Genomic DNA, 55,137 nt, shown 5'->3' with positions numbered 1-55,137 from the left:
AGGGACTCGGCGAGCGCCTCCGCCTTGCCGGTGAGGGTGCGGCGGCCGGTGTCCCAGCCGGGCTCGCCGACGTACAGCGCCTCGGTGATCGCGCCGAACTCGAAGGGGTCCGCGACCCCGGCCGCCGCGCGGAGCTCCCTGATCCGGGCGATCTGCGCCGGGAGCCGGTCCCGCGGGTCGCCCTGCGGGAGCCAGCCGTCGCCGCGCACGGCGGCCCTGCGGACGGCGGCGGGCGAGGAGCCGCCGACCCAGACGGGGATGCGGGCCTGGGCGGGGCGGGGCAGCTGCCCGAGGTCCTTGAAGGAGAACAGCTCGCCCTCGAACTCCGGGTACTCCTCGGGGCCGAGGGCGGCGCGCAGCGCGTCCAGGGTCTCGTCGAGCACGGCCCCGCGCCCGGCGAAGTCGACGCCGAGGACCTCGAACTCCTCCTGCACGTGGCCGGCGCCGACGCCGAGGACCAGCCGGCCGCCCGAGAGGTGGTCGACGGTGGCGTACTGCTTGGCGCTGAGCAGCGGGTGGCGCAGACCCAGGATCGCGACGTGGCTGAGCAGCCGTACGCGCTCGGTGATCCCGGCGAGGAAGGCGAGGGTGGCCACGGGGTCGTACCAGACGGTGCTCATGGGGCCGGAAAGGCGGCGCGGGATGGCCACGTGGTCGCAGGTGGCCAGGTACCCGAACCCGGCCCGGTCGGCGGCCCGCGCCACCTCGGCGAGGTCGGCGGCGGTCGCCGAGACCTCCCAGGGCTCGGCGTAGATGGTGCTCTGCGACTGGATCGGGAGCTGCATCCCGTAGACCAGCCGGCCCTCCGCAAACACGCGCGCCATGGCGCCTCCGCTCCGTCTTCCGCCTTCGCCTGCGGCTGCCGGTTCGCGTCCTGCCGGCGCCGGGGGCCATCGTCGTAGCTGACGGACCGTCAGGCAAGGGGTTCGACCCGTCCACGCGCCGGGCGGGCCGTACGCGGGGGATGTGCCGGCCGGGGCGCGTTGGCTAGGGTGCCGCGCGTGGATCTGTTTCTGACGCTGGTCAGCGGAGTGGCGTGGACCGTCGTGTACGTCGAGGCGATCCGGGTCGGGCTGCGGGACCGGACGTATGCGATGCCGGTGGCCGCGCTAGCGCTGAACTTCGCGTGGGAGTCGACCTACGCCGCGGGCGAGTTCGTGAGCGGGGTTTCCGCGCAGGGGATCGTCAACGTCGTGTGGGCGGTCGCCGACATCGCGATCATCTGGACGTACCTGCGGTTCGGACGGGCCGAGCTGCCCGGGTTCGTGACGCGGCCGCTCTTCGCGGCGTGGAGCGTCCTCGTGTTCGGCACCGGCTTCGCCGTGCAGTGGCTCTTCCTCGCGCACTTCGGTACGCACGACGCGAGCCGGTACTCGGCGTTCCTGCAGAACCTGCTGATGTCCGGGCTGTTCATCGCCCTCTACGCCGACCGGCGCGGGCCGCGCGGGCAGTCCCTCGTCATCGCCATCGCCAAATGGCTGGGGACGCTCGCCCCGACCGTGCTCTTCGGGGTCGTCGAGGACTCACCGTTCATCCTCGGGCTGGGCATCATGTGCAGCGTCTTCGACCTGGCGTACATCGGGCTGCTCCTGCGCGGGCGGGCCGCGCAGGCCGGAACCCGGCCGGTGGAGAGCCCGCCGGTCAGAAGCCGGCCGGCCCCATCACGATGACCGGCTTCGCCGCCGGGTCAAGGGTGGTCAGGAGCTTCCTCATGCCCTCTTTCGGGATGCCGATGCAGCCCTGCGAGGGGCCGTCGTGGTCGACGTGGAGCCAGATGCCACCGCCCTTGTCCTCGCCCTCCGGCATGACCGGGTCCAGCGGGGAGACCCCTGTCCGGCGGTTGTAGTCGATCGCGACGACGTACTCGAAGACGCCCGCGAGGGACTCTCCGTTCACGCCCCGGCCGGTGGGGACGAAGAGGCGGTCGCGGTCGTACGGGAACTTCGTGCCCGGCGGCTTCGGCAGCAGACCGCCGGCGTCGGTCAGGGTGAACACGCCCATGGGGGTGGTGAGGTCCCCGTATTCGCGTTCGACGGACGACCAGCCCTTGGCGCCGTTGTGCGCGGGCCAGCTGCCGGTCCGGTGCCAGTCGGCGCCGTACGCCGGCCGGGTGTAGAGGGCGGCCGTGGACTGCGAGGAGTACCTCCCCTTGCCGGTGACGAGGACGAGCTGGCGGGCGGTGGCCGGGATCCGGCCCCGGGTCGCCTCGCTGAGGCCGGGCAGGCCTTGGGCGGGGTGGGGGGTTCCGTGGGCGGCCGGGGCTCCGGGGGCGCCGCGGGTCCCGCGGCCGGCGCGTGCGGCATCGGCGGGGACGCCGTCCGAGGTGGCGGTCGCCGCGGTGACGGCTCCGCCCGAGCGGTCGCCGGTCCGGGCCTGGGCCGGGGCGCCGGAGTTGTCCTCCTGGGCCGTGTACGCCCAGCCGGCCCCGAAGGCCAGCAGGCCCACGGCGGCGACGGCGGCGACCCGCCGGGGCGAACGGAGGCCGCGGAACGTGCGGGGACTGCAGGAGCCGGCGCGGGGGTGCTCGCTCATGTCTGCGACGGTACACAGCCGATCACCAGGGATTCCTGAGGCGAGGCCGTCCGGTGCGGCACGGGTGTCGCCGGAAAGCGGACCCGGACCGTCAGCCCGCCGCCCGGTCCCGGGCCTGCCCGCACCCCCACCGGCTTCGCGCCGTGGGCCCGCGCGATCGAGGCGACCTGCAGGCCAAGGCGGCCACGCACCGCGAACACCGTGATCGTCTCGCTCCCGGAGCACCCGGCACACGTGACGGTGCTCTTCCCGTTCCTCGACGAGCACCTGGTCGACGCCGCCGTCCATGCGGCCCTCGCCGAGATCGTGGGCGGCCGCCGGGCCTTCGACGTACGGTTCGCCGAGAGCCGCCGCTTCCCGGAGGTGCTGTACCTGGCCCCCGAGCCGGACACGGAGCTGCGCAGGCTCACCCGCGCGATCACCCACCGCTGGCCGCAGGCCCAGCCGTACGGGGGCCGGTTCGCCGATGTCATCCCGCATCTGACGGTCGCACAGCGCCAGGACGCGGCGGTACTGGACGAGATCGAAGCCGACCTCGCCCACCGCCTGCCCCTCACGGCCCGCATCGCATCGGTGGACCTCATGGCCCACGACGGAGTGGCATGGCGGGAGCGGGCGTCGTTCGCTTTGTGGGGGTGACGAGGCCGGTGGCGGGGGCGGGGGCGGGAGGGTGGAGCAGCCAGGCCTGCGGACCCGTCACCGAACGGCCGGCCCTCCCGACTCCGAGCCCACAACCCCCTCACCGCGCCGCCCTCTCCGTCGTACGCTGATCTGATGAGAACTCCCAGGCAGGCAGCCCGCATTGTCATCCTCTCCCCCAGCGGCTCGGTGTTCCTCTTCCGTGAGAACAACGTCGAGGTCGGCATTCACTGGCTGCCGCCCGGCGGGGGGATCGATCCCGGTGAAACCCCCGAGGAGTGCGTGCGGCGGGAGTTGCGGGAGGAGACCGGGTGGACCGACCTCGAACCGCAGCGGCTGCTGTGCACCTGGGAGCACGATTTCACCCACGAGGGGATTCCCGTCCGCCAGCACGAGCACATCTACGTCACCACCGGTCCCCGCCGCGATCCCGTCCCGGAGTCCCCCGACGCGCACTGGCGCTGGCTGTCGCAGGAGGCGCTGGCTTCGCTCGGCGAACCCCTGTGGCCCCCGCGGCTCGCGGACCTGCTGGCCGGCGCCCCGGCCGGGCCGGTCCACCTCGGGCTGGTCGGCTGAGTACGGGGCGGCCGAAAAGGCGGTGCGGCGCGACACCGTGACAACGAGGACAGGAACCGGCCTAGTTGGTGTCTAGAGTCCTGGCATCGGCCGGGATCCGGTGTCCTCGCCGGCGAACGAGGGAGCGTCCGTGTTGCGAGGTCTGACCACCGTCAGTTTCTGGGCCGCCGATCTGGCGGCGGCCAAGGCCTGGTACACCGAGCTCCTCGGCTTCGGTCCGTACTTCGAGCGTCCGGGGTACGCCGAGTTCCGGCTCGGCGACTACCAGCACGAGCTCGGGCTGATCGACCGCCGCCACGCACCCGCCGGCGCGCCGGCCGGGCCGGGCGGGGCCGTCGTGTACTGGCACGTGGACGACGTCGACGCGACGATGGAGCGGCTGCTGTCCATGGGGGCGAAGCAGTACCAGCCGCCCACGGAGCGCGGTACGGGTTTCGTCACCGCCTCCGTGGTCGACCCGTTCGGCAACGTCCTCGGCTTCATGTACAACGCGCACTACCTGGACGTGCTGGGCGAGCGCCCCTGAGATCAGCGGGTCAGCGGGTCAGCGGGGCGCGGACGTCGCCTTCGCGTAGAGCGTCGCCGCGTACTCGCCCAGGATCGTGCTCGTCGAGACGTCGTCCGTGTCGCCGCCCGTCAGGACGCCGATGATCTTGCCGTCGCGGGCGAGCCAGGCACTGCCGCTCGTGCCGCCGGGGAAGTCCGAACAGTCGAAGCGCTGTTCCGTCGGGGTCTCGCGGATCGCCGGCGCCGTGCACGTGCGCGGGACCTTGCGGTCGGCCGGGTAGCCGGTGACGGTGATCTCCTCGCCGGAGCGGCCCGTGGTGTCCAGGGTGGCGGCGCCCGTGACGTCCTCGATGTTGCGGCCGGCGGCGTCCGGGGCGAGGCGGGCGAAGGCGAGGTCGTAGTCGTCGTCCGTGCCCTCGGCCCAGCGGGGGTCCTCGAAGACCTCCTCGATGGTCCAGGCGCCGTACGGGGCACCGCCGTTGGCGTACGCGGGTGCGAATACGGCGCCTCCGCCGCCGGTCTTCCCGGCGAGCAGGCAGTGCCCGGCGGTGACGATCAGGTTCTTCCCCGGGCTGTGCACCACGGTGGCCGTGCAGAAGTGGTCGCCCTGCACACCGCCTTCGAACAGGGCTCCGGTGAAGGCTGCGGGGCTGCCCGGCCGGGGCGTTCCCGAGGTGTTCAGCTGCGGCTGCTTCGCTGCTTGCGATCGCGAAGATTGGCTCGGTGAGGGTTTCGCCGGAGCCGCCGCCTTGACGTGCGTCTCCGACCGGCCCTCCGCGGCCGGCACCACCTTCGTCATGGCAGCGGACGCGCCCAGCGCCGCCACCGCGCACAACACCCCGGTCACCACGGTCCGCTTGTCCACCGTCACCGCCCCTCCGACTTTGCTCCGGCGAAGCATGCCCTGATGTTCACGTTCACCGCAAGGGGACCGCTACGCGCCCGGCCACAGACCCTCGGGGGTCAGGCCGAGGAGGTCGATCGCGTTGCCGCGCACGATGCGGTCCACCACGTCCGGCGCAAGGTGGCCCATCTGTGCCTCGCCGACCTCGCGGGACTTGGGCCAGGTGGAGTCGGAGTGCGGGTAGTCCGTCTCGTAGAGGACGTTGGCCACGCCGATCGAGTCGAGGTTCTTCAGCCCGAAGGGGTCGTCGAAGAAGCACCCGAAGACGTGCTCCGCGAAGAGCTCGGACGGCGGGCGGTGGACCTTGTCCGCAACACCGCCCCAGGCTCGGTTCTCCTCCCAGACCACGTCCGCGCGTTCCAGGATGTACGGGATCCAGCCGATCTGGCCCTCCGCGTACATGATCCTCAGGTTGGGGAAGCGTTCGAACTTGCCGCTCATCAGCCAGTCGACCATTGAGAAGCAGCAGTTGGCGAAGGTGATGGTGGAGCCGACCGCGGGCGGTGCGTCCGCCGAGGTGGACGGCATCCTCGACGAGGAGCCGATGTGCATGGCGATGACCGTGCCGGTCTCGTCGCAGGCTTCGAGGAAGGGGTCCCACTCGCCGGTGTGGACGGAGGGCAGCCCGAGGTGCGGCGGTATCTCGGAGAAGGCGACCGCGCGCACCCCGCGCGCCGCGTTGCGGCGGACCTCGGCGGCGGCGAGCCGGGCGTCCCACAGCGGGATGAGGGTGAGCGGGATGAGCCGGCCGCGCGCCTCGGGGCCGCACCACTCCTCCACCATCCAGTCGTTGTAGGCCCGTACGCCGAGCAGTGCGAGCTCACGGTCCTTGGCCTCGGTGAAGGTCTGGCCGCAGAAGCGGGGGAAGGTCGGGAAGCAGAGCGCCGACTGGACGTGGTTGACGTCCATGTCCGCGAGGCGTTCGGGAACCGAGAAGGACCCCGGGCGCATCTGCTCGTACGTGATCACCTCAAGCCTGATCTCGTCGCGGTCGTAGCCGACGGCGGTGTCGAGCCGGGTGAGGGGGCGGTGCAGGTCTTCGTACACCCACCAGTCGCCGATCGGTCCGTCGTCGCCCTTGGCGCCCATGACCGGGGCGAACTTGCCGCCGAGGAAGGTCATTTCCTTCAGGGGTGCGCGGACGATCCGGGGGCCGGTGTCCTGGTATCTGGACGGGAGCCGGTCCCGCCAGACGTGGGGAGGTTCAACCGTGTGGTCGTCCACCGAGATGATCTTCGGGAAGGTCTCCATGCTCTCCACGGTAGCGTCAATCTGACGAACCGTCAGCTAGTTCGGAAGTGATCGGTCCGACACGGGCTGACGGGTAAGCGCAAGACAGGGCAGACTGGCCCTTACACCGACGGAAGGCAGGGGGGACGACAGATGGACGGCATACCGGCCATCCCGCACCAGCGGAACCACCCCGAGGCAGCCCGGCGCCGATCCGCTGCCGCGCCGGACGCCCGGACGGCGGCCGAGGCCGGCGCCCCGGAGGTTCCCGCCCCGAACACCCCTGCCGCGGAGGAGGCCTTGAACAGCACCACCGCCACCGGACCGGACGCCGTAGCCCCCGAACCGGACACCGCCGCCTGCGGGCCGGAAGCCGCCGTCTGCGAACCGGACACCGCCGTCTTTCCCGCCGGGGCGCACCCCGGTCCGGCCGCCCCGGGCACCCGCTTCGCCGTCCTCGGGCCGATCCGCGCCTGGCGCGGCGGCGAGGTGCTCCCCTCCGGCACCCCCCAGCAGCGCGCCCTGCTCGCCGCTCTCCTGCTGCGCGGCGGCCGCACCGCCACCGCGCCGGAGCTGATCGACGCGATCTGGGGCGAGGACCCGCCGCAGCAGGCCCTCGCCACGATCCGTACGTACGCCTCCCGCCTGCGCAAGGTCCTCGCGCCCGGCATGCTCGTCACCGAGTCCGGCGGCTACGCCATCCACACCCCCGCGGGCGCCCTCGACCTCGGCGTCGCCCGCAGCCTCGCCGCCGACGCCGACGAGGCCCGCACCGCCGGCGACCGCACCCTCGCCCGTACGCTGCTCGCCCGCGCCCTCGACGTGTGGGACGGCGAGCCGCTCGCCGGGGTCCCCGGCCCGCACGCCGAGACCGAGCGGACCCGGCTCGCCGAATGGCGCCTCCAGCTTCTGGAGACCCGCCTCGACCTCGACCTGGAGGTCGGCCACCACGCCGAGGCCGTCTCCGAGCTCACCGCCCTCACCGCCGCCCACCCGCTGCGCGAGCGACTGCGCGAGCTCCTCATGCTCGCCCTGTACCGCAGCGGCCGGCAGGCCGAGGCGCTCGCCGTGTACGCCGACACCCGCAGGCTCCTCGCCGACGAACTCGGCGTCGACCCCCGCCCCGAACTCTCCGCGCTCCAGCAACGCATCCTGCGCGCGGACGCCGAACTCGCCCGCGCCGAAGACCCGGCTCCGGCCGCCGCGCCCGCACTCGTGAGGCCTGCCCAATTGCCCGCCACCGTCGCCGACTTCACCGGCCGCACCACCTTCGTCAACGAGCTCGGCGAGATCCTGTCCGGTGTCGGGGGCCAGGTCATGGCGGTCTCCGCGCTCGCCGGCATCGGCGGCGTCGGCAAGACGACGCTCGCCGTGCACGTCGCGCACGCCGCCCGCCCGCACTTCCCGGACGGCCAGCTCTACGTCGACCTCCAGGGCACCGAGCCGCGGCCCGCCGAGCCCGTCGCCGTCCTCGGCTCGTTCCTGCGCGCGCTCGGCACCCCCGACACGGCCATCCCGGACACCGCCGCGGAGCGCGCCGCGCTGTACCGCTCCACACTCGACGGCCGCCGCGTCCTGGTGCTGCTCGACAACGCCCGTGACGCCGCCCAGGTACGGCCGCTGCTACCGGGCACCGCGGGCTGCGCCGCCCTCGTCACCAGCCGGGTCCGCATGGCGGGCCTCGCCGGGGCCCATCTCGTCGACCTCGACGTGATGAGCCCCGAGGAGGCCCTTCAGCTGTTCACCCGGATCGTGGGCGCGGAGCGGGTCGGCGCCGAACGCCAGGCCGCCCTGGACGTGGTCGGCGCCTGCGGCTTCCTGCCGCTCGCCATCCGCATCGCCGCCTCCCGGCTCGCCGCCCGGCGCACCTGGACGGTGTCCGTCCTCGCCGCGAAGCTCGCCGACGAGCGCCGCCGCCTCGACGAGCTCCAGGCCGGCGACCTCGCCGTCAAAGCCACCTTCGAGCTGGGGTACGGGCAGCTGGAGCCCGCCCAGCAGCGCGCGTTCCGCCTCCTCGGCCTCGCCGACGGGCCCGACATCTCGCTGGCCGCGGCAGCCGCCGTACTCGACCGGCCCGAGCACGACACCGAGGACCTCCTGGAGGCTTTAGTGGACTGCTCCCTCCTCGAATCGGCCGCGCCCGGCCGCTACCGCTTCCACGACCTCGTACGGCTCTACGCCCGTGCCTGCGCCGAGCGCGACGAGCAGCCTCCGAGCGGCCGGGACGCCGCCCTGGACCGGCTGCTGGACTTCTACCTGGCCACCGCCTCCGCGGTGTACGCCGTGGAGCGCCCCGGCGACCGGCTCCCAGCGCACCTGTCGGCCACCCACTACCCGGGGCTGCGGTTCACCGAGCCGCGCGCCGCCCTGGACTGGCTGTACGCCGAGGCGGACCCGCTGCTGGCCTGCGTCCGGCAGTCCTCCGTGCGCACGACCGGGCAGGGCAGCGTGGTCGACGTGCTGCGCCGTTCCGTGGACCTGCTGTGGGCGGCCAAGGACCTCGCCGAGTCGGGGGCGAACTCCAAGCAGTACGAGTCCGCCGCCGTGGCCCTGCGCGACGCCGCGCACGCCGCGAAGGACCCGCACGCGGAGGGTCGGGCCCGTACCACCCTCACCAACGTCCACCTGGTCGCCGGCCGCTTCGACGAGGCCGACGACGAGGCCCGGCAGGCGATGGTCCTCGCCCGCGAGGCCGGCGACCCGCTGCCCAGCTGCTGGGCGCCCAACGACCGCGGGATCATCGCCCTCTACCAGGGCCGGCACGCGGACGGCGAGCGGTACCTGCTGGAGGCCATCGAGAACTTCCGCGCCGACGGAAACCACATCGGCGAGGCCAGCGCGCTGTGCAACCTCTCCCGGATCCACGTCGAACTGGGCCGGCTGACCAGCGCCATCGACCTCGCCGAGCAGGGCATCGCCATATACGACCGGATGGGCCTGACCCTGCGCCTGGCGAACGGCCGCTACGCCCTGGGCATCGCCCTCACCCAGGCAGGCCGGCTGGGCGAGGCGCAGACGCAGCTCACCGAGGCGCTCTCGCTGTTCCACGACAACCGGCAGCCGCTGTGGGAGGGCGTGACGCACTTCCGGCTCGCCGTGGCCCATCTGGCGGCGCACCGTCCCACCCTGGCCGCCGCGCACGCCGAGCAGGCCATCGCGCTGCGCGGGATCGGCGGGGAGTGGCGCCGGGCGACCGTGCTGACGGTGCTGGGCAAGGCGCTGCGGAGGCTGGGGCAGCGGGACCGGGCGCGGGTGTGCTGGCGGGATGCGGAGGTCGTCTTCAAGCAGCTGAAGTCGGCGGAACTGGCCGAGGTGCAAGCCCTGCTGGCTTCGGAGATTGCGGCCTGAGCTGCACCGATCGGCGGATGAACGAGGCATTCATCGTTCGTTTATCGCCGTCGGCCACGATGGGTACATCGACTCACCGCGTCGGGGGGCGCGGGAGCCGGCTGGAGGACCACCCGTTCGGCGGTCCGCGGGGGAATCGCCGAACGGGCCCGACCCATCCATCAGGAGAACCGATGACGACGAACGAGAACATCCTGCCGAACGACAGCGACATCAGGCCGCTCGACAACCACGCGTCGGGTATCGAGATCAAGCCTCTCGACAGCCACGCGACGGGTACGGGCGTCGACATCACGCCGATGGACAACCACGCCTCCGGCACGGAAATCAAGCCGCTCGACGACAAGGCTGCGGACGAGGAGATCGTGACGCTGGACAACCACGCGTCCGGCCCGCGTCCGTAAGACGTCCCACGGGGGATACGGGGGACGGTCCCACGGGGGATACGGGGGACCGACGGGGGGACCACGGGGGATACGGGGGAGCACGGCCAACGGGGGTCACGGGGGAGGCCCACGGGGGAGCACGAACCACGGGGGAGCACAACAAGGACGGCGGTCGCGGTGGCCCGGAGGGGGAGCCACCACGGCCGCCGTCGCACGTCCGCATGTCCTGTCCTTGTGTCCGCGCGGCCGTCCGCTCATTAGGCTGGGGCGGTGTTCACCTCCCAGGGGCCGACGCTCCGCGAGCTCGCCGTACAGGCCCTCTCCTCGGTGGAGCGCGGCTACGACCTGCTCGCGCCGACGTTCGACCACACCCCGTTCCGCACACCGGACCGCATGCTCGACGCCGTGGAGGAGACTCTCGCCCAGCGGGAGGGATCCTTCGGGGACGGGCTGGACGTGTGCTGCGGCACCGGCGCGGGGCTGGGGATGCTGCGGCGGCTGTGCCGGGACCGGGTGACCGGGGTGGATCTGAGCGCGGGCATGCTGGCCGAGGCCGCGCACGCCCACCCCGACGAGCGCGTCAAGCTCGTGCGGGCCGACGCGCGGGCGCTGCCGCCCGAGCTGGCCGGCTCGTACGACCTGGCCGTCAGCTTCGGGGCCTTCGGGCACTTCCTCCCGGCCGAGCGGCCCGCCCTCTTCTCCGGTGTCCACGCCGCCCTGCGACCGGGCGGCCTCTTCGCCTTCCCGATCGGGGCGCCGATACCGCCGACCTCCCCCGTGTGGTGGGCGGTGGCCGGTTTCGACGCCGCGATGCGGGTGCGCAACGCCGTGTGGCGGCCGCCGTTCGTCATGTACTACCGGACGTTCCCGCTGGGCGGGGTCCGCGCCGACCTGCGGGCGGCCGGGTTCACGGTGGAAACGGTCCCGCTGGAGCACTTCGGCCGCCGCGACGACGGAACCCCGCGCTGGCGGCTGCTCCTGGCCCGGAAGCCCGGCTAGAGCGCCGGTGCAGAAGCGCGCGGCCGAGTAGGCTGGCCCGGCACCCTCTGGAGGACACCATGGCAGCCGAGCTCCCCGAATGGATGCTCCCGCCCCGCCCGAGCGGCTGGGAAGCGGACGACCTCGACCACTGGCCCCAGGCCCCCCGGCACACCGAGCTCATCGACGGAGCGCTGATCTTCATGATGTCCCCGCAGCGGTCCTGGCACTCGCGGCTCGTGGGAAGGCTGACCGCCAGGCTGGAGCAAGCAGCGCCCGACGGCATGGTCATCGAGCGGGAGATGACCGTCCGCCTCGACAAGAGGAGCCGCCCCGAGCCGGACATCCTGGCCGTCACGGTCGCCTACGACCCCGACCGCACCCGCTTCCTCCCCGAAGAGGTCGCCCTGGTGGTCGAGGTGGTGTCCGAGGAGTCGGCCGACCGCGACCGCTCCATCAAGCCCTTCAAGTACGCCCAGGCCGGGATCCCCCACTTCTGGCGGGTCGAGGACGAGGAGGGCGAGCCCGTCGTTCACGTCTACGAGCTGGACACGGTCACCCGGTCGTACGTTCCGACCGGGATCCATCGCGAGTGGCTCAAGGTGGCGGTCCCGTTCCCCGCGGTCATCGACCTGGGCACGCTCACCCCCTGAGCGGGCGGGCGCGGAGTTCGCGTTTGAGGACCTTTCCGCTCGCGTTGCGCGGGAGTTCGGTGACGAACTCGACGGTGCGCGGGACCTTGTAGTTGGCCATCTCCCGGCGGGACCAGGCGATCAGGTCGTCGGCGGTGAGGGTGGAGCCGGGGCGGCGCACCGCGTACGCCTTGCCGACCTCGCCGAGGCGCGGGTCGGGGATGCCGACGACGGCCACGTCGGCGATGTCCGGGTGCAGTCCCAGGAGTTGTTCTATTTCGGCGGGGTAGGCGTTGAATCCGCCGACGATGAACATGTCCTTGATCCGGTCGGTGATGCGCAGGTTGCCGTCGGCATCGAGGACGCCGACGTCGCCGGTGCGCAGCCAGCCGTCGGGCGTGATGGCGGCGGCGGTCTCGGCCAGGTCCTCGAAGTAGCCCTGCATGACGTGGTGGCCGCGGACCCACACCTCGCCCGCCGTGCCGGCGGGTGCGGCGCACCCGTGCCGGTCGGCGACGATCACCTCCGTGTCCGGGATGGCCCGTCCCGAGGTCGACGCGATGACCTCGGCCGGGTCGCCGCGGCGGCACATGGTGACGATGCCGCTGGCCTCGGAGAGCCCGTACGCGGTGAGGACGGTGGAGATGTGCAGTTCGCCGCGGAGCCGCTCGACGAGCCGGAGCGGGACGACGGCGGCGCCGGTGACGACGAGGCGGAGGGCGGAGAGGTCGTGGTGGTCGCGCTGGGGGTGGTCGAGGAGGGACTGGTGGAGGGTGGGCGGGCCGGGGAGTACGGAGATCCGCTCGGCGGCGATGTTGGCGAGGACGGTGTCCACGTTGAAGACGGGCTGCGGGACCATGGTGGCCCCGCGCATCAGGCAGGCGATGATGCCGGCCTTGTAGCCGAAGGTGTGGAAGAAGGGGTTCACGATCAGGTAGCGGTCGCCCTCGCGGAGGCCGGCGAGCTCGCTCCAGACGTCGTAGCAGCGCAGGGTCTGGGCGTGGGTGATGACGGCGCCCTTGGGGCTGCCGGTGGTGCCGGAGGTGAAGATGATGTCGGAGGGGGCCTGGGGGCGGATCGATTCGGCGCGTTCGCGCACGGTCTCGGCGCCGACCGCGTCCCCGTCGGCCAGGAAGTCCTTCCAGGTGCGGAAGGACTGCGGGGCGTCCTCGGCGAGGACGACGACCTGTTCGAGGTGCGGGAGTCCCGGGAGCGGGCCGGCGCCCTCCCCTTCGCCTGCCGCGCGGCGCAGGGAGGCGACGTAGGAGGTGCCGAGGAAGGTGCCGGTGACGAAGAGGAGCCTGGCCCGGCTGCGCCGCAGGACGTACGCCGCCTCGGAGCCTTTGAAACGGGTGTTGAGGGGGACGAGGACAGCGCCGGCCGAGACGGCGCCGAGCGCGGAGACGATCCATTCCAGGGTGTTGGGGGCCCAGACGGCGACGCGGTCCCCGGGCTCGATCCCGGCGGCGACGGCGGCGGCCGCGGCCCGTTCGACGCGCTCGCCGAGCTGCGCGTACGTGATGCGGGCGCGCCCGTCGACGACGGCCTCGCGGTCGGCGTACCGCCCGGCTGCCGCGCGCACCAGTCCCGCGATGCTGCCCCAGCGCAGATCCCCCCGCGCGTCCTCGCTCATCGCACACCCCTCCCGGTAGCTGACTATCCGTCAGATTAGCTGTAGCCTTCGCGGCTGTCAGTACTGGCGCGGCCCCGGAGGTGGCGATGGCGGCAACACTCAAGGACGCTACGGCGATAGTCGGGATCGGCCAGACCGCCTTTGCCAAACGGCTCCACGAGTCCGAGAAGGAACTGGCCTGCCGCGCCGTCCTCGCCGCCCTCGCGGACGCCGGGATCGCACCGTCCGAGGTCGACGCCTTCTCCTCGTACACGATGGAGGAGACCGACGAGGTCGAGGTTGCCAAGGCCATCGGCGCCGGCGACGTCACCTTCTTCTCCAAGATCGGCTACGGCGGCGGCGGTTCCTGCGCCACCGTCGGCCACCTCGCGGCCGCCGTCGCCACCGGGCAGGCGAACGTGGGCGTCGCCTGGCGCTCGCGCAAACGCGGCTCCGGCCCGCGCCCCTGGAAGAACACCGCCGTCCAGCTGCCCACCCCCGGCCAGTGGACCCGCCCCTTCGGACTGCTGCGCCCGGCCGACGAGATCGGCATGCTGGCGCGCCGCTACATGCACGAGTACGGCGCCACCCGCGACCACCTCTTCAACGTCGCCATGGCCTGCCGCAACCGGGCCAACGAGAACCCGGCCGCGATGATGTACGAGCGCCCGCTGACCCGCGAGATGTACATGACCTCCCGCATGATCAGCGACCCGCTCTGCCTCTTCGACAACTGCCTGGAGACCGACGGGGCCCTCGCCTGCGTGATCGTCTCCGCCGAGCGGGCCCGGGACTGCCGCCACAAGCCCGTGTACGTCCACTCCGTCGCCCAGGGCCTGCCCTCCCAGCACCACGGCATGGTCAACTACTGGAACGACGACCCGCTGTCCGGCCCCGCCTGGACCGCCGCCCGGCACCTGTGGAAGCACGCCGACTTCGGGCCCCAGGACGTCGACGTGGCCCAGATCTACGACGCCTTCACCCCGCTCATCCCGCTCTCCCTGGAGGGCTACGGCTTCTGCGGGCGCGGCGAAGGCGCCGCGTTCACCGAGGGCGGGGCCCTGGAGATCGGCGGCCGGCTCCCGATCAACACGGGCGGCGGCGGACTCAGCGAGGCCTACGTGCACGGCTTCAACCTGATCAACGAGGGCGTCAAGCAACTGCGCGGCATCTCCACCGCCCAGGTGCCGGACGCCGCGACCTGCCTGGTGACGGCGGGCGAGGGTGTCCCGACGTCCGCGATCCTGCTGCGAGCCTGAGGAGCGAGCGACCATGACGACGACCCCGGCCACCACCGCCGACGAACTGCTCCTCCCGGTCCCCGACGAGGACGGCGCCCCCTTCTGGGAGTACGCAGCCCGGGGCGAACTGCGCATCCAGGCCTGCACCGCCTGCGGCCGGCTCCGCTTCCCCCCGAGACCGTGCTGCCCGCACTGCCAGTCGTTCGACTCCGAGTGGCGGCCGGTGAGCGGCCGCGGCCGCATCTGGTCGTACGTGCGGCCGCACCCGCCGCTGCTCCCCGCGTACGCCGCGCAGGCCCCGTACAACGTGGTCCTCGTGGAGCTCGCCGACGCCCCGCACATCCGCCTCGCCGGGAACCTGGTCACCTCCGCCGATGCCCCGCTGAACTCGGTGGACCCGGCCCGGCTGCGCATCGGCGCCCGGGTCCACGTGGTGTTCACCGAGACCGGCGGGATCACCGTGCCGCGCTGGGTACTGGAGAAGCCGTGACGGTACGGGTGGAGCGGGACAAGGCGAGCGGGGTCGCGGTCGTCACCCTGGACCGGGAGCGCAAGCACAATGCGATCGACCTGGCGACGGCCGCGGAACTGGCCGAGGTGTGGCGGGAGTTCCGGCATGCGCAGGACGTCCGCGCGGTGGTGCTGACGGGGGCGGGCCCGGCCGCCTTCTGCACGGGCGTCGACCGCGGCGTGTCCGTCCCGCAGCCCGCGTCCCCGTACTCGGTCGACGACCCGCTGCTGTCCGTCGGCCCGAAGGCGAACGACCTGTGGAAGCCGGTGGTCGCCGCCGTCAACGGCATGGCCTGCGGCGGGGCCTTCTACCTGCTGGGCGAGTCGGAGTTCATCGTCTCCTCCCGGGCCGCGACGTACTTCGACCCGCACACGGCGTACGGGATGGTGAGCGCGTACGAGGCCGTGTACATGGCGCAGCGGATGCCGTTCGGAGAGGCCGCCCGGATGTCCCTGATGGGGACGGCAGAACGGCTCTCCGCGCAGCGGGCGTACGAGATCGGCCTGGTTTCGGAGATCGCGGAGCCGCAGGAGCTGCTCCCGGCGGCGCTGCGGGCGGCGCAGACGCTGGCCGGGTATCCGACGGAGGCCGTGCAGGGCACCGTACGGGCCCTGTGGTCGGCGAAGCAGGCCGCGTTGCAGCAGGCACTGGCGCAGGCCCCGGCGCTGATCTCGCTGGGGAACCTGCCGCCGGAGCGGCAGGCGGACCTGTTCACGGGACGCCGGGCGGCCCCGGAGCCGCGGATCCGCTGAGCCGGGGCACCGGCCCGGGGCGCCGGGCCCCGGCGGTCAGCCGATCTTGCCGACCTGGCAGCGCTGTACGTCGGAGACCTTGCCGGGGCTGGTCATCGGGACGGTGACGGTCTGCGTCTCGCGGGGCTTGAGGGTGACGCGGACGGAGGTCCGGTCGACGGTGCCCGCACTGCCCTCGAAGGTGAGGGGGACGTCGACGGTGCGCTGGCCGTCCACATCGGAGGTGACCCGGAGGACGGCCTGCGGGCGGCCGGGGCCGGCGCAGGTGACGACCACGGCGTGGGCGGGCGGGGTGCTCGGGCCCGGGGACGCGGTGGAGCTGCCGCGGGTGCTGTTGTCGTCGGTGGTGCTGTGGTGGCGCGTCTTGGAGCCGGAGCAACCGCCGCCGCCACTGCTGTGCTTGCCGTGCCCGGAGGAGAACCCGGTGAGCGCGAGCACGACGCCCGCGAGCACCGCGGTGAATCTGATGTGACGTCCGGCCGACATGGCGCGATTCCTTCCCCCGGGACAACGGCGGGCCACGCTACCAGCCTTGAACCTTGGGGAACTGAACTGAACCGTACAGCATTCAGTTGAGAGTTCAACCGTCCTCGGCGCGGGGTGGACCTGGCTCGGGGTCCTGGTCAAGCTGTGACGGGGTGCCCGGCGGCCACGCACACGCGAACCCGCCTGGGCTGCGACCGGACATGACGGCGGCCCCGGCCCCCTGAAAAGGGGGCGGGGCCGTCCGGCTGTGGGTCAGGCCTTCTCGACGACGCCCGAGGCGGCGATCTCGATCTTGGCGCGGGTGGAGCCCGAGGGGGTGCCGAGCTTCTCGATCGCGTCCACGACGTCCTGGCCCTCGACGACCTCGCCGAAGACGACGTGCTTGCCGTCCAGCCACGAGGTGACGACGGTGGTGATGAAGAACTGCGAGCCGTTGGTGTTGCGGCCGGCGTTCGCCATCGACAGCAGGTACGGGCGGTCGTGCTTCAGCTGGAAGTTCTCGTCCTCGAACTTCTCGCCGTAGATGCTCTTGCCACCGGTGCCGTTGTGGTTGGTGAAGTCACCGCCCTGGAGCATGAACTGGGGGATGACGCGGTGGAAACCGGAACCGGCGTAGCCGAAGCCGTTCTGGCCGGTGGCCAGCTCGCGGAAGTTGCGCGCCGTCTTCGGGACGACCTCGTCGAAGAGGCTGAAGACGATGCGGCCGGCGGGCTGGCCGTCGATGTTGATGTCGAAGTAAACGTTGCTCATGGGGTCCATCCTGTCACTCCCGGTGCTGCGCGCGACCCGGAGGGGCCGGAAACCCCTCACCCGGCCGTACGGGTCCCCGTCCCCTTGGCGGCGTCCAGGGCGTAGACGCAGCGGTCCTTGCTGCAGGCGTAGACCACTCCCGCCTCGGCCACCGGGGCGCCCATGATCTCCCCGCCCGTGGCCAGCTTCCAGCGCAGCTGGCCGCCTGCCGCGTCCAGGGTGTACAGGCAGTGGTCGGCCGAACCGAAGTGCACCCGGCCGTCCGCGACCGCCGGCAGCCCGGTGATCTCGCCGCCCGCGGCGAACCGCCACTTCGGGGTGCCGGTGACCGCGTCGAGCGTGTACAGCGCGCTGCCGGCGCCCAGGTGGACGTTGCCGTTCGCGACCAGCACCGGGTCCGAGGACGGCCGCGGCTCGGTCGCGATGCGCCAGCGGTCCGTGCCGGTGGCCGCGTCCAGGGCGTACACGGTGCCCAGGTAGTCCGCGAGGTAGACCCCGCCGCCCGTGACCGCCGCGCCCGGCGCGAACGCCGGGGCGGCCAGGAAGACCGCCGGGGCCTCGAAGTGCCAGCGGACCCGGCCCGAGGCCCGGTCCACGGACAGCACGCGCGTGCCGGCGGCGACGTACACGTTGCCGTCCGGGGCCGGGGTGACCCGTACCGGGACGTTGCCGCAAGAGGCCGCGTCGCCGACCGGGTACGACCAGGCCTCGCGGCCGCTGCGGGCGTCCAGGGCGCGCAGCCGCGCGTCCTGCCACACGTACACCGTGCCGTCGTGCAGGACGGGGGCCGCCTCCGGGGTTTCGAAATCGCTCTGGGCTCCGGTCAGCTCCCACAGCTTCTGGCCGTCTCTGGCCTCCCAGCCCTGTACGCCGCCCCCGCGGGTGGCGGTGACGACGGTGCCCCGGTCGGCGCGCAGCGCGTACACCCAGGCGTCGGTGTTCAGCCGCCACAGCTCGGAGCCGTCGGAGGCGTCGAGCGCGTAGAGGGAAGGACCGTCGGAGGCGTGGATGCGGCCGTCCGCGACGGCCATCGACCAGGCGACGTCACGGGTCTTGAACTGGCGGCGGCCGCTGGCCACGTCCAGCGCGTGCACCTCGAAGGAGGTCACGTAGAGCAGGTCGCCGGCGACGGTCGGGGTGCCCCAGACCTCGTTCGACATGCGGAAGCGCCAGGGGCGCCAGCGGCCGCTGTCCGGGGCCGGGCCCGAGGTCGCCGCCACGGACGACGGGGAGGAAGAGGAAGCCGGGGCCTGCGAGGCCGCCACCCCGCCCGGCGGGCGGACCCAGCCGGTCGCCGAGTCCACGGCGGCCGCGTGCGCGGCGGACGCCGAGGCGGACGCGCGCGGCCCGGGCCCGATCGGCACCGGGGAGCCCCCGAGGCGGACCGGCTCGCCGGACGGCGCCGGGGACGCCGGCCGGGGCGGGTGCTGCGGGCGCTGGGGCAGCGCCTGGCCGGTCCGCGGGTCGACCCAGGGGTCGGCGCTGCCGCGCGGCTCCCGGCGGTGCGTGGCGGGCTCGGCGGCACGCCCCGCGGGTCGGCCGGGCGCCGGGACCGGCGCGGCCGCCGTGCGCTGGCCCGCCCGCCGGGCCTCGATCATGGCGACGGCCCGGCCCGGCAGCCACGCCGAGGCGGTACCGCTGTCGTCGCCGCCGTCGAAGAGGTGCGGGGCGAGCTGCGCCTGGAGGTCGGCCGGGGTCGGACGCTGCGTGGCGTCCATCTGCATGCAGGAGTCGATCAGCGGACGCAGCTCGTCCGGGAGCCCCTCCAGGTTGGGCTCGTCGCGCAGCAGCATGAACACCGTCTCCACCGGGTTGGCCCCGTGGTACGGCGGGTGGCCGGTCGCGGCGAAGACGAGCGTGGAGCCGAGCGAGAAGACGTCGCTGGCGCCCTTGACGCTGCGCGAGTCCTTCGCCTGCTCGGGCGACATGTACGCGGGCGTGCCGACGGCCACGTTCGTCATGGTCAGGCGGGTGTTGGAGACGCCGCTCGCGATGCCGAAGTCGATCACGCGCGGGCCGTCCTCGACGACGAGCACGTTGGACGGCTTCAGGTCGCGGTGGACGAGGCCGGCGCCGTGGATGGACTGCAGGGCCTCGGCGATGCCGGCGGCGAGCCACCGTACGGCCTGCACGGGCATCGGCCCGCACTCGTTGACGATCTCCTCCAGGGAGGGCGCCGGGACGTACGCGGTCGCCAGCCACGGCACGGCGGCCCGCGGGTCGGCGTCGACCACGGCCGCGGTGTAGAAGCCGGAGACGGCGCGTGCCGCCTCCACCTCGCGGGTGAAGCGCACCCGGAACAGCTGGTCCTCGGCGAGCTCGGTCCGCACGGTCTTGATCGCCACCCGGCGTCCGGATGCCGACCGCGCGAGATAGACCAGCCCCATGCCGCCGGCGCCGAGCCGTCCCAGCACCTCGAAGGGGCCGATCCGTCTCGGGTCGTGCTGCGTCAGCTGCTCCACCACTCGCCTCACACCTCCCCGTACGGGCCTCTGCCTGGCCCGTTCCCACCTGCACGCGCGCCGGCACGGCGGTCGGCCCCGTGCAGCGTCTTACCCCGGACGCCGCCCGGGGTCGCGCAACCCCGATTCTGTCAGGCCCGCGCCGGGGCCGTGTCGTCACAGTCCGGGCCGGGCTCCACCGGGCGGGCAGGATCCGGAAGGGACGGCCTAGCCCACCGGCCCCGTGCGTGACTCCGACAGCAGGGCGAACACCGCGCCCTGGTTGTCCGCGACGACCGCGATCCGCCCGTACGGCGTGTCGAAGGGGTCGGCGGTGACGCGGCCGCCGAGCCGCTTCACCGTCGCGACGGACTCGTCGCAGTCCGGGACGGCGAAGTACACGAGGAAGTGCGCCGGCATGATCTCCGGGAACGCGTCGGTGATCAGGCTGCGCCCCATGACGGCGGTCTCCGCCCCGGGCCGGCTGCCGGGCGGGGACCACAGGCGGTACTCGACGCCCGAACCCGCGTCGTCCTGGTCCTCGGGGACGTAGCCGAAGACGTTCGCGTAGAACACGTCGACCGCGTCGCGGGCCCGCGTGTAGACCTCGCTCCAGCAGTACGTGTACGGCTCCTGCTGGGCCTCGAAGCCGTGGTGCGTGCCGGGCTGCCACAGGCCGAAGACGGCCCCGCCCGGGTCGGCGGCCAGCCCGGCGGCGCCGTACGGGCCCACCGGCTGGGGGTCCATGACCATCTGGCCGCCGGAGGCGCGGATGCGGGCGGCGCACGCGTAGGCGTCGGAGGTGTAGAGGTAGATCCCCCAGACGGTGGGCATGCGGCCGTCGGGTTTGGGGGCGAGGGCGGCCACGTTGCGGCCGCGGCTGTAGGCCTGGGTGTAGCCGCCGTACTCGGGGCCGGCGCTTTCGCCGAAGGTCCACCCGAAGAGCTCACCGTAGAAGCGCTTTCCCGCCTCGACGTCCGGAAGCGAGGCATCCACCCAGCAGGGTGTGCCCTCCGTGAATGCGGCCATGGCCCGATTCCTTCCGTTGTGCCCCTCGGCCATGATCTGTCCGAAAACTTGTCCACAGCCTGTTGACAAGACTAATCGGGGGATACCGGAAGGAAGCGGGCGAGGGCATCCGGGTGGACGGGCGGGGCGGACTCCGGGGTGGACCTCGGGGCGCGCTGCGCGGCGGACCCGCCGTGGAACAGGCCGGAAATCGGGCCGCCGGCCGGGGCGGGAGGCCCCGATTTCGCACCGGATTTCGCACCGGATTGCACACCGGATCCGCCCGGAATCCGCACCGGATCCGCCCGGGACACACCCGGAACCATCACCTCCCCGGCGCCCTGCCTGCCCGGAATCCGCCCGGAAACGGCCCTCCGCAAGGGCGCGGGGCGGGGCCTTCGCCCAGGCCAGGCATCACGTAACCCCATTTGCAGGCGGTCGAATCGCGCCCGGATCAGCCCTCGGTAAGCTGACGGCATGACAGGACAAGTACGCACCGTCGACGGCCGCGTGGCCGGCCGGCGCGGCCAGGCGACGCGGCAGAAGCTGCTCGACTGCCTCAGCGAGATGCTCAGCTCCTCGCCGTACCGCGACGTCAAGGTGATCGACGTCGCCCGCAAGGCCGGCACCTCCCCCGCGACCTTCTACCAGTACTTCCCGGACGTCGAGGGCGCCGTCCTGGAGATTGCCGAGCAAATGGCCACCGAGGGCGCGCAGTTGACGGCGCTCGTCGAGGGCCGCAGCTGGGTCGGCAAGGCCGGCTGGCAGGCCGCCGAGGAGCTCGTCGAGGGCTTCCTCGACTTCTGGCGGCGCAACGACGCGATCCTGCGGGTCGTCGACCTCGGCGCGGCCGAGGGCGACAAGCGCTTCTACAAGATCCGCATGAAGATCCTGAACTCCGTCACCAACTCCCTCACGGAGTCGATGAAGGAGCTCCAGGCCAAGGGCAAGGTCGACAAGGACCTCAGCCCGGCGGCGATGGCGGGCTCGCTGGTCGCGATGCTGGCCGCGGTCGCCTCGCACCAGAAGGGCTTCCAGACCTGGGGCGTCAAGCAGGCCGAGCTCAAGCCGAACCTGGCGCTGCTCGTCCACCTGGGCATCACCGGCAAGAAGCCGACCAAGTAACGGCGGACCCTTCCCGGGGTCCGCCGCCCTCCCCGCGGCGTTCCGGCCGCTCACCCTCCAGCCCGCTCTCCCGCTCTTCCGCTCTTCCGCTCTCCCGTTCCTTCGTTCCTTCGCTTCTCTGCTTTCCACGCTTCCCCGTCGGCCGTTCTCCGCCGCGATCAGCGACGCTCCAGGCGGAACAGCCGGATCTCGCGCTCGATGCGCGCCTGGTACGTCGCGTACGGCGGCCAGAACCGCAGCGCGGCCTGCCACGCCGCCGCGCGTTCCTCCCCCTCCAGCAGCCGGGCCCGTACGGCGATGTCCTGGCCTTTCCAACTCACGTGCGCATCGGGATGCCTGAGCAGGTTCCCGGTCCAGGCCGGGTGTCCGGGGCGGCCGAAGTTGGAGCCGATCAGGAGCCAGCCGGCGCCTCCCTCCTCCGGCATGCAGGCGAGCGGCGTGGTGCGCGGTTCGCCCGTCCTGGCGCCTTTGGCGGTCAGGATCACGCCCGGGAGCATCCGCGCGCTGAGGATGACCTTGCCGCGGGTCAGCCTGTGCACCGCCTTGTCCATGGCGGGGATGAAATGCGGTGCGATCTTGGCGAACAGCATGGTCGAGGAGACCTTCTGCATCAGCTTGACGCCGGGTGCCATCAGACGGCCGCCTTCTCTTGTGTGGGGGTGAACAGGCCCGCGCGGTGGGCGGCGTGCGCCCGCAGCCGGTGGACGGGGCCGAACAGGAGCTCGTCGGCCGCCGCCCGCTTGAAGTACAGGTGCGCGTCGTGCTCCCAGGTGAAGCCGATGCCGCCGTGCAGCTGGATCGCCTCGCCCGCCGTGGTCCGCAGGGCCTCCAGGGCCTGGGCGAGGGCGAGGCCGCCCTGCTGCGGGTCCCAGGCGGCGTAGTAGGCCGCCGAACGGGCCGCCTGCACCTGTACGTAGAGGTCGGCGAGCCGGTGTTTGACCGCCTGGAACGAGCCGACGGGCCGGCCGAACTGCTCCCGCCCGCGTACGTACTCCACCGTGCGGGCCAGCGCCTGCCCGGCCGCACCGACCGCCTCGGCGGCGAGGACGGCGGCGGCGGTGCGCCCGGTGGCGGCGAGCGCGGCGAGGACACGGGCGTCACCGGGGGTGTCACCGGCGGTGCCGGCACCGGCGCCGGTGCCGAGCAGTTCCGCCGGGGTGTCGCGGAGCTGGACGCGGGCCTGCGGCCGGGTCTCGTCCAGGGTGGCCTGCCGGGACCGGACGAGCCCGGGGGCGTCCTCCCGTACGAGGAACAGCAGGATCCGGCTCCGGGCGAACCCGCCGGTGTGCGCGGCGACCAGCAGCAGGGACGCGCTGTGCCCGTCGAGCACCTGGGCCGCCTCCCCGTACAGCCGCCAGCCGCCGTCACCGCCGGCGCGGGCCTGCACTCCCCCGGCCCGGCCCCCGCCGGCCCACTCCCCGGGGGCGTTGTCGCCGGTCAGTGCGAGGGCGGTGGACAGCGCGGGGCCGGGGACGGCGAGGGCCGCGGTGAGCCCGCCGGCGGCGAGCGGCGGGAGCAGTGCGGAGCGCTGGGCCGCGGTGCCGAGGGCGGTGATCAGCGGCACGGTGAGAGCGGCGGTGGCCAGCAGCGGCGAGGGCAGCAGCGCCCGCCCGGTCTCCTCGCAGGCCAGCACCAGGTCGGCGGGGGTGCAGCCGACGCCCCCGTACTCCTCGGCGACGGCGATGCCCGGCAGGCCGAGCTGCTGCGCGAGCTGCTGCCACAGCGCGCGGTCGTATCCGGCGGCGGTGCGGACGGCGGCCTTGACCTCGTCCGGGCCGCAGCGTTTGCCCAGGATCTCGCGCAGGGTGCGGCGCATCTCGTCCTGCTCCGCGGTGAAGGCGGCATCCATCGTCTGGCTCCTCCCGGGGCACCTCCCAGCGGTGGCCGGGCGGTATCTGACGGGCCGTCATGTTAGGGCGGGCGGCGGCAGATGCACAGGGGGCGGAGGCCTCCGGTCGCGGGGGAACCGCGTGCGTGGGCTAGAAACTGACAGGGCGTCAGATGTACCGTCCCTCCATGCCTGGACCCATGCCTGGACCCACACCCGCACCTCGCAACGGACGCCGCAGGGTCGCCGTCGTCGGCGTCGCCCTCTCGGACTGCGGCCGGGTGGACGGCCCCACCCCGTACGCCCTGCACGCGCAGGCCGCCCGGCGGGCCCTGGCCGACTCCGGCCTGGACCGCTCCGTCATCGACGGCTTCGCCTCAGCGGGCCTCGGCACGCTCGCACCGGTCGAGGTGGCCGAGTACCTGGGGCTGCGCCCCACCTGGGTCGACTCCACCTCGGTGGGCGGCTCGACCTGGGAGGTCATGGCGGCGCACGCGGCGGACGCGATAGCGGCCGGCCACGCCAACGCCGTCCTGCTCGTCTACGGATCCACGGCGCGCGCCGACATCAAGGCGCGGCGGCGCACCGCGAACCTCTCTTTCGGAGCGCGGGGGCCGCTCCAGTTCGAGGTCCCGTACGGGCACACGCTGATCTCCAAGTACGCGATGGCCGCGCGGCGCCACATGCACGAGTACGGGACGACGCTCGAACAGCTGGCCTCCGTGGCCGTCCAGGCCCGGGCGAACGCCGCCACCAACCCGGACGCGATGTTCCGCGACCCGATCACGGTGGACGAGGTCCTGTCCGGCGAGATGATCGCGGACCCCTTCACGAAGCTGCACTGCTGCATCCGCTCGGACGGCGGGTGCGCGGTGCTGCTGGCGGCGGAGGACCACGTACCGGACACGGCGAAGGAGCCCGTGTGGGTCCTGGGCTCGGGCACCTCGGTCTCCCACACCACCATGTCGGAGTGGGAGGACTTCACCGTCTCCCCGGCGGCGGTCTCGGGCCGCCTGGCCTTCGAGCGGGCGGGCCTGACCCCGGCGGACGTGGACGTCGCGGAGATCTACGACGCCTTCACGTACATGACCCTGGTGACGCTGGAGGACCTCGGCTTCTGCGCGAAGGGCGAGGGCGGGGCCTTCGTCGAGAAGGGCCGCCTCCTCCGGGACGGGGAGCTGCCGGTCAACACCGACGGTGGCGGCCTCTCGGCCTGCCATCCGGGCATGCGCGGCCTGTTCCTGCTGGTCGAGGCGGTACGCCAGCTCCGCGGCGAGGCCGGCCCGGGCCGCCAGGTCGTCAAACCGGGCGGGCGGTTGCCGCAGGTGGCCCTGGCCTCGGGCACGGGCGGCTGGTTCTGCTCGTCGGGGACGGTGATCCTGGGCCGGGAGTAGGGGGGCCTGCCGGGCGGGGCGCCGGATGCGCGCTCTTCGCCGACGGCGGCTCAGACTCCGACGATGTGCACGCGACCGCCACAGAGCTTGGTCATGTCGTCGACATCCGATGTCAGCAGAACGACCGGGAGACGCTGTCTCAACGCGGCCTCCGCCACAGCCGCATCGATCGCGTACTTGTGCCCGTGGAGGCCCGCCTCCCTCAAGAGGGAGGAAGCGGCGCGCGCCTCTTCGTCCCCCACGGGAATCACGCGCACCCCGGAGAGAATCCAGTTCAGCCGGGCTTTGTCGGTGCGCGCGTGAACTGCTTCGATGATCGTGAGTGCGCAGATGACGACTTCCATGCCGCGGCTGCGGCCTTCCGCAACGAGGGACACGACGCGCTCTTCGTCGCTCAGCAGCTTCGAAAGGCCCTCACTGTCGAGCAGGAGGGTTCCTTCCCGCGTCAGCTTGCGGCGGGCCATCCCTCGCCCTCCGCGAAGACCTCGTCGAAGACCTGCCTGGCCGCCTGCCGGGACTCCTCGCCGAGAGGCCCGCGCCGCCGCTCGTAATCGGCGAGGTATTCGTCGAGGATCTGGCCCCGCAGCTCACGCTCGACCGCCGCGGCGACGAAGGCGGAGAACTCGCGCTTGCCCACGCGCGAGCGGATCGCCTCCGCTGTCCCCTCGGGCAGGGAGAGGCTCACTCTGGCCGCCGGGCCCTCGCCGATGCCGTACGTCGTATCAGCCATCCCACCACTGTATCAATGAAGTAGGAAACCGGTGCCTCGTTAGCCTGGTGGCATGACCCGCGAGATCACGAGCGACGAGACGGCCGAGGTCGAGGCGTTCCACACCGCCCTGCACTCCCTGCGGGTGTGGGACGGTCCGCTCCCCTCCTTCGACCCGCAGGCCGCGCCGGCCGAGCCGCTGGCCCTGTTCCGGGAGTGGTTCCTGCATGCCGCCGGGGCCGGGCAGCCGGAGCCGCACACGATGAGCCTCGCGACGGTGGACGCCGACGGGCGGCCCGACGTGCGCACCCTGATGCTGCACGACGCCGACGGGCACGGCTGGCACTTCGCCTCGCACGCCACCAGCGCCAAGGGCCGGCAGCTGGCCGGGCACCCGGACGCCGCGCTCGGGTTCTACTGGCCGGCCGTGGCCCGGCAGATCCGGATCCGTGGCCGTGTCACCGCCTGCGGGCCGCAGGAGAGCCGGGCGGACCTGGCGGTCCGCTCGCGGGGCGCGCTCGCGGCGGCGCTCACCGGCCGGCAGAGCGAGGTGCTCGGTTCCGTGCAGGACCTGGCCGAGGCCTCGGCGGCCGCCTGGGAGCGGGCCGGTGCGGAGCCGGACGCCCCGGCTCCGACCTGGACCCGGTACGTGCTCGACGCCGCCGAGGTGGAGTTCTTCCAGGGCGACGCCGCCCGCCGGCACGTCAGGCTGCGCTACCGCCGCACCCCGGACGGCACCGGCTGGACGCGCGAGCTGCTCTGGCCGTAGGGCCCACCCCGGTCAGACCGCCCCGGTCAGACCGCCGCGTCCGGCCCGGGGTGGAAGACCGCGATCAGGATGCCTTCCGCCGCTTCGCGGAAGGCCACCCGCAGCGGCATGCCGATGCGCAGGTCCGCCGGGGCGCAGTCCACCACCTCGGTCATCATCCGAGGGCCCTCCGCCAGGTCGACCACGGCCGCCGTGTACGGGACCCGCGTCCCGAACGGCGGGAGGTCGTTGCGGTGGATCACCGACCATGTGTAGAGGGTGGCGCGGCCGCTCGCCTGCTCCCAGGCCACCCGGTCCTCGCCGGCCCAGCAGTGCGGGCAGAACTCCCGCGGGTAGTGGTGGGCCCGCCCGCAGTCCGCGCAGCGGCGCAGCAGGAGCCGGCCCTCGGCGGCTGCGTCCCAGTAGGGGCGGGTGAAGTCGTCGGTCTCGGGGAGGTCGTGGCGCGCGCTCACAGGAACAGTCCCGTCGCCGCGTCGAGGGACCAGGTCTGCCAGGCCATGCCGAAGAGGGCGACGAGCGAGATGAGCGCCATCATCGCGTTCTGCCCCTGCTCGGCCCAGTCGTGGATCATCAGCACGAGGTAGAGGAGGTTCAGCAGCAGCCCGCCGACGAGGGCGACGGGGGTGAGGAACCCGAGCACCAGGCCGAGGCCGAGGGCGAGTTCCGCATAGACGACGATGTACGCCATCAGCCGCGGGCGCGGCCGGACGACCTTCTCGAAGCCGCCCTTCACGAACGGCCAGCGGTGCTTCCCGGCGACGTCGGCGGCCCAGGCGATGCCGGTGCCGCGTTCGAACCAGCCCTTCTTGTCCTTGTGCCGCCAGCTCTCCAGCCACCACAGGCCGAGGCCTGTCCGGAGCACGGCGAGCCACTCGGCCCCGCTGAGCCAGATGGTCTGCATGGCCCCTCCCTTCTCGATCTGACGGTACGTCAGTTCAGCGGATCCGGAGCGATCCCGCAAGGCCCCCGTACGCGCCCGCACACCGCTCCCGTCCGGACCCGCAGCCCGCCCCCGCCCGGGCCCGGCCGCCGCCCGTGATCGATCCGCAATCGATTCCCTCCTCGTCCGAGACCCAACAACGCTGTGTGTCGATACGATCACTCCTCATGCCCGGAGTCCCCACAGCCCCCGACATGACCACCCAGCCCCGCCCGGTCTACGTGATCGGCGCCGGCCCCGGCGGCCTCGCCGCGGCCGCCGCGCTGCGCGCCCGCGGGATCCGCGCGGTGGTCGTGGAGAAGTCCGACACGGTCGGCAACTCCTGGCGGAGCCACTACGACCGCCTCCACCTGCACACCACGCGCCGGCTCTCCGCCCTCCCGGGCCTGGCCATGCCGCGCCGGTTCGGCCGGTGGGTCTCGCGCGACGACGTGGTGAGCTACCTGGAGAAGTACGCCGAGTTCCACGAGCTGGAGCTCGTCAGCGGCGTCGAGGTCACCCGCATCGACCCCGCCCCCGGAGGGGACGGCTGGCTCCTGCACGCCTCCGGCGGGCGGGTCCTCGACGCCCGGGGCGTCGTCGTCGCCACCGGGTTCAACCACACGCCCGCGCTGCCCGACTGGCCGGGCCGCGACACGTACACCGGGCAGCTGCTGCACGCCCGCGACTACCGCAACGCCGAGCCGTACGAGGGCCGGGACGTGCTCGTCGTCGGCGCCGGCAACACCGGCGCCGAGATAGCCGTCGACCTGGCCGAGGGCGGGGCCGCACGGGTACGGCTCGCCGTACGCACCGCCCCGCACATCGTGCGCCGCTCCACTGCGGGCTGGCCCGCACAGCGCACCGGGATCCTGGTGCGGCGGCTGCCCGTACGGCTCGTGGACCGGCTCGGCGCGCTCGTCGCCAAAGCCTCCGTCCCCGACCTCGCGGCGTACGGACTCCCCCGCCCCGGCACCGGCCTGTACAGCAGGGCGAAGGAGGGCGCGATCCCGGTCCAGGACGTCGGCCTGATCGACGCCGTCCGCACGGGCAGGGTCGAACCGGTCGCCGCCGTGGCCTCCTTCGAGGGCGGCGCGGTGGTGCTCGCGGACGGTTCGCGGATCACCCCGGACGTGGTGGTCGCGGCCACCGGATACCGCCGCGCCCTGGAGGGCCTGGTCGGGCACCTGGACGTCCTCGACGGGCGCGGGCGGCCCCGTACGCACGGGCGCCGCACCCCCGTACAGGCCCCCGGCCTCTACTTCACCGGCTTCACCAACCCCATCAGCGGGATGTTCCGGGAGCTGGCCCTGGACGCCGAGAAGATCGCCAAGGCCCTGTCCCGCCGGCTCGGCCCCCAGACCGGGCAGCCGACCGAGCCCCTGCCCGACACCACCGGCCTGCGCCCGGTCGACCCGCTCGCCTAGGCCCTGTCGTCAAAGTCCCGCGCTTTCCGATCTCCGCAGAACAGGCCGAATCCGGCCCTGGACCCGCCCCGGAGGGATCTGCCACCGTTCCACACACCACCTCCACCACCTTTCCTGCGCAGCAGTGTTCCTGACGGCACGTCAGTTCAGTAATCTGACCATGCGTCAGTTATTGAGCTTCATCGAGCAGGAGCGGGCGAAGCGATGCTTGGATCTACTCACGGCACCCTCACCACCGACTTCCGCGCACGTGTCGAGGCCTGCGGGGAGACCCCCAGGACGGCCGTCCGCTCCACGGCGGCGCCGTCCGCCGCGGACACGGTCGCGATGGACGTCAGCGGACGGCCCCTGCACGCCGAGGTCCCCGACCTGGACCGGTTCTTCCGGCCCGGGTCCGTGGCCGTCATCGGCGCCTCCGACGCCGAGGGCAGACCGAACACCGGCATCACCCGCCAGCTCATCGCCTGGGCAGAGCGCGTCGGCGCCCGGATCCACCCCGTGCACCCCACCCGCCCCGCCGTCTTCGGGCTGGCCTGCCACGCGTCCGTGGCCGACCTGCCCGAGCAGGTGGACCTCGCCGTCCTCCTCGTCGGCGATCCGCTGCCGGTGATCGAGGAACTGGCCGAGGCCAAGGTGAAGTTCGCCGTCGCCTTCGCCTCCGGCTTCGCCGAGACCGGCGACGCGGGCGCCGCCGCCCAGGACCGGCTCTCCGCCGCCGTCCGGCGATCGGGCCTTCGCCTCCTCGGACCCAATACCAACCTCAACGCCTTCGAGGAGTTCCGCGAGGACCTCGACGGGCCGGCGATCGCGCTGATCACCCAGTCCGGCCACCAGGGCCGGCCCGTCTACACCCTCCAGGAACTGGGCATCCGGCTCTCCCACTGGGCTCCCACGGGCAACGAGGCCGACCTCGAAACCTCCGACTTCATCTCCTACTTCGCCGAGCGGCCCGAGGTCGGCGCCATCGCCTGCTACGTGGAGGGCCTCAAGGACGGCCGGTCCTTCCTGCTGGCCGCCGACCGGGCCGCCCGGGCGGGCGTCCCCGTCGTCGCCGTCAAGGTGGGCCGCACCGAGACCGGCGCCCGGATGGCCGCCTCCCACACCGGGAAGCTGACCGGCGCCGACACCGTCGTGGACGCCGCGATGCGCCAGTTCGGCGTCATCCGCGTCGACGGTCTGGACGAGCTCCAGGACACCGCGGCCCTGCTCGCCCGGGCCCGCAAACCGCTGGCCGACGGGGTGGTCGTGTACTCCATCTCCGGCGGCACCGGAGCCCACTTCTCCGACCTGGCGACCGAGGCCGGACTCAGCCTCCCCACCCTCTCCCGGGCCAAGCAGGACGAGCTCCACCAGTGGATCCCGGAGTACCTGAACGTCGCCAACCCCGTCGACAACGGCGGCCACCCGGTCGGCGACTGGCGCGGCCGGAAGATCATCGACGCGATCCTCGCCGACCCGGCCGTGGGCGTGCTGATCTGCCCGATCACCGGGCCCTTCCCGCCCATGAGCGACAAGCTCGCGCAGGACCTGGTGGACGCGGCCGAGCAGAGCGACAAGCTGGTCTGCGTGATCTGGGGCTCCCCGGTCGGCACCGAGGAGGCCTACCGCAGCACCCTGCTCGGCTCCTCCCGCGTGGCCACGTTCCGCACTTTCGGCAACTGCATCACCGCCGTCCGCGCCTACCTCGGCCACCACCGCTTCACGGCCGCGTACCGCTCCCCCTTCGACGACGCGCCGCGGACCCCGTCCCCCTCGTACCGCAAGGCACAGGCGCTCATGCGCCCGGGCCAGCAGCTCAGCGAGCACGCGGCGAAACAGCTGCTGCGGGCCTACGGGATACGGGTCCCCCGCGAGCAGCTCGTGACCAGTGCGGCAGCCGCGGTACGGGCGGCCGGCCTGGTCGGCTACCCGGTGGTGATGAAGGCCTCGGGACCGCAGCTCGCGCACAAGACGGAGCTGGGCCTGGTGAAGATCGGCCTGACCTCTGCCAGCCAGATCCGGGACGCGTACCGGGAGCTGACCGACATCGCCCGCTACGAGAACGTCCCGCTCGACGGCATCCTGGTCTGCCAGATGGTCGAACGCGGAGTGGAGATGGCCGTCGGCGTCACCCAGGACGACCTCTTCGGCCCGACCGTCACGGTGGGCCTCGGCGGGGTCCTGGTGGAGGTGCTCCACGACGCGGCGGTCCGCGTCCCGCCCTTCGGCGAGGACCAGGCCCGGACGATGCTGACCGAACTGCGCGGCCACGCCCTGCTGGAGGGGGTCCGGGGGGCGCCCCCGGCGGATGTGGACGCGCTGGTCGAGGTCGTCCTGCGCGTGCAGCGGATGGCGCTGGAACTGGGCGGATCGCTGTCGGAACTGGACATCAACCCGCTGATGGTGCTCCCGCGCGGGCAGGGAGCGGTGGCGCTGGACGCGCTGGCGATCTGCCGGTGACGCCGCGCCGGCGGATCCCGCATCAACCGCCCGATGCCTGCGAACGGGAGCTCACCGTATGACCGGCACCCCCGAGGACGAAGTCCTCCACCGCACCGACAACGGCGTCTCGTGGATCACCCTCAACCGGCCCGGGGCCATGAACGCCGTGACCTGGGACCAGCGCGAGCGCATCATCGCCCTGCTCGCCGAGGCCTCCGCCGACCCCGCCGTGCGGGCCGTCGTCGTCACCGCCGCCGGCCGGGGCTTCTGCACGGGCGCCGACCTGCGCGGCGCCCCCGCCTCACCGGGCGAGAGGGTCGCGGGCGACGTGGCCCGCATGATCCGGCTCGGCGCGCAGCGCCTGATCACCGCCGTGCTCGACTGCGAGAAGCCGGTCGTCGCCGCCGTCAACGGCACGGCCGCGGGCATCGGCGCACACCTCGCGCTCGCCTGCGACCTGGTCATCGCGGCCGAATCGGCCCGTTTCATCGAGGTGTTCGTACGCCGGGGCCTGGTCCCCGACGGCGGCGGCGCGTACCTGCTGCCGCGCCTGATCGGCCCGCAGAAGGCCAAGGAGCTGATGTTCTTCGGCGACGCCGTCCCGGCGGCCGAGGCCGAGCGGCTCGGCCTGGTCAACCGGGTGGTCCCCGACGAGGAGTTGGAGGCCACCGCCCGGGAGTGGGCGGAGCGCCTCGCGCAGGGCCCGACCCGCGCCCTCGCGCTGACGAAACAGCTGGTCAACGCCTCCCTGGACGATGGCCGGGCGGCCGCATTGGCCGCCGAAGCCACCGCTCAGGAGATCAACATGGCCACTGCCGACGCGAACGAGGGGGTGGCGAGCTTCGTGGAGCGCCGCACGCCCAAGTACCTCGGGCGGTAGCCGGCGCCGATCACATCCGGGGACTGGGCTTCAGCAGGGCGAACACGGCGCCGTACGGGTCCGCCACCCACGAGATCCGGCCGACGTCGGGCACGTCCGCCGCGGGCATGAGCACCGACCCGCCGTTCCCGCTGACCGCGGAGACGGTGGCGTCGACGTCCGCGACGTTGAAGTACGGCACCCAGCGCGGCCTCTCGACACCGCCCGCGCCCCCACCCATCGGGGCGACCCCGCCGAAGGAGGCCTGCTGCTGGTCGCCGTCCTTGATGCTGAGCACGCGGTAGGTCATCCCGGGGGCCTCCATCTCCTGGCTGCGCCAGCCGAAGACGCCGCTGTAGAACGAGACGGCGGCCTCGGGGTCGGGTACGTGGAGCTCCGCCCACACCAGGGTGTTCTCGGCGGAGGCCAGCCCCAGCCCGGCGGTCTTCCCGGGCTGCCACACCGCGAACTCGGCGCCCTGCGGGTCGGTGGCCTGCGCGAGCCACCCCTCGCCCATGACGTCCATGGGCTCCATCCGGATCTTCCCGCCACCGGACCGGACGGCCTTGGCGGTGGCCTGGATGTCCGGACTCATGAAGTGCACCATCCAGGCGCTTTTCGCACCCTCCTCCGTGAGCGGCCCGAGCGCGGCGACGGTCTTGCCGTCCACCTGGAAGAACCCGTACCCGCCGGCCTCGGGGCCCAGGGAGACGAACGACCAGCCGAAGACGGAGCTGTAGAAGGCTGCGGCGCCGTCGGTGTCGGGGCTGCCGAGGTCGAGCCAGTTGGGCGAACCGATGCGGAAGTCGGTGCCGAGCATGGGGGCCTCCAGGGAGTTGTCCGGTCCGTCGGCGTACGGCGGCACGCCGATCCCCGCCACCATGCCGAGCCCCCCGGGACGACCCTGGCGTACGAGTCCGGACCGGTCGGGGGTTTCACCTGAATGGGGGAACGGGGCGGGGCGGGGGCCACTGCACCTCCACCCCCGCCCCCACCCGGTCCCGGCACGCACCCGCCCGCCCGGCTTGAACGCGCTCGACTCATCCGGACACCGCGCCCCCTTCCTATCTGACGCATCGTCAGGTTCAATCGTGAACGTGATGGGACACGCAGGGATGGCGGCCACCGTCGTCCGATACCTCAGGTCGGTCGGCTCCCCCACCTCCGCCCCGTCGGAGCCGGATCCGGACCCCGGCCGCGTCGACGCGCTGCCGCGTCCCGAGCTGCGGGCCGTCGGCGACGACGAGCGTGCACCCGTCAGCCCCGCCGAGTTCCGGGCCGTGCTCGGGAACTTCGCCAGTGGTGTCACGGTCATCACCGCCCCGCCCGCCGAGGGCGAGGACGGGCCGGCCGGGTTCGCCTGTCAGTCCTTCGCGTCGCTGTCCCTGGACCCGCCCCTGGTCACCTTCATGGTGGCCCGTACGTCGGCCACCTGGCCGCGGATCGCCCGCGCCGGGGTGTTCTGCGTCAACATCCTGGGGGCCGAGCAGGGCGGGCTGTGTCGGGCCTTCGCCGTCAGCGGCGCCGACAAGTTCGCCGGGGTCGCCCACACGCCCGCCCCCGTCACCGGTTCACCGCAGCTCGACGCCGTGCCGGCCTGGATCGACTGCCGGATCCACGCCGTGCACACCGGCGGGGACCACCTGATCGTGGTCGGCCGGGTCGAGGCCATGGGCGCGGCCGGCGAGGGCGAGCCGCTGCTCTTCCACAAGGGCCGCTTCGGCCGCTTCAGCGACTGACCCTGCGTCCCAGCAGCCGGGACTGCTCGGCCTTGAGCCGGGTGAACCGGTCCCGCGTGTACTCCCGCATCTCGCGGCCCGGGAACGGGATGAGAGACAGGTGCTCCTCGTGGTCGCCCGCCGCCCACCGCGCGGCGGTGATCTCGTAACCCGAGACGTGCGCGCAGAGGAGCAGCAGCACCTGTGGCATCTCCTCCTCGATCAGCAGGTCGCCCTTGCGGATCACCACGTCCCGCATGGCCCGGATGTTCGGGATGAAGACGGTGGTCGCCCAGGTGCGCCACTGGGCGAGCTCCTCCTCCGTGGGCGGGTCCTCGTGGTGGAAGGGGTCGCGGCCGTCCGGGCGGGCGTAGCGTTCCGCGAACGTGTCGTACGTGCGGCTGTTGGTCTCCATCAGCGCGAAGAGCGGTCCGTAGAACTCGCTCAACTGCTGGTTGACGCGTGCCAGTCGGGCCTGTCGCTGCGCGAGGCGCAGCCCGTTGGCGTAGGTCGCCAGGTAGCCGAGGAAGGCCAGCACGACGGTCACGATCAGGGTGGGCATGAGGGGTGATCGTAGGCCACGCGCAGTCCGGTGATCACACCGTCACATGATCCCGCCGGCAGGCGCGGTCCCGGCGCTTGCGGTGGCCGACCGCCGGGGGCGCCGGAGTCAGAAGGTCAGCACTCCGCGGGCCACCCGCCCGTGCCGGGCGTCGTCCACGGCCTTGGCGAAGTCCTCGACCGGGTAGACCTCCGTGACGAGTTCGTCGAGCAGCAGCCGGCCCTGCCGGTAGAGCTCGGCGTACAGGGCGATGTCCCGCTGCGGGCGTGAGGACCCGTACCGGCAGCCCATGATGGTCTTGTCCAGGTACATGGACGAGACCTGGAACGACGCCTCCTCCTTGAAGCCGGGCACGCCCAGCAGGACCGCCTGTCCGTGCCGGTCCAGGAGGTCGACGGCCTGGCGGATCAGCTTGACGTTGCCCACGCACTCGAAGGCGTGGTCGGCGCCCGTCGGCAGGATCTCGCGGACCGCCGCCGAGGAGTCCGCCACGGCCGAGGCGTCGATGAAGTGCGTGGCGCCGAACTGCCGGGCCACGGCTTCCTTCGCCGGGTTCGCGTCCACCGCCACGATGGCGGTCGCGCCGGCGATCCGGGCGCCCTGGAGCACGTTGAGGCCGATGCCGCCCGTGCCGATGACGACCACGGACTCGCCGTGGCCGACCCGGGCCCGGTTCAGTACGGCCCCCACGCCGGTCAGGACACCGCAGCCGATGAGCGCCGCCGACGTCGGCGGGATGCCGTCCGGGATCTTCACCGCCTGGACGGCCTTGACGATCGTCCGTTCCGCGAACGCCGAGTTGGAGGCGAACTGGAACAGCGGCTTCCCGCCCCTTGAGAACGGCTGTCCCGGCATCCCGATCGCCTTGCGGCACATGGTCGGGCGTCCCCGGTCGCAGTCCGCGCAGGCCCCGCAGTTCGCCAGGGTCGACAGGGAGACGTGATCGCCCGGCGCCACGTGCGTGACTCCGGCCCCGACCGCCTCCACCACCCCCGCGCCCTCGTGCCCGAGCACCACCGGCGGCGGGAACGGGATCGTCCCGTCGATCACCGACAGGTCGCTGTGGCACAGTCCGGCCGCCTCGATCGCGACCAGCACCTCCCCAGGACCGGGGTCGCGGATCTCCAGATCCTCGACCACCTGGGCCTGCTTGCCGTCGAACACGACGCCTCTCACCTGGGCTCCTTTGGCAGGCCGAGCACCCGCTCGGCGATGATGTTCCGCTGGATCTCGTCCGAGCCGCCGTAGATCGTGTCGGCGCGGGTGAACAGGAACAGGCGCTGCTCCTCGTCGAGTCCGTGCTCGTACGGGAGGCCGGGCGCCCAGTCCGCCGGCCCGGCCGAGGCTGCGGCTCCGCGCACGGCCACCGCCAGTTCGCCGAGCCGCCGGTGCCAGCCGCCCCACAGCAGCTTGGCCGTGCTCGGGGCGCCCGGATCGCCGGAGGTGCCGAGCGTCCGCAGGGCGTTCCAGCGCATGGTGCGCAGCTCGGCCCACTGCCGTACGAGGTGTTCGCGCAGTACGGGGTCCCCTGCGCCCGTGGCCGCGTGGGCGGCCAGGACGCGTTCCAGCTCCGCCGCGAACCCGATCTGCTGGACCAGGGTGGAGACCCCGCGTTCGAGGGCGAGCAGCCCCATGGCCACGGTCCAGCCGTTGCCCTCCCCGCCGACGGCCTCCGCCGCCACCGCCCCGTCGAAGAACACCTCGTTGAACTCCGAGGTCCCCGACATCTGGCGGATCGGCCGGACGTCGACCCGTCCCGGCTGGTCCATCCGTACGAGCAGGAAGGACAGCCCGTGGTGGCGCCGGGAGCCGGGCTCGGTGCGGGCCAGGACGAAGCACCAGTCGGCGTCGCGGGCCAGGGAGGTCCAGATCTTCTGCCCGGTGACGCGCAGCTGCCCATCGGCGGTGTCCCGTACCGCCGTCGTACGGATCCCCGCGAGGTCGGAGCCGGCGCCCGGCTCGCTGTAGCCCTGGCACCACAGCTCCTCGCCGCGCGCTATGCCCGGCAGGAAGCGGTCCCGCTGCTCCTCGGACCCGTACGCGATCAGGGTCGGCGCGAGGAGGTTCTCACCGATGTGGCCGACCCGGCCGGGGGCGCGCAGCGCCGCATACTCCTCGGCCCAGACGACCTGGCCGGTGAGGGAGAGCCGCCGGTTGCCGTATCCGCCGGCCTCCCAGCCCTGGCCGATCCAGCCGCCGCGGCCGAGTTCGCGCTCCCATGCGCGCCGGCCGTCGACCCCCTCGTGCTCGCTGCCGGGCCCGCCGAGGCCGAGGACCTGCGCGTACGGGCCCACGAGGTGCTCGGTGAGCCAGGCTCGGGCGCGGGCGCGCAGTTCCTCGTCCTCGGCGCCGAAGCTGAAGTCCATGTCGTCGGGGCTCCCCTACGCGTTGGGGCGGTCCTTGGCGGCCGCCGCCTTGGCCATGGCCTCCAGCTGCGCGAGCATCGGCATCGGGTCGGTGCCCACCGTCCCGGGCAGGAAGTCGGCGATCTTCCCGGGGGTCCAGGAGCCCTCGGCGTAGCCGGCGCGCAGTTCGCGCGGCTGCGCCCAGACGGCGATCTTCGGGCCGGCGATCGTGTAGACCTGCCCGGTGATCTTCTCGCCGCCGACGGCGACGGCCTTGTCGGAGAGGAGGTAGGTCACCAGGGCGGCGACGTCCTCCGGTTCGCCGATCTCCTTGAGCTCCATGGGGACGTTCGCCGACATGCGGGTGCGGGCGACGGGTGCGACGGCGTTGGCGGTGACCCCGTACTTGGCCAGGCCGAGCGCGGCGGAGCGGACGAGGGAGATGATCCCGCCCTTGGCGGCGCTGTAGTTGGCCTGGGCGACGGAGCCCTGGTGGTTTCCGCTGGTGAAGCCGATGAGGGTGCCGGAGCCCTGGCGGCGCATGACGGAGGACGCGGCGCGGAAGACGGTGAAGGTGCCCTTGAGGTGGGTGGCGACGACGGGGTCCCACTCCTCTTCGGACATGTTGAACAGCATCCGCTCGCGCAGGATGCCGGCGACGCAGACGACGCCGTCGATGCGGCCGTACTGCGCGAGGGCGGTATCGACGATGCGCTGGCCGCCCGCCATGGTGGAGATGTCGTCGGCGACGGCGACGGCCTCGCCGCCGGCCGCGGTGATCTCCTTCACCACGGCTTCGGCGATCTCGCTGGTGGGCTCGCCGCCCCCGATGCCGACTCCGTAGTCGTTGACGACGACCTTGGCGCCCTCCGCGGCGGCGGCGAGCGCCACGGCCCGTCCGATGCCCCGGCCCGCGCCGGTGACCGCCACGACCTTGCCTGCCAAGAAGTTCCCCACGCCCGACCCCTTCCCGCGGTTTCTGACGGACCGTTAGATTCTATGGGCAGTCAGATGCGCCTGCACAAGCCCCCGTTCACATCTGTCAGCGACAAGGAGCCGATGAGGCCATGGGCATGCCCCCCGAGTTCCACGACATCGCCAAGCGCGTCAACAACTGGGGCCGCTGGGGCGCCGGCGACGAGATCGGCACCCTGAACCTGATCACCGACGAGGTCGTCCGGGCGGCCGCGGCGGAGGTCCGCTCGGGCCGCCGGATCCCGCTCGCGCTCCCGCTCAAGGAGGACGGGGTCCAGGCCGGCCTGATCCCCGGCCGGATCAACCCGCTGCACACGATGGTGCAGATCAACCAGGAGCTCTTCGGGCCGGGCACGGTGGCGTGCAGCGACGACGCCGTGACCATGGGGCTCCAGGCCGGAACACACTGGGACGCGCTCACGCACGTCTCGCACTCGGGGAAGATCTACAACGGCCGCCCGGCGGGCACCGTCACGGCGCACGGGCGGTCCGAGTTCAGCGGCATCGACAAGGCCGGACACATCGTCTCGCGCGGCGTGCTGCTGGACGTGGCTCGCGCGAAGGGGCTGGACCGGCTGCCCGGCGGACACGCGGTGACCCCCGAGGATCTGGCGCAGGCGGAGGAGTTCGGCGGGGTCGCGGTCCGGGCGGGCGACATCGTCCTGGTCCGGACCGGGCAGATCCAGGTCTACCTGGCGGGCGACAAGCACGGCTACGGCTTCCCCTCGCCCGGACTGTCCGTCCGTACGCCCGAATGGTTCCACGCACGGGACGTGGCGGCCGTCGCCAATGACACCCTGACCTTCGAGATCTTCCCTCCGGAGATCGACAACCTGTGGCTGCCGGTGCACGCTCTGGACCTGGTCGAGATGGGCATGCACCAGGGTCAGAACTGGAACCTCGAAAAGTTGTCCACAGCCTGTGCAGAAGAAAACCGGTACCGCTTCCTGCTCTCGGCCATGCCGGAGCCCTTCGTCGGAGGGGTGGGCACCCCGGTCGCGCCGGTGGCCGTCCTCTGAGCGCATTCAGCCGTACGGCCCGATTCGGCCTGCAGGGGCGGGGTACGGAGGGGCCGTCCACCCCTCATCGGTGATCACCGCCACCGCACCGGAGCAGCCCGCCCGAGCACGGGCGGCGGTTGCCCCGGCCCGCCGGCCGGGGCACCGGGTCAGAGGGTGTCCGGGCTGCCGAACCAACGCTCGGCGGCCCGCCCGAACCCTTCACGGTCAGGGCATCGATCGCCCGCCCAGGCGACGACGCCGTCCGGCCGGACCAGCACGGCGCCCAGCCCGAGGTCGTTCTCCGCCGGCCCGGCCGCATACCGTATCCGGCTCTCCCAGCCCATCGCCGAATCCTGCAGGAGCCGGCCGTCGCTGAAATCGAGCGCGACACCCCGTCCGTCCCGCAACAGGTCGCCGAGGCGCGTGCCGTCCTCAAGACAGAGGTCCGGGGCGCTGCGGCCGACCAGCGGATGCTCGCTGCCGAGGTCGTAGCGGATCCATGCTCCCGACAGCTTCTGGAACACGTAGGTCGCTCCGTCACGGGTCCCGATCAGGTCCCGCAACACCCCTTGGATCGCGCGTCCGTGCGGGTCCGGGCGCATCGCCGCCACCTGGGCGCGCGTCCAGTCGAGCACCCATGCGCCGACCGGACGGCGCTCGTCGGCGTACGTGTCGAGAAGCCCGTCCGGCGCGTACCCGTGCACGGTCGCCGCGAGCTTCCACCCCAGGTTCACGGCGTCGCCGATGCCGGTGTTGAGCCCCTGCCCGCCGAGCGGGGAATGGATGTGGGCGGCGTCGCCCGCGAGCAGGACGCGGCCCTGCCGGTAGGTGGTCGCCTGCATCGCCCTGTCGGTGAAGGTCGTGGCGATACGGACGTCTCCCAGCGTCACGTCGGTGCCGGACACGCGGCGCAGCACCGCCTGGAGATGGTCACGGGTCGGCTGCTGCGAGCGGTCGAACGCACCGCCGTCGAAGTCCATCATGCCGATGTGCCCTTCCGCGGGCATCCGGATGTACATGCCCGTCGGCGTCAGGTTGAAGCCGGGGCGCAGCTTCTCGGGATCGGCGACGGCGGCGTGCATGATGTAGCCGGTGAACTGCGGCCCGGTGCCCGCGAAGCCGAATCCGGCGAGCCCGCGCACCGCACTGCGTCCGCCATCGCAGCCGACGAGCCAGCGCGCCGTGTACTCCTGCGCGCCGGCTCGCGCCACCACGCTCTCGTCGTTCTGGGCGATGCCCGAGACCGTGACGCCGCGCCGGACTTCCACGCCGACCTTGGACGCATGCTCGGACAGCACCGTCTCGACCGCTTCGAGGCTGGTCAACACGGCCTCCGGCACCGGGCCGGGCAGCCGGAACGGCAGGGCGGCGACGTCGACCTGGGCCGGATCGAGCATCATGCCGGCGAAGTGGCCGCCACGAAGGGGGAATGGCAGCTCGCCCGGGCGGACGCCGGAGGCCTCCAGCAGCGGGCTCAGCACGCCGCGGCGGTAGAACGCCTCGGCCGACGCACCGGACAGCCCCCGCATCCCGAGCGGCTGCGCCTTCAACGGGGCGCCGGGCCCCGGCTCCCGTTCGAGTACCAGGACAGAGCAGCCCGCGAGGCCGAGCTCGCAGGCGAGGAACAGACCGACCGGGCCGGCCCCCACGATCACCACGTCATGCACGAGAAACACCTTTCCCGAACCCATTGCCGGATGGACACCCGACTCTGGAAAGGTGCCTGCCCGCACCGACATCGGACCGACAGCCCCCGACACGTCACCGACGCCGCGGCTCGGCGGGACTAGCGGTAGCGGGCTGCGGCTGCCGCGAAGAGGGGGGCCTGGGCGGGGGAGAGCGCGACGACTGCGACCCAGGAGAGGTCGGCGAACTCGATGTCCATACGGCCCTTCTGGAGCATGCCGCTCGCGTTCGCACGGACGACGGTGATCGCCGATCGCGGGACCTCCCAGTACTGCTTCATCTCGGGTGTCGAGTGCCACAGCGGCGAGACGTCCGTCAGGCCGAACCAGCGCCGGTCCGTCACGACGAGGACGTCCGTCGCCGAGCCACGTGCGTTGGCGCGGCTGATCAGGAAGTGACCGGCCGCGCTCTGCCAGCCGCCCTCCATGCTCTTGCCGTGCGGCTCTCCGCCCCCGTGGACGGCCTCGGCATCCGCCCGGGCGGCCGGACCGGACCGGCCCTGGTCGTGTGCGCGGGCCTTGAACAGCTGCTGGAGGGGGCGCTGGAACTTCTCCTCGATCCGCCGGCTGAGCGCCGCCGGCTCCGGCGGCGCGAGCAGGCGCTCCGGCGGGCCCGGCACACCCGGACCCGGTTCGCAGACACAGAGAGCGATCAACTGCTCGTCGGGCTGCAGGAATTCCTCGGCCTGGCGACGCCTGTCGTCCTGGTTCAACGCGCCTGCTCCTACTGATGAGTAATGTCGGTTCGCCCTCGATTGTCCTCGAAGCGGAATCCTTCATGATCACCGGGCCCCGTACCCCCCTGCGGGATGCATCCCGCAGGCCGACGCCGGTGCCGCGTACGGTCGTTAGGGTCGCGGCATGGACACCTCATCAGGGCAGACGAGCGGGGGACGGACGGCGTTGCAGTGGCAGACCGCGGCCCTCTGGGCGGGCGCCGCACTGGGCACCCTCGCGCTGTCGAACATCGCGCTGCGCGTCCCCCTCGGCCCCGGGAGCCGCTTCTTCGACGTGGGGCATCTCCTCGCGATCACCGGGCTGGTGACCGCCGCCCTCCTGCTGCGGCGGGCACCGCTCACCACCCTGCTCCTGATGATCTTCGACGCCTGCCTCGTGATCTTCCTCGGCCGCACGCCCGGGCTCACGATCGCCGTGGTGCTGCCCGCCGCGGTGGCGCTCGGGGTGGTCGCGGCAACCCGGTCGCGCCGGGTGACCCTGTCGGCCGTGGGCATCACCGTCCTGCTGCTGCTCACGCTCCAGTTCGCCCAGCCCGCGACCTGCTCCGCCCGCGTCCCGGCCCAGAGCCAGCTGCCCCTCGTCGTCCTCGCCTGGCTGATCGGGGACTCCGTGCGGCGCGGCCGCGAGTCCGCCGCGCAGGCGCACGCCCGCGCCACCGAGCAGGCACTCACCGACGAGCGGCTCCGCATCGCCCGCGAGTTGCACGACATGGTCGCCCATAGCATCGGCGTCATCGCCATCCAGGCCGGGGTCGGCAGCCGGGTCATCGAGACGCAGCCCGCGCAGGCCCGCGACTCCCTGCGGGCCATCGAGGCGACCAGCCGCGAGACCTCGCCGCCCTGCGCCGCACGCTGGTCGCGCTGCGCCGCAGCGAGCCCGCGTCGCCGGCGCCCTTGCCGGGGCTGAACGGCATCGAGCAGCTCGCCTCGACCACGACCGGCGACGCCGGCGTACGGGTGGAGGTGGTGTGGTCGGGGGAACGGCGGCCGCTGCCGTCCGACATCGAGCTGGCCGCGTTCCGCATCGTGCAGGAGGCGCTGACCAACGTGGTCCGGCACGCACAGGCCGACGGCTGCCGGGTGGAGATCGCGTACGGGCGGGAGGAACTGGCCCTGGAGATCACCGACGACGGGCGGGCCGCCCCGGAAGGCAGCCCGGCCGGCACCGGGTTCGGCATCACGGGCATGCGGGAGCGTGCCGCCCTGCTGAACGGCCGGTTCGGGGCCGGGCCGCGGCCGGGTGGCGGCTTCCGGGTGGCGGCCGGGCTGCCGCTGGAACACCCGGAAGAGCCCCTCGAAAGGAAGGAGAAGGAATGAGCGGCACCCGCGTCCTGCTCGCCGACGACCAGCCCCTGGTGCGGTCGGGCCTGCGGGTGGCGGCGTACGGTCGTGCGCACCCCGAGCGCGGCACGGCAGCCGCCACCCCACGACCCGCACTCGTCAAGGTCTGCCCTTGGCGTCCCCTCGCGACGAATCGCTCAGTACAAGGGTGATCAACAGTTGACGAACCGTCAACACCTCGTTAGAGGTACACGCGCGGTTCCCGCGTCATCCCGCACACCCTGTTCGAACCGTCGGTGCGCTCCGCCGCGCGGTCGTCGGCCTTGCCGGCGCGGTCGACCTCGCACCAGATCCGCTTGCCCGCGCCTTCGCGCTGCCAGCCCCAGCGGTCGGCCAGTCCGTCCACCAGCTCCAGGCCGCGCCCGCCCGTGTCGTCCCCGGCGGCCTGCCGCCGGGCCGGTCCGCGGTCGCTGGCGTCGGCGACTTCGACCCGTACGCCCGGCTCGCCGAAGAGCATCCGCAGGACGGCCGGACAGCCGGTGTGCACGACCGCGTTGGTGACCAGCTCGGAGATCAGCAGGATCAGCGTCTCGGCGAGCGGTTCGTCGTCCCCTATGCCCGACCCCGCCAGCCGGGACCGCGCCCAGCGGCGGGCCCGGCCCACCTCGGCGGGATCCGGTCCTACCTCCAGCTGAACCTGAAGCACCTGCACCGCTCACACCATCCGAACCGGCGGACACTTCGCCTCGCGACAGGGCGGGATCACCGAATGTGATCCCCTTGCGGAGCAGCATGGTTGACATACAGTCACCACAACAAGCGCTTCGGGCATATTCCAGCGCGAAGGAGTAGGCGTGGTGCATACTGCGCGTCGCTCGCGCTGCTCAACCGCTTGCATTCCCGGGAGCGTACCGGAGCAGGCCCCCGACTCCGGGCCGCAATGAGCGGAGCCAAGGACACAAACCGATATCAACTCTCTGTAATCGGACATGCGTCCCGCGTCGTCCCGGCCGTGCCCCGTTCCGTGACAGCGAGCTACTCCGCGGCGGCCAGCAGCTCCGCCGCGAGCAGTTCCTCCGCCTCCCCCGCCGTGCGCCACTGCTCGGCCCGCACCCAGGCCCGTTTGAGGTGCAGGTGGACGTCGGCCTCCCAGGTGAAACCCATCCCGCCGTGCACCTGGAGGCAGTCCCGGGCGTTGCGTACGGCGGCCTCGTCGGCCAGCAGCTTGGCCCCGGCCGCCTCCGCCGGATCCGCCGTCACCGCCGCCGCGTAGACCGCCGTACGGGCCAGCTCCGCCCGCACCAGCATCTGCGCACACAGGTGCTTGACCGCCTGGAAGGCCCCGATCGGCTGCCCGAACTGCTCGCGCTCCCGGGCGTACCGCACCGCCAGCTCCACCGTGCGCAGCGCGCTGCCGGCCTGGAGGGCGGCCGTCAGCAGCGCGCCCTCGTCGCGGTACGGGCCGAGGGCGTCACCCGCGTTCCCAGGCGCGGCTGCCCGGTGCAGGGGCGTGAGCGGGTCCGCCGAGCGCACCGGCTCGCCCGCGGGGAGCAACGGCGCGCCGAGCACCGCGTCCGCCTCCGCGAGGTGGGCCACCAGCAGTCCGCCCAGGTCGAACGCGGTGACCACCGCGGTCCCCGCCGCCGCCCCCGGGACCGTCCCGGCCGCCAGGTGCGTGGCGACCAGCGGCCCCGGCAGCAGTGCCCGCCCGGCCTCCTCGAAGACGAGGACCGCCTCCGGAAGCCCGAGCCCGACCCCGCCGTCCGCCTCCGGGAGCCGCAGCGCGAAGAACCCGGCCTCGCCGAGCTCCCGCCACAGCCCCCGGTCCAGGGCCCCGCCGGAGTCCACCGAGGCCCGCAGCGCCTCGCGCCCGTACCGCCCCGCCAGCAGGTTCCGTACGCCGGCCCGCAGGTCGCTCTGCTCGTCGGTCAGCCGGAAGTCCACGGCCCTCACCGGCCCTTCGGGAGGCCGAGGATCCGCTCGGCGACGATGTTCCGCTGGATCTGGGAGGTGCCCGCCGCGATGGTGTACGAGAGGGACGAGAGCCGGTCCGGCACCCATTCCTCGTCCAGCACGAGGGACTGCGCACCCAGCACCTCGGCGGCGGTGTCGTACAGCTCCTGCCGCGCGTGCGAGTAGGCGAGCTTGAAGACGGAGCCGCCGACGCCGGGCACCCCGCCGCAGTGCCCGGCCTCGCTGACGTTCCACTGGGTGAGCCGCCACAGGGCGCCGAACTCCCCGTACAGCCGGCCGAGCCGGCGCCGCAGCACCGGGTCGTCCCAGCGGCCGTTCGCCTTGGCGGTGCGCGCGAGCTCGCCCAGGGTGCGGCGGCAGGCGACGACCTCGCCGACGAAGGCCGTCCCCCGCTCGAAGGAGAGGGTGACCATGGTGACGCGCCAGCCGTCGTTCTCCGCGCCGACCCGGTTCCCCACCGGGATCCGTACCTCGTCGAGGAACATCTCCGCGAACTCCGTGGACCCGGCGAGGGTGCGCAGCGGCCGGACCGTGACCCCGGGGGCGTCCATCGGCATGGCGAGCCAGGAGATGCCCCGGTGTTTCGGGGTGGCCTCGCCGACGGGCTCCGTCCGTACGAGCAGTTCGCACCAGTCGGCGACCTCCGCGTGCGAGGTCCAGGTCTTCGAGCCGGTGACCACGTAGTCGTCGCCGTCGCGCACGGCGCGCGTGCGCAGCGCGGCCAGGTCGGAGCCCGCGCCGGGCTCGCTGAACCCCTGGCACCACATCTCGTCCCCGCGCAGTACGGGCGGCAGCCAGCGCGCCCGCTGCGCCGCGGTGCCCTCGGCGGCGATGGTCGGGCCGGCGTGCAGCAGTCCGACGAAGTTGGCGCCGACGTAGGGGGCTCCGGCGCGCTCGGTCTCCTCCAGGAAGATCAGGTGCTGGGTGGGGGTGGCCCCGCGCCCGCCCGCGTCCACGGGCCAGTGCAGCCCGGCGTACCCGGCGTCGTACAGCCTGCGCTGCCAGCCGGCGTCGTACGCGCGCCGGGCCGGCCAGTCGTCGGGGGACGGCCTGGCGGGCAGCTCGGGGAGCGCTTCGGCGAGCCAGGCGCGCAGTCGGGCCCGGAACTCCTGCTCCTCCTCGGTGTACGTGAGGTCCATCAGGCGAGGTCCAGGCCGAGCATGCGGATGGCGTTGCCGCGCATCAGCTTGTGGACCGTCTCCTCGTCGAGTCCCTTCACGTGGTCGAGAGCGACCTCCTTGGTGTGCGGGAAGGTCGAGTCCACGTGCGGGTAGTCGGTCTCGAAGGTGGCGTTGTCACGGCCGACGACGTCGAGCGAGGCGATGCCGTGCTTGTCGCGGAAGAAGCAGCAGAAGATCTGCCGGTAGTAGTACGTGGACGGCGGCTCGGGGATCAGGCCGCGGACCCCGCCCCAGGCGCGGTGCTCCCGCCACACGTCGTCGGCGCGTTCCAGGGCGTACGGGATCCAGCCCATCTGGCCTTCGCTGTACGCGAGCTTGAGGGCCGGGAACCTGACCAGGACCCCGGAGAAGAGGAAGTCCATCATCGAGGCCATGGCGTTGTTGAAGCTGAGCGAGGCCTGGACGGCGGGCGGTGCGTCGGGCGAGGCGGCGGGCATCTGGGAGCTGGACCCGATGTGCATGTTGACGACGGTCCCGGTCTCCTGGCACACGGCGAAGAAGGGGTCCCAGTACCCGGAGTGGATGGAGGGCAGCCCCAGGTAGGTCGGGATCTCGGAGAAGGTCACGGCGCGGACCCCGCGGGCGGCGTTGCGGCGGATCTCTGCGACCGCCAGGCCGATGTCCCAGAGCGGGATGATGCACAGCGGGATCAGTCGGCCGCCGCTGTCGCCGCACCACTCCTCGACCATCCAGTCGTTGTAGGCGCGCACGCAGGCGAGGGCCACTTCCTTGTCCTGGGCCTCGGCGAAGGTCTGGCCGCAGAAGCGGGGGAAGGTCGGGAAGCAGAGGGAGGCCTCGACGTGGTTGAGGTCCATGTCGGCGAGGCGCGCCTTGGGGTCCCAGCAGCCGCGGCGCATCTCCTCGCGGGTGATGCCCTCCAGGGTCATGTCGTCGCGGTCGAAGCCGACGGCGGCGATGTTGCGCTTGTACGGGAACTTCAGGTCCTCGTAGATCCACCAGTCGGCCGGCGGGCCGTCGGGGTCCATGGAGATCACGTACTTGCCGCCCGTGTATTCGAGCTCGCCGATGCCGGCGGTGAGCGCCTTGGGCCCGCGGTCGCGGTACTTGGCCGGCAGCCAGACGTCGAAGAGGTGCGCGGGTTCGATGACATGGTCGTCGACGCTGATGATCCGAGGCAGTTCCATGGTGTCCCCTCGCCGCAAGCCGAATGAATCTGATGGATCGTCAGAAACAAGCTAGCCCCGCCACCCCTGGACCGACAAGCGCCGGAGCCCTACACTCTCCGCCTGATCTGACTAACCGTCAGCCAGCCAAGGGGAGGCCCGGGATGCCGGACACCACGGACGCCACGGACGGCACGGACCACACGGACGGCGCACACGGCACGGACACCGCGATACGGCTGGGCCGGTCCGCCACCCTGTGGGAGCTGATCGTCCGGCGGGCCGCGCTGACCCCCGGCGCCACGGTGCTGATCGAGGCGGCCGACGACCCCGCCGACGACCGCACGCTCACCTTCGCCGAGCTGCGCGAGCGCTCCGAGCGGGTCGCGGCGGGGCTGTACGGGATGGGCGTACGGCCGGGCACGGTCGTCGCCTGGCAGCTGCCCACCCGCATCGAGACGGTCCTGCTCTCCCTCGCGCTGGCCCGGATCGGTGCCGTCCAGACCCCGGTGATCCCCTTCTACCGGGACCGCGAGGTGGGCTTCGCGCTGCGCGAGTCCAAGGCCGGGTTCTTCGCCGTCCCGGGCGCCTGGCGGGGCTTCGACCACACGGCGATGGCCGAGCGGCTCGGCGCACGCGGCGTCTTCCGCGTGTACGAGCCCGGCGACCTCCCCGACGGGGACCCCGCCGCGCTCCCGCCGCCGCCCGGCGAGGGGACCTCCGTACGGTGGATCTACTGGACCTCCGGCACCACCTCGGACCCCAAGGGCGTCCTGCACACCGACCGCTCACTGATCGCGGGCGGCTCCTGCCTGGCCCACGCCCTGCACCTGAGCCGGACCGACGTCGGCTCGATGGCCTTCCCCTTCGCGCACATCGCGGGCCCCGACTACACGGTGATGCTCCTGCTGTACGGATTCCCGGCGGTGCTGTTCGAGAAGTTCGCGATGCCGGGCGCACTGGACGGCTACCGGCGCCACGGGGTCACGGTGGCGGGCGGCTCGACGGCCTTCTACTCCATGTTCCTCGCGGAACAGCGCAAGAACCCGGACGTTCCCCTCATCCCCACCCTGCGCCTCCTCGCAGGCGGCGGCGCCCCGAAGCCGCCGGAGATCTACCACGCCGTCGTCCGCGAACTGGGCTGCCAGCTGACCCACGGGTACGGCATGACCGAGGTCCCGATGATCACCATGGGCGCCCCGGACGACACCCCGGAGCGCCTCGCCACGACGGAGGGCCGCCCCCCGGCCGGCATGTCGATCCGCATCACGACGCCGGACGGCGAGGTCCTGCCCCCGGACACGGACGGCGAGGTCCGGCTGCGCGGCGAGGCGGTCTGCCAGGGCTACCTGAACCGCGACCGCCCGGCCGAGGTCTTCGACGCCGACGGCTACCTGATCACCGGCGACCTCGGCCACCTGACGCGGGACGGCTACCTCGTCCTCACCGGCCGCAGCAAGGACGTGATCATCCGCAAGGGCGAGAACATCTCCGCGAAGGAGATCGAGGACCTGCTGCACCTGCTCCCCGGCATCGGCGACGTGGCCGTGATCGGCCTGCCCGACCCGGAACGCGGCGAACGCGTCTGCGCGGTGGTGGAACAGCCACCGGGCGCGACCCCCCTGACCCTGCCGCAGCTGACGGCCCACCTCCGCGCCCAGGGCCTGTCCCCCCACAAACTCCCCGAACAACTGGAACTGGTCGACGCCCTCCCCCGCAACGACGCCCTCCGCAAGGTCCTGAAGTACAAACTCCGCGAACGCTTCACGTCGGTTGAATGATCCGCCGTTCCTTCTCCCGTGACCGCGGCCGAGCCGACGGCCGGCAGCCGGGCAGAACACCGTGCGGCGCACCGGCCGCACGGTGTCCGGGGAGGTGCGCACTACGCGTCCGGGGCCTCGACACCGCAGTAGCCCGCGAACGCCGACAGGATCTCGTCCTCCGAGATGCGGCCGTCGCCGTCGCCGTCCAGGGCCGTCGCCACCTGGCCGGCCAGTTCGGCCGGGGTGCCCAGGACGCGCAGGACGCGGGTCGCCGCCGCCGGGGTCGCGCCGCCGCCGTCCTCGTCCGCCACCGCGATCACCGCTCGCAGGAACGGCCGCGCGATCTCCGCGAACCGCTGCGGGTTGTCCCGCAGCCGCTTCGCCGCCCCGGTGATGAACTCCTCCCGGGTCACCCGCTGGTCCCCGTCGACGTCCGCGATCCCGGCCATCCCCTGCCAGAACGCCTCCGCGCCCGCGAAGACGGCCTGCCCCTTGTCCGACCGCGCGGTGGTGCCGAATTCGGCCAGCACCGCCTTCGCGGCCGCGCTGAAGTCCTCGCGGTCGATATATCCGTTCCCGTCCTGGTCGAAGGTGGCGAATCGGGCGGCGATCTTGCGCTCGTATTCTGCGCTGTCCATATTCGGCTTCCGCCTTCACATGTGCGGTGGAGTTCAGTTCAAGACAAGGCAGGAGCGTACGGCCTATGTGGCCTGCGCGTTAAGCGAAGTCGTCAAGCAGTTGGCCGCATCGAACCCGCGCACGGGGAGCGCGGCGGGGCGCGTACACCTGTGCCCTTGTGCCGTGCACTTCCCCGCGGTTCACACCCCGCGGTGGGCGTATCACGCAGGGCACTCTTCCAGGGCCGGCTTCCCCCAAAACGGGCGCGAACACGCCTGTGCCCATTACATTCGATGCGTCGACACACGGCTGGGGGCAGTTATGCCGAAGGACGTACCACCGCGCTGGGACCGCCGCATGCAGCAGCGCCTCGCCCGCGGCGAGGCCGCCGCGCTCGGAGAGCTGTACGACCGCTTCGCCTCGCTCGTGCACAGCCTGGCGCACCGGGTCCTCGGCGACGAGAAGGCGGCGGACCGGATCACCCGCGAAGTGTTCGGCTACATCTGGGAGAACCCGGACGCGTACGACCCGAAGCAGGGCTCCATGCGGTCCTGGGTCGCCCGCGTCACCCAGGGCCAGGCCGTGGCCCGCCTGCGCCAGGCCGAACTGGGCCGCGGCTCGCGCGAGGAGCTCGAACAGAAGGTGCGCAGCGCCAGCGCCGCCGCCCGCGCGGACTACATCGTCACGTCCATGCCCGCCCCGCTGCGGGCCGCGCTGGAACTCGCGTACTTCAAGCGCCGCGACTACCGACAGGCCGCCGCCGACCTCCAGATCAGCGAGGACGAGGCCCGGCGCCGGCTGCGCCTGGGGCTCCAGCTGCTGTCGACCGCCAACGCCCTCCCGCAGGAGGACGCCGCTCCGCCCGGATACGGCCCGCCCGGATATGGAACGCCCCGATGAACGGCCCCGCCGACGGCTACGAGGAGCAGCGCCCCGGCGGTCCGGCGCGCATACCGGGTCCGCGCGGAGCCGCCGACGACCTCGATCCGCGGCACGCGCCCGAGCCGCTGCCCGAGCCGCCGCCCCCGCCCCAGCCGCCCCCGCCGCCGCGTTCGCATGCCGTGCTGAAGTCCCTGCTCGGCGCGTGGGCGCTCGCGGCGTGCTCCGCCGAGGAGACCGAGGCGGTGGAGGACCACCTCACCGAGTGCGCGCCCTGCGCGGAGGAGGCGCTGCGGCTGCGCGACGCGGTGGGGCTGCTGCACCCGGAGGAGAGCCTGGACCTCAAGCCGCTGCTGCGGTCGCGGGTGCTGGAGGACTGCCTCGGCAAGCGGCCGGCCCGGATCCCGGTGCCGGTGTGGGCGAACCCGTACGACACGGAGACCGCGCGGCTCGACGCGCTGCTGCGGGACTTCGGCGACTCGGAGTGGCAGACCCCGGTCCGGTTGAAGTGGTTCGAGGAGGAGCGGCGGCAGTCGCGCCGGACCACGGTGGCCGGGGTGATCGGGCACCTGCTCACGGTGGACGGGATGATCGCGACAGCGCTGGGCCTGGACGACCCGCTGGGCCCGGAGGCCCCGTCGGGCGCGACGGGCCGTACGGAGCACTACTGGAGCTCCGCCGCGCAGCCCATCACCCGGCAGATCCGCGAGCCGTGGCGGGAGCAGGGCCACACGCTGGTGCGGACGGTGTCGTTCGCAGGGCGCGGCGTGGGGGAACTGGCGGTGGACTACGGGGCGTTCGCGCTGCCGCTCGGGGACGCGTTCCTGGAGCGGGCCTTCGAGTGCTGGGTGCACGCGTGGGACATCGCGGAGGCGGTGGACTATCCGTACGACCCGCCGTCGGGGCCCCATCTGAACCGGATGATCGACCTGGCGGCGCGGCTGCTGCCGAGTGCGCTGGCCCACCGGCGCCGGGCGGGCCTGGCGGCCCCGGCCCGGAGTCTGGTCGCGGCGGGTGCACCGGGCCGGACCCTGCACCTGGAGATCGAGGGTGCGGGCGGCGGCAGCTGGGACATCGCCCTGGACTCCCCGGCGGCGAAACCGTCGCCGGAGCACACGGTGGCGCGGATCGCGCTGGACGGCGCCGAGTTCTGCCAGCTGGCCGCGGGCCACATCTCCCCGGAGGAGGCGGCCGTCGGCCAGCACGGCGACCGCGAGGCCATCCGCGACGTCCTGTTCGCGGCCGCCTCCCTGAGCCGCCTCTAGGCCCCGACTGCGGGCCCCGCCGCTTCAGCCCCGCCGGCGGGGCTGAAGCTGCCGGGCGGAGCCCGAGAGGCAGGCGGGACAGGGGCGGAGTCCCCGGGCTAGGCGAAGACGACCGTGCGGGTGCCGTTCAGGAGCACGCGGTGCTCGCTGTGCCACTTCACCGCGCGCGCCAGCGCCTGGCATTCCACGTCTCGGCCGATCGCGACCAGCTGGTCCGGGGTCACCTCGTGCCCCACCCGCTCGACCTCCTGCTCGATGATCGGGCCCTCGTCGAGGTCGGCCGTCACGTAGTGCGCGGTGGCACCGATCAGCTTCACGCCGCGCGCGTGCGCCTGGTGGTACGGCTTCGCGCCCTTGAAGCTGGGCAGGAAGGAGTGGTGGATGTTGATGATCCGCCCGCTCAGCTCCTTGCACAGGGTGTCCGACAGCACCTGCATGTACCGGGCCAGGACGACGAGCTCGACGTTCTCGGCCCGCACCAGCTCCAGGAGCTGTGCCTCCGCGGCCGCCTTCGTCTCCTTCGTCACCGGGATGTGCCGGAAGGGGATGCCGTACGAGCGGACCAGCTCGGCGAAGTCGGTGTGGTTCGAGACGACTGCCGCGATCTCGACCGGCAGCGCGCCGATGCTCGAACGGAACAGCAGGTCGTTCAGGCAGTGCCCGAATTTCGACACCATCAGCACGATCCGCATGCGCTCGTCGGAGCGGTGCAGCTGCCAGTCCATCCGGAACGTGTCCCCGATCGCGGCGAAGCTGGCCCGCAGCTTGTCCAGCGTCACCGGAGAGTCGGCCGAGAAGTGGACCCGCATGAAGAAGAGGCCGGTGTCGTGGTCGCCGAACTGCCGGCTGTCCTCGATGTTGCATCCGGTCATGAACAGGTAACTGGACACGGCGTGCACGATGCCCTGCTTGTCCGGGCATGACAGGGTCAATACGTACTGCTGGGGCACCTGGGGCTGCGGGTCATCGCTCATGACCCCACAGCCTTTCACACCACGCGGGTCAGGATCCTCAGCAGTTCCAGCGACTGCGGCCGGGCGTCCGGTTCGTCCCCATCCGCGGTCGCCAGCCGTACGTGCGCCTCGCGCGCGGCCCGTACCGCCTCGGGCCAGGCGTGGTGCTCCAGGAAGGCGGAGACGGGGGCGTCGGGCCCGACCACGTGCAGGATCCGCAGCACCCGCAGCACCGCGAGGTCCACGAGCGCGGCCTCCTGGGAGTCGCGGAAGATCGTGCCGACGTACTTCTCGGCGGACCAGCTGTCGAGCCAGGTGTCCTCGACGAGTCGGTACACGGCGTCGGTGACGTCCCCGTACCCCTCGGTGCCGGCGAGCCAGGTCTCCTCGTGGAAGACCGGGTCGGAGAGCATGTGAAGCGCCGAGCGCACGTTGCTGCGCCAGCGCCACCACGGCATGTCGTTCAGGGGCATGCCGCCCATGGTGGAGGAGCGGCCGCCGCGGCGGGAAGAGTTCTTCGAACCTTGGGCGAATGTCACGCTTTCGATCGTACGTTCACGGCTTGCGCGATCTTGAGGCGCCTGCGCGCAATACGCCCTGGCAATTCACCTTCACGTCACCATTTGTTGTGTCCATCTCACACTTCAGTTACCCGTGGGACGGAAGCGTGTATGGACATGACCGAATGGCGACGCACGGCTCCCCTCTCCCGCACCTTGACGGCAACGGCGATGGGCGCGTGTCTCGTCGCCGGATGCGGGGTGCTCCCCGGAGGCCCGGGGGGCTCCGGGGACACCATCACGGTCATGACGTTCGCACCGCAGGACACCAAGGCGACCAACATGCCCGGAATGCCCGGCATGGCCAAGGCCTATGAGGCCTGGGTCAATTCCAAGGGCGGCCTCAACGGCCACAAACTGCGCGTACTGACCTGCAACGAGAAGAACACGGCGAACGGCGCCGCCGACTGCGCCCGCAAGGCCATCGCCGAGAAGGCCGTCGCGGTCGTGGGCTCGTACAGCCAGCACGGACGCGCCTTCATGGCCCCGCTGGAGGCCGAGGGCATCCCCTTCATCGGCGGGTACGGGGTCTCCTCCGAGGAATTCCAGAGCACCCTCTCCTACCCCGTCAACGGCGGCCAGCCCGTACTCCTCGCCGGCGCCGGGCACCAGCTGGGCCGGGCGTGCAGCCAGGTGGCCATCATCCGCCCGGACACCCTCGCCGGTGACTCCATGCCCGTCCTGCTCAATGCCGGACTCAAGGCCAACAACATGGCCGAGGCCAGCGACATCCGGGCCGCAGAGGACTCCGCGGACTACAAGGCGCAGGCCCGCGAGGCGCTCGCCAACTCCTCCGGCGGCAAGGACCGCGGCTGCGTGACGGCCGTGCTCGGCGAGCGCACGGAGACCTTCTTCGACGCCTTCCGCCGGGAGGACGCCAAGCACAAGAACCCGCAGATCGCCTCGGTCCTCGGCAGTGTCAGCCAGGCCGTCGTCGACCGCACCGGCGGCAGGGAGAGCCCCTTCGAGGGCGCGTACGTCACCAGCTGGTACCCGGTGTCGACCGATCCGCTGTGGGCGCCGATGCGGAAGGTGATCTCCGAGTACGCCTTCGGCAACGACGCCGTCGACCCGGACGACAGCGGGACGCAGACCACCTGGATCGCGTACACCGTGCTCAGCGAGACCCTGAAGCGGTTCAAGTCCGGCGAGGACGTCACTGCGCGCAAGGTGGCCCGCTCGCTGAACCAGTCGGAGCCCGTCAAGACCGCCGGCCTGACCCCGGACCTCAGCTGGCGGTACAAGGACATGCGCGCCGTCAGCGGCTTCCCGCGCATGGTGAACGGGCGGGTCACCTTCCAGGTCGTCCAGGCGGGCCGGCTAGTCGGCCAGCAGGGCGAGCAGTCGATGGACATGACGCAGACCCTGGAGCAGGCGCCCCGTGCGGCGTAGGCGCTGCGCGGGGCGGCTCCGGCCTACAGCTGGGACTTGTCCCGCTTGGTGAGGCCGTACTTGCCCGCGATCGCGTTCCACAGGGTCGCGGCCGACTCCTTCGCCTTCGTCGCCTCGCCGCTCGCCCTGTTGCCGTTGGCGGCGTTGCCGGTGTTCCTGGCCTGCCCGTCCTTGCAGCCCTTCTTGTCTCCGGCGGCGTCGTCCGCCCAGGCCGCGTAGCTGTTGTCGGCGGCCGCGGAGGACTGCCAGGCCTTGGTGAGCGAGGCGGTCAGCTTCGCGTTGTCGGGGAGCTGGTCCAGCTTCAGGTCCTGGAGGCGGGTGACGAGCTCCTCGCGCTGGCGGGCGGCGTCGCGCAGGTCGTTCGCCGCCTGGCCGAGGTTGCGGCAGCCCTTGATGTCGTCGACGGCCCGGATCACGGTGGCGCGGCTGTCGTTGCTGTCCGCGAGGACCTTGTCCAGCTGGACGGCCTGGGACCGGGCCGGATCCACGGGCGCCTCGCCGGCCGCCGCGGCCGAGCTGCCGGCGCTCGGCGTCGCGGCCGCCGCGCCGGGGTCGTTGTTCTGCGCCTTGCCGTCGCTGAGCAGCGCGCCGACGCCGAGCCCGACAACGGCCAGGCCGATGACGACGGCGGCGATCACGCCGGGCGGCACGCGCCGGGGCGCCTCCGGCGGGGGCTGGGGCGGCGCGTACTGCGGGTGCTGCTGGAACTGCTGGGGCTGGCCCTGGCCCTGGGGCGGTACGGGCTGCTGCCCGCGCGGCGGAAAGCCGCGCGGCGGCGGCTGTCGCAGCACCGGCTCCTGGACGGGCGGCAGCTGCTGGGTGTGGCCGGCGTCACCGCCTTCCCCGCGGAACAGCGCCTCGAACCCGTCGGTGACGGGCGGGATGTACTGGGTGGCGGCCTCGTCGTGCGCGGTCGCGGCAGGCACCGGCGGAATGTACTGGGTGGCGCCCTCGTCCTGCGCGGGCGCCGCCGGCACGGGCGCGATGTACTGCGTCGCCGCCTCGTGATGCGCGGGCCCCGCCGACGCGGGCGCGGCCGGCACCGGCGCGATGTACTGCGTCGCCGCCTCGTGATGCGCGGGCCCCGCCGACGCGGGCGCGGCCGGCACCGGCGCGATGTACTGCGTCGCCGCCTCGTGA

Annotated in this window: 56 protein-coding genes (1 of these 56 cut by a window edge); 26 read left to right on the top strand and 30 right to left on the bottom strand. The window is 72.7% G+C overall.

All coding sequences use genetic code 11. The annotated features are described in order from the left end of the window. Positions 1-824, bottom strand: partial view of an LLM class F420-dependent oxidoreductase gene (locus ABTY04_RS08120; protein WP_352212504.1) — the 5' portion only. It extends 124 nt beyond the left edge of the window; only the first 824 of its 948 coding nucleotides appear in the window; it begins with the start codon at positions 822-824; its stop codon lies off the left edge, out of view. Positions 825-1,001: 177 nt separating this feature from the next. Between ABTY04_RS08120 and ABTY04_RS08115 the strand changes: the two genes are divergently transcribed. Further along, on the top strand, positions 1,002-1,670 hold the full coding sequence (locus ABTY04_RS08115) for a transmembrane-type terpene cyclase (protein ID WP_352212503.1): 669 nt from the start codon (positions 1,002-1,004) through the stop codon (positions 1,668-1,670). Here ABTY04_RS08115 and ABTY04_RS08110 read toward each other — a convergent pair. Then, positions 1,642-2,532 carry a L,D-transpeptidase family protein gene (locus ABTY04_RS08110; RefSeq protein WP_352212502.1) on the bottom strand — a complete coding sequence of 297 codons (891 nt, stop codon included), beginning with the start codon at positions 2,530-2,532 and terminating at the stop codon, positions 1,642-1,644. The two genes, ABTY04_RS08115 and ABTY04_RS08110, sit on opposite strands and share 29 nt — an antisense overlap. Before the next feature lie 201 nt (positions 2,533-2,733). Here ABTY04_RS08110 and ABTY04_RS08105 point away from each other — a divergent pair, with 201 nt between their 5' ends. The 3 genes from ABTY04_RS08105 to ABTY04_RS08095 all read left to right on the top strand — a co-directional run bounded on the left by ABTY04_RS08105 (position 2,734) and on the right by ABTY04_RS08095 (position 4,273). After that, a complete protein-coding gene (locus ABTY04_RS08105) occupies positions 2,734-3,171 on the top strand; it encodes a 2'-5' RNA ligase family protein (RefSeq protein ID WP_352212501.1) in 438 nt (145 codons plus the stop codon). A gap of 135 nt (positions 3,172-3,306) precedes the next feature. Further along, on the top strand, positions 3,307-3,747 hold the full coding sequence (locus tag ABTY04_RS08100) for an NUDIX hydrolase (protein WP_352212500.1): 441 nt from the start codon (positions 3,307-3,309) through the stop codon (positions 3,745-3,747). A 130-nt stretch (positions 3,748-3,877) separates the two neighbouring features. Next, complete coding sequence (locus tag ABTY04_RS08095) at positions 3,878-4,273, top strand: VOC family protein (protein WP_352212499.1); 396 nt, start codon at positions 3,878-3,880, stop codon at positions 4,271-4,273. A gap of 18 nt (positions 4,274-4,291) precedes the next feature. On the opposite strand, the gene ABTY04_RS08090 is transcribed toward ABTY04_RS08095, so the two are convergent. Then, a complete protein-coding gene (locus tag ABTY04_RS08090; RefSeq protein WP_352212498.1) occupies positions 4,292-5,119 on the bottom strand; it encodes a trypsin-like serine peptidase in 828 nt (275 codons plus the stop codon). Positions 5,120-5,188: 69 nt separating this feature from the next. Next, complete coding sequence (locus tag ABTY04_RS08085) at positions 5,189-6,409, bottom strand: amidohydrolase family protein (protein ID WP_352212497.1); 1,221 nt, start codon at positions 6,407-6,409, stop codon at positions 5,189-5,191. Positions 6,410-6,541: 132 nt separating this feature from the next. Here ABTY04_RS08085 and afsR point away from each other — a divergent pair, with 132 nt between their 5' ends. The 4 genes from afsR to ABTY04_RS08065 all read left to right on the top strand — a co-directional run bounded on the left by afsR (position 6,542) and on the right by ABTY04_RS08065 (position 11,753). Further along, complete coding sequence (gene afsR / locus ABTY04_RS08080; protein ID WP_352212496.1) at positions 6,542-9,736, top strand: SARP-family global regulator AfsR; 3,195 nt, start codon at positions 6,542-6,544, stop codon at positions 9,734-9,736. 173 nt (positions 9,737-9,909) lie between these two features. After that, positions 9,910-10,140 carry a hypothetical protein gene (locus tag ABTY04_RS08075; protein WP_352212495.1) on the top strand — a complete coding sequence of 77 codons (231 nt, stop codon included), beginning with the start codon at positions 9,910-9,912 and terminating at the stop codon, positions 10,138-10,140. A gap of 252 nt (positions 10,141-10,392) precedes the next feature. Further along, positions 10,393-11,121: a class I SAM-dependent methyltransferase gene (locus ABTY04_RS08070; protein WP_352212494.1), complete on the top strand. Its 729-nt coding sequence runs from the start codon at positions 10,393-10,395 to the stop codon at positions 11,119-11,121. 59 nt (positions 11,122-11,180) lie between these two features. Beyond that, a complete protein-coding gene (locus ABTY04_RS08065) occupies positions 11,181-11,753 on the top strand; it encodes a Uma2 family endonuclease (RefSeq protein WP_352212493.1) in 573 nt (190 codons plus the stop codon). On the opposite strand, the gene ABTY04_RS08060 is transcribed toward ABTY04_RS08065, so the two are convergent. Further along, positions 11,743-13,365 carry a FadD3 family acyl-CoA ligase gene (locus ABTY04_RS08060; RefSeq protein ID WP_352212492.1) on the bottom strand — a complete coding sequence of 541 codons (1,623 nt, stop codon included), beginning with the start codon at positions 13,363-13,365 and terminating at the stop codon, positions 11,743-11,745. The genes ABTY04_RS08065 and ABTY04_RS08060 overlap by 11 nt on opposite strands. Before the next feature lie 86 nt (positions 13,366-13,451). Between ABTY04_RS08060 and ABTY04_RS08055 the strand changes: the two genes are divergently transcribed. From ABTY04_RS08055 to ABTY04_RS08045, 3 genes are read left to right on the top strand one after another with little or no spacing between them, the layout of a single operon-like run. Next, positions 13,452-14,603: a lipid-transfer protein gene (locus ABTY04_RS08055; protein ID WP_352212491.1), complete on the top strand. Its 1,152-nt coding sequence runs from the start codon at positions 13,452-13,454 to the stop codon at positions 14,601-14,603. A gap of 13 nt (positions 14,604-14,616) precedes the next feature. After that, positions 14,617-15,075 (top strand): Zn-ribbon domain-containing OB-fold protein, encoded by a 459-nt coding sequence (locus tag ABTY04_RS08050; RefSeq protein ID WP_352212490.1) that lies wholly within the window; start codon positions 14,617-14,619, stop codon positions 15,073-15,075. Next, positions 15,072-15,848 (top strand): enoyl-CoA hydratase/isomerase family protein, encoded by a 777-nt coding sequence (locus ABTY04_RS08045; protein ID WP_352212489.1) that lies wholly within the window; start codon positions 15,072-15,074, stop codon positions 15,846-15,848. Before ABTY04_RS08050 ends, ABTY04_RS08045 begins: the two co-directional genes overlap by 4 nt. A 36-nt stretch (positions 15,849-15,884) precedes the next feature. On the opposite strand, the gene ABTY04_RS08040 is transcribed toward ABTY04_RS08045, so the two are convergent. The 4 genes from ABTY04_RS08040 to ABTY04_RS08025 form a co-directional block, all read right to left on the bottom strand. Beyond that, positions 15,885-16,334 (bottom strand): hypothetical protein, encoded by a 450-nt coding sequence (locus ABTY04_RS08040; protein WP_352212488.1) that lies wholly within the window; start codon positions 16,332-16,334, stop codon positions 15,885-15,887. 252 nt (positions 16,335-16,586) lie between these two features. Next, positions 16,587-17,084 (bottom strand): peptidylprolyl isomerase, encoded by a 498-nt coding sequence (locus tag ABTY04_RS08035; protein ID WP_352212487.1) that lies wholly within the window; start codon positions 17,082-17,084, stop codon positions 16,587-16,589. 56 nt (positions 17,085-17,140) lie between these two features. Then, positions 17,141-19,549 carry a protein serine/threonine kinase AfsK gene (gene afsK, locus ABTY04_RS08030; protein ID WP_352212486.1) on the bottom strand — a complete coding sequence of 803 codons (2,409 nt, stop codon included), beginning with the start codon at positions 19,547-19,549 and terminating at the stop codon, positions 17,141-17,143. 204 nt (positions 19,550-19,753) lie between these two features. Continuing rightward, positions 19,754-20,554 carry a VOC family protein gene (locus ABTY04_RS08025; protein ID WP_352212485.1) on the bottom strand — a complete coding sequence of 267 codons (801 nt, stop codon included), beginning with the start codon at positions 20,552-20,554 and terminating at the stop codon, positions 19,754-19,756. Between the two features lie 456 nt (positions 20,555-21,010). On the opposite strand from ABTY04_RS08025, the gene ABTY04_RS08020 reads away from it, so the two are divergent. After that, entirely contained in the window at positions 21,011-21,658 is a 648-nt protein-coding gene (locus ABTY04_RS08020) for a TetR family transcriptional regulator (protein WP_328621176.1), read from the top strand. A gap of 158 nt (positions 21,659-21,816) precedes the next feature. On the opposite strand, the gene ABTY04_RS08015 is transcribed toward ABTY04_RS08020, so the two are convergent. Further along, positions 21,817-22,290 carry a nitroreductase family deazaflavin-dependent oxidoreductase gene (locus ABTY04_RS08015; protein WP_352212484.1) on the bottom strand — a complete coding sequence of 158 codons (474 nt, stop codon included), beginning with the start codon at positions 22,288-22,290 and terminating at the stop codon, positions 21,817-21,819. Then, complete coding sequence (locus ABTY04_RS08010; RefSeq protein WP_352212483.1) at positions 22,290-23,507, bottom strand: acyl-CoA dehydrogenase family protein; 1,218 nt, start codon at positions 23,505-23,507, stop codon at positions 22,290-22,292. The genes ABTY04_RS08015 and ABTY04_RS08010 overlap by 1 nt, the downstream gene beginning before the upstream one ends. A 179-nt stretch (positions 23,508-23,686) precedes the next feature. Here ABTY04_RS08010 and ABTY04_RS08005 point away from each other — a divergent pair, with 179 nt between their 5' ends. Then, entirely contained in the window at positions 23,687-24,880 is a 1,194-nt protein-coding gene (locus ABTY04_RS08005; RefSeq protein WP_352212482.1) for a thiolase C-terminal domain-containing protein, read from the top strand. 50 nt (positions 24,881-24,930) lie between these two features. Here ABTY04_RS08005 and ABTY04_RS08000 read toward each other — a convergent pair whose 3' ends face one another. Beyond that, entirely contained in the window at positions 24,931-25,344 is a 414-nt protein-coding gene (locus ABTY04_RS08000; RefSeq protein ID WP_352212481.1) for a PIN domain-containing protein, read from the bottom strand. Continuing rightward, entirely contained in the window at positions 25,326-25,610 is a 285-nt protein-coding gene (locus ABTY04_RS07995) for a hypothetical protein (protein ID WP_352212480.1), read from the bottom strand. The genes ABTY04_RS08000 and ABTY04_RS07995 overlap by 19 nt, the downstream gene beginning before the upstream one ends. Positions 25,611-25,662: 52 nt before the next feature. On the opposite strand from ABTY04_RS07995, the gene ABTY04_RS07990 reads away from it, so the two are divergent. Then, complete coding sequence (locus ABTY04_RS07990; RefSeq protein WP_352212479.1) at positions 25,663-26,358, top strand: pyridoxine/pyridoxamine 5'-phosphate oxidase; 696 nt, start codon at positions 25,663-25,665, stop codon at positions 26,356-26,358. 26 nt (positions 26,359-26,384) lie between these two features. Here the strand turns inward: ABTY04_RS07990 and ABTY04_RS07985 are convergent, their stop codons facing one another. Then, a complete protein-coding gene (locus tag ABTY04_RS07985; protein WP_502996589.1) occupies positions 26,385-26,843 on the bottom strand; it encodes a Zn-ribbon domain-containing OB-fold protein in 459 nt (152 codons plus the stop codon). Further along, positions 26,807-27,259 (bottom strand): DoxX family membrane protein, encoded by a 453-nt coding sequence (locus tag ABTY04_RS07980; protein WP_352212477.1) that lies wholly within the window; start codon positions 27,257-27,259, stop codon positions 26,807-26,809. The genes ABTY04_RS07985 and ABTY04_RS07980 overlap by 37 nt, the downstream gene beginning before the upstream one ends. A 233-nt stretch (positions 27,260-27,492) precedes the next feature. Here ABTY04_RS07980 and ABTY04_RS07975 point away from each other — a divergent pair, with 233 nt between their 5' ends. From ABTY04_RS07975 to ABTY04_RS07965, 3 genes are all read left to right on the top strand, one after another. Beyond that, complete coding sequence (locus ABTY04_RS07975; RefSeq protein WP_352212476.1) at positions 27,493-28,704, top strand: flavin-containing monooxygenase; 1,212 nt, start codon at positions 27,493-27,495, stop codon at positions 28,702-28,704. 204 nt (positions 28,705-28,908) lie between these two features. After that, a complete protein-coding gene (locus tag ABTY04_RS07970; RefSeq protein ID WP_352212475.1) occupies positions 28,909-31,143 on the top strand; it encodes an acetate--CoA ligase family protein in 2,235 nt (744 codons plus the stop codon). A 58-nt stretch (positions 31,144-31,201) separates the two neighbouring features. Continuing rightward, entirely contained in the window at positions 31,202-32,005 is an 804-nt protein-coding gene (locus tag ABTY04_RS07965; RefSeq protein ID WP_352212474.1) for an enoyl-CoA hydratase/isomerase family protein, read from the top strand. A gap of 10 nt (positions 32,006-32,015) precedes the next feature. Here the strand turns inward: ABTY04_RS07965 and ABTY04_RS07960 are convergent, their stop codons facing one another. Next, positions 32,016-32,804, bottom strand: coding sequence for a VOC family protein (locus ABTY04_RS07960; RefSeq protein ID WP_352212640.1), 789 nt, complete (start codon positions 32,802-32,804; stop codon positions 32,016-32,018). Positions 32,805-33,099: 295 nt separating this feature from the next. On the opposite strand from ABTY04_RS07960, the gene ABTY04_RS07955 reads away from it, so the two are divergent. Further along, entirely contained in the window at positions 33,100-33,723 is a 624-nt protein-coding gene (locus ABTY04_RS07955; protein WP_352212639.1) for a flavin reductase family protein, read from the top strand. On the opposite strand, the gene ABTY04_RS07950 is transcribed toward ABTY04_RS07955, so the two are convergent. The 4 genes from ABTY04_RS07950 to ABTY04_RS07935 all read right to left on the bottom strand — a co-directional run bounded on the left by ABTY04_RS07950 (position 33,713) and on the right by ABTY04_RS07935 (position 37,566). After that, entirely contained in the window at positions 33,713-34,264 is a 552-nt protein-coding gene (locus ABTY04_RS07950; protein ID WP_352212473.1) for a hypothetical protein, read from the bottom strand. The two genes, ABTY04_RS07955 and ABTY04_RS07950, sit on opposite strands and share 11 nt — an antisense overlap. Before the next feature lie 108 nt (positions 34,265-34,372). Further along, positions 34,373-35,440: a Zn-dependent alcohol dehydrogenase gene (locus ABTY04_RS07945; RefSeq protein WP_352212472.1), complete on the bottom strand. Its 1,068-nt coding sequence runs from the start codon at positions 35,438-35,440 to the stop codon at positions 34,373-34,375. Continuing rightward, positions 35,437-36,630, bottom strand: coding sequence for an acyl-CoA dehydrogenase family protein (locus ABTY04_RS07940; RefSeq protein ID WP_352212471.1), 1,194 nt, complete (start codon positions 36,628-36,630; stop codon positions 35,437-35,439). The genes ABTY04_RS07945 and ABTY04_RS07940 overlap by 4 nt, the downstream gene beginning before the upstream one ends. A gap of 15 nt (positions 36,631-36,645) precedes the next feature. After that, on the bottom strand, positions 36,646-37,566 hold the full coding sequence (locus ABTY04_RS07935) for an SDR family NAD(P)-dependent oxidoreductase (RefSeq protein ID WP_352212470.1): 921 nt from the start codon (positions 37,564-37,566) through the stop codon (positions 36,646-36,648). A 110-nt stretch (positions 37,567-37,676) separates the two neighbouring features. On the opposite strand from ABTY04_RS07935, the gene ABTY04_RS07930 reads away from it, so the two are divergent. After that, positions 37,677-38,603 (top strand): cyclase family protein, encoded by a 927-nt coding sequence (locus ABTY04_RS07930; protein ID WP_352212469.1) that lies wholly within the window; start codon positions 37,677-37,679, stop codon positions 38,601-38,603. Between the two features lie 149 nt (positions 38,604-38,752). Here the strand turns inward: ABTY04_RS07930 and ABTY04_RS07925 are convergent, their stop codons facing one another. Continuing rightward, positions 38,753-40,252, bottom strand: coding sequence for an FAD-dependent monooxygenase (locus ABTY04_RS07925; protein ID WP_352212468.1), 1,500 nt, complete (start codon positions 40,250-40,252; stop codon positions 38,753-38,755). A gap of 119 nt (positions 40,253-40,371) precedes the next feature. After that, entirely contained in the window at positions 40,372-40,983 is a 612-nt protein-coding gene (locus tag ABTY04_RS07920) for a hypothetical protein (protein ID WP_352212467.1), read from the bottom strand. Between the two features lie 148 nt (positions 40,984-41,131). On the opposite strand from ABTY04_RS07920, the gene ABTY04_RS07915 reads away from it, so the two are divergent. From ABTY04_RS07915 to ABTY04_RS07905, 3 genes are read left to right on the top strand one after another with little or no spacing between them, the layout of a single operon-like run. Continuing rightward, complete coding sequence (locus tag ABTY04_RS07915; protein WP_352212466.1) at positions 41,132-41,914, top strand: histidine kinase; 783 nt, start codon at positions 41,132-41,134, stop codon at positions 41,912-41,914. Next, on the top strand, positions 41,902-42,324 hold the full coding sequence (locus ABTY04_RS07910) for a sensor histidine kinase (RefSeq protein WP_352212465.1): 423 nt from the start codon (positions 41,902-41,904) through the stop codon (positions 42,322-42,324). Before ABTY04_RS07915 ends, ABTY04_RS07910 begins: the two co-directional genes overlap by 13 nt. Further along, entirely contained in the window at positions 42,321-42,500 is a 180-nt protein-coding gene (locus ABTY04_RS07905; RefSeq protein WP_352212464.1) for a hypothetical protein, read from the top strand. The genes ABTY04_RS07910 and ABTY04_RS07905 overlap by 4 nt, the downstream gene beginning before the upstream one ends. A gap of 29 nt (positions 42,501-42,529) precedes the next feature. Here the strand turns inward: ABTY04_RS07905 and ABTY04_RS07900 are convergent, their stop codons facing one another. The 4 genes from ABTY04_RS07900 to ABTY04_RS07885 form a co-directional block, all read right to left on the bottom strand. Beyond that, positions 42,530-43,000, bottom strand: a complete 471-nt coding sequence (locus tag ABTY04_RS07900) for an ATP-binding protein (RefSeq protein WP_352212463.1) — start codon at positions 42,998-43,000, stop codon at positions 42,530-42,532. Positions 43,001-43,323: 323 nt separating this feature from the next. Continuing rightward, complete coding sequence (locus ABTY04_RS07895) at positions 43,324-44,232, bottom strand: acyl-CoA dehydrogenase family protein (RefSeq protein WP_352212462.1); 909 nt, start codon at positions 44,230-44,232, stop codon at positions 43,324-43,326. Positions 44,233-44,237: 5 nt separating this feature from the next. Further along, positions 44,238-45,401, bottom strand: a complete 1,164-nt coding sequence (locus ABTY04_RS07890) for an acyl-CoA dehydrogenase family protein (RefSeq protein WP_352212461.1) — start codon at positions 45,399-45,401, stop codon at positions 44,238-44,240. Beyond that, the gene (locus ABTY04_RS07885; RefSeq protein WP_352212460.1) at positions 45,401-46,588 is read right to left on the bottom strand and encodes an amidohydrolase family protein; all 1,188 of its coding nucleotides are present in this window, start codon (positions 46,586-46,588) and stop codon (positions 45,401-45,403) included. Before ABTY04_RS07885 ends, ABTY04_RS07890 begins: the two co-directional genes overlap by 1 nt. Positions 46,589-46,731: 143 nt before the next feature. Here ABTY04_RS07885 and ABTY04_RS07880 point away from each other — a divergent pair, with 143 nt between their 5' ends. After that, positions 46,732-48,348, top strand: a complete 1,617-nt coding sequence (locus ABTY04_RS07880) for a class I adenylate-forming enzyme family protein (protein WP_352212459.1) — start codon at positions 46,732-46,734, stop codon at positions 48,346-48,348. Positions 48,349-48,449: 101 nt separating this feature from the next. Here ABTY04_RS07880 and ABTY04_RS07875 read toward each other — a convergent pair whose 3' ends face one another. Further along, entirely contained in the window at positions 48,450-48,968 is a 519-nt protein-coding gene (locus ABTY04_RS07875) for an EF-hand domain-containing protein (RefSeq protein ID WP_352212458.1), read from the bottom strand. Between the two features lie 301 nt (positions 48,969-49,269). Between ABTY04_RS07875 and ABTY04_RS07870 the strand changes: the two genes are divergently transcribed. Continuing rightward, positions 49,270-49,848 carry a sigma-70 family RNA polymerase sigma factor gene (locus ABTY04_RS07870; RefSeq protein ID WP_352212457.1) on the top strand — a complete coding sequence of 193 codons (579 nt, stop codon included), beginning with the start codon at positions 49,270-49,272 and terminating at the stop codon, positions 49,846-49,848. Beyond that, a complete protein-coding gene (locus tag ABTY04_RS07865; RefSeq protein WP_352212456.1) occupies positions 49,845-51,092 on the top strand; it encodes a zf-HC2 domain-containing protein in 1,248 nt (415 codons plus the stop codon). Before ABTY04_RS07870 ends, ABTY04_RS07865 begins: the two co-directional genes overlap by 4 nt. Positions 51,093-51,190: 98 nt before the next feature. On the opposite strand, the gene purU is transcribed toward ABTY04_RS07865, so the two are convergent. Together purU and ABTY04_RS07855 are read right to left on the bottom strand one after the other, a co-directional pair. Then, positions 51,191-52,066 (bottom strand): formyltetrahydrofolate deformylase, encoded by an 876-nt coding sequence (gene purU, locus ABTY04_RS07860; RefSeq protein ID WP_352212455.1) that lies wholly within the window; start codon positions 52,064-52,066, stop codon positions 51,191-51,193. Between the two features lie 14 nt (positions 52,067-52,080). Next, positions 52,081-52,527 carry an SCO4402 family protein gene (locus tag ABTY04_RS07855; RefSeq protein ID WP_352212638.1) on the bottom strand — a complete coding sequence of 149 codons (447 nt, stop codon included), beginning with the start codon at positions 52,525-52,527 and terminating at the stop codon, positions 52,081-52,083. Positions 52,528-52,722: 195 nt separating this feature from the next. Here ABTY04_RS07855 and ABTY04_RS07850 point away from each other — a divergent pair, with 195 nt between their 5' ends. After that, the gene (locus ABTY04_RS07850) at positions 52,723-53,997 is read left to right on the top strand and encodes an ABC transporter substrate-binding protein (protein ID WP_352212637.1); all 1,275 of its coding nucleotides are present in this window, start codon (positions 52,723-52,725) and stop codon (positions 53,995-53,997) included. Between the two features lie 23 nt (positions 53,998-54,020). Here ABTY04_RS07850 and ABTY04_RS07845 read toward each other — a convergent pair. Then, positions 54,021-55,137 (bottom strand): hypothetical protein (locus ABTY04_RS07845; RefSeq protein ID WP_352212454.1); only part of this gene is annotated, 1,117 nt, incomplete at its 5' end.

The organism is Streptomyces sp. NPDC097981 (genome assembly GCF_040302565.1).
Lineage (GTDB): Bacteria > Actinomycetota > Actinomycetes > Streptomycetales > Streptomycetaceae > Streptomyces.
Note: the sequence above shows the minus strand (reverse complement) of the source record. Positions and strands in the feature narration are given on the sequence as shown.

Bases quoted from the DNA above. Each gene is read 5' to 3' on its own strand.
- ABTY04_RS07885 (WP_352212460.1), bottom strand. From the start codon at position 46,588: ATGGAACTGCCTCGGATCATCAGCGTCGACGACCATGTCATCGAACCC.
- ABTY04_RS08100 (WP_352212500.1), top strand. From the start codon at position 3,307: ATGAGAACTCCCAGGCAGGCAGCCCGCATTGTCATCCTCTCCCCCAGC.
- ABTY04_RS08055 (WP_352212491.1), top strand. From the start codon at position 13,452: ATGGCGGCAACACTCAAGGACGCTACGGCGATAGTCGGGATCGGCCAG.
- ABTY04_RS07955 (WP_352212639.1), top strand. From the start codon at position 33,100: ATGGCGGCCACCGTCGTCCGATACCTCAGGTCGGTCGGCTCCCCCACC.
- purU (WP_352212455.1), bottom strand. From the start codon at position 52,066: ATGAGCGATGACCCGCAGCCCCAGGTGCCCCAGCAGTACGTATTGACC.
- ABTY04_RS08065 (WP_352212493.1), top strand. From the start codon at position 11,181: ATGGCAGCCGAGCTCCCCGAATGGATGCTCCCGCCCCGCCCGAGCGGC.
- ABTY04_RS07970 (WP_352212475.1), top strand. From the start codon at position 28,909: ATGCTTGGATCTACTCACGGCACCCTCACCACCGACTTCCGCGCACGT.
- ABTY04_RS07995 (WP_352212480.1), bottom strand. From the start codon at position 25,610: ATGGCTGATACGACGTACGGCATCGGCGAGGGCCCGGCGGCCAGAGTG.
- ABTY04_RS07930 (WP_352212469.1), top strand. From the start codon at position 37,677: ATGGGCATGCCCCCCGAGTTCCACGACATCGCCAAGCGCGTCAACAAC.
- ABTY04_RS08085 (WP_352212497.1), bottom strand. From the start codon at position 6,409: ATGGAGACCTTCCCGAAGATCATCTCGGTGGACGACCACACGGTTGAA.
- ABTY04_RS07960 (WP_352212640.1), bottom strand. From the start codon at position 32,804: ATGCTCGGCACCGACTTCCGCATCGGTTCGCCCAACTGGCTCGACCTC.
- ABTY04_RS08075 (WP_352212495.1), top strand. From the start codon at position 9,910: ATGACGACGAACGAGAACATCCTGCCGAACGACAGCGACATCAGGCCG.
- ABTY04_RS08050 (WP_352212490.1), top strand. From the start codon at position 14,617: ATGACGACGACCCCGGCCACCACCGCCGACGAACTGCTCCTCCCGGTC.
- ABTY04_RS07865 (WP_352212456.1), top strand. From the start codon at position 49,845: ATGAACGGCCCCGCCGACGGCTACGAGGAGCAGCGCCCCGGCGGTCCG.
- ABTY04_RS08110 (WP_352212502.1), bottom strand. From the start codon at position 2,532: ATGAGCGAGCACCCCCGCGCCGGCTCCTGCAGTCCCCGCACGTTCCGC.
- ABTY04_RS08000 (WP_352212481.1), bottom strand. From the start codon at position 25,344: ATGGCCCGCCGCAAGCTGACGCGGGAAGGAACCCTCCTGCTCGACAGT.
- ABTY04_RS07990 (WP_352212479.1), top strand. From the start codon at position 25,663: ATGACCCGCGAGATCACGAGCGACGAGACGGCCGAGGTCGAGGCGTTC.
- ABTY04_RS07965 (WP_352212474.1), top strand. From the start codon at position 31,202: ATGACCGGCACCCCCGAGGACGAAGTCCTCCACCGCACCGACAACGGC.
- ABTY04_RS08015 (WP_352212484.1), bottom strand. From the start codon at position 22,290: ATGGCACCCGGCGTCAAGCTGATGCAGAAGGTCTCCTCGACCATGCTG.
- ABTY04_RS07890 (WP_352212461.1), bottom strand. From the start codon at position 45,401: ATGGACCTCACGTACACCGAGGAGGAGCAGGAGTTCCGGGCCCGACTG.
- ABTY04_RS08010 (WP_352212483.1), bottom strand. From the start codon at position 23,507: ATGGATGCCGCCTTCACCGCGGAGCAGGACGAGATGCGCCGCACCCTG.
- ABTY04_RS07975 (WP_352212476.1), top strand. From the start codon at position 27,493: ATGACCACCCAGCCCCGCCCGGTCTACGTGATCGGCGCCGGCCCCGGC.
- ABTY04_RS07850 (WP_352212637.1), top strand. From the start codon at position 52,723: ATGACCGAATGGCGACGCACGGCTCCCCTCTCCCGCACCTTGACGGCA.
- afsR (WP_352212496.1), top strand. From the start codon at position 6,542: ATGGACGGCATACCGGCCATCCCGCACCAGCGGAACCACCCCGAGGCA.
- ABTY04_RS07940 (WP_352212471.1), bottom strand. From the start codon at position 36,630: ATGGACTTCAGCTTCGGCGCCGAGGACGAGGAACTGCGCGCCCGCGCC.
- ABTY04_RS08025 (WP_352212485.1), bottom strand. From the start codon at position 20,554: ATGGCCGCATTCACGGAGGGCACACCCTGCTGGGTGGATGCCTCGCTT.
- ABTY04_RS07880 (WP_352212459.1), top strand. From the start codon at position 46,732: ATGCCGGACACCACGGACGCCACGGACGGCACGGACCACACGGACGGC.
- ABTY04_RS08020 (WP_328621176.1), top strand. From the start codon at position 21,011: ATGACAGGACAAGTACGCACCGTCGACGGCCGCGTGGCCGGCCGGCGC.
- ABTY04_RS08060 (WP_352212492.1), bottom strand. From the start codon at position 13,365: ATGAGCGAGGACGCGCGGGGGGATCTGCGCTGGGGCAGCATCGCGGGA.
- ABTY04_RS07980 (WP_352212477.1), bottom strand. From the start codon at position 27,259: ATGCAGACCATCTGGCTCAGCGGGGCCGAGTGGCTCGCCGTGCTCCGG.
- ABTY04_RS07875 (WP_352212458.1), bottom strand. From the start codon at position 48,968: ATGGACAGCGCAGAATACGAGCGCAAGATCGCCGCCCGATTCGCCACC.
- ABTY04_RS08040 (WP_352212488.1), bottom strand. From the start codon at position 16,334: ATGTCGGCCGGACGTCACATCAGATTCACCGCGGTGCTCGCGGGCGTC.
- ABTY04_RS07855 (WP_352212638.1), bottom strand. From the start codon at position 52,527: ATGGGCGGCATGCCCCTGAACGACATGCCGTGGTGGCGCTGGCGCAGC.
- ABTY04_RS07870 (WP_352212457.1), top strand. From the start codon at position 49,270: ATGCCGAAGGACGTACCACCGCGCTGGGACCGCCGCATGCAGCAGCGC.
- ABTY04_RS07950 (WP_352212473.1), bottom strand. From the start codon at position 34,264: ATGCCCACCCTGATCGTGACCGTCGTGCTGGCCTTCCTCGGCTACCTG.
- ABTY04_RS08035 (WP_352212487.1), bottom strand. From the start codon at position 17,084: ATGAGCAACGTTTACTTCGACATCAACATCGACGGCCAGCCCGCCGGC.
- ABTY04_RS08005 (WP_352212482.1), top strand. From the start codon at position 23,687: ATGCCTGGACCCACACCCGCACCTCGCAACGGACGCCGCAGGGTCGCC.
- ABTY04_RS07915 (WP_352212466.1), top strand. From the start codon at position 41,132: ATGGACACCTCATCAGGGCAGACGAGCGGGGGACGGACGGCGTTGCAG.
- ABTY04_RS07905 (WP_352212464.1), top strand. From the start codon at position 42,321: ATGAGCGGCACCCGCGTCCTGCTCGCCGACGACCAGCCCCTGGTGCGG.